This is a genomic window from Shewanella sp. SM87, assembly GCF_025653705.1.
Classification (GTDB): domain Bacteria; phylum Pseudomonadota; class Gammaproteobacteria; order Enterobacterales; family Shewanellaceae; genus Shewanella; species Shewanella oncorhynchi.
In genome coordinates, this window is sequence record NZ_JAKKSC010000029.1 from 1 (window position 1) to 57,671 (window position 57,671).

Here is a 57,671-nt window from a genome sequence, read left to right on the forward strand (position 1 = left end):
GCCCAAATCATCGCGTCCATCGGCAATTTACGCCGTCTTAACGTCGCAACGCCCTGAGAGTCTAGGCAAGATTGAATTAACTCAGGTTCTAACACATCTGCTAAGCAGGTGAATTCGGTTAGGCGGGTAATATGAGTACGGGCGAGTGCTTCTGAGAGTTGCATAAAAAAATCCGATGACATGAGGTCATCGGATTTTGATCTTTTCAGCGAGATCGTCAAGCGATCTGTCTTAACTGATCGGCATTACAGCTTACGCTGGCTTTTTACATCAAGTTACCTTAACGGCAATCGATTACACGGCAGTCTGGAAGATCACTTCCGATGCTTTTTGGGTGTAAGACTCGATTTGGTCGAAGTTCAAATAACGGTAAGTGTCAGCCGCAGTTGCGTCTAACTCTTTAGCGTATTCTTGATATTCTTCAGGTGACGGCAGACGACCTAACAGTGCAGCAACCGCAGCCAGTTCAGCAGAGGCTAAGTAAACGTTAGCACCTGTACCTAAACGGTTAGGGAAGTTACGGGTAGAAGTCGATACCACAGTTGAACCTTCAGCTACACGTGCTTGGTTACCCATACACAGTGAACAACCTGGGATCTCGATGCGCGCGCCTACACGACCAAAAATCGCGTAGTAGCCTTCTTCAGTCAGTTGATCTCTATCCATTTTAGTCGGTGGTGCAATCCACAGACGTGTTGGCAGAGTTTTAGCAAACTTGTCTAGCATCTTACCAGTTGCGCGGAAGTGACCGATGTTGGTCATACAAGAACCTACGAACACTTCATCAATCTTAGTTTGCGCAACAGATGACAGTAAAACGGCATCATCAGGATCGTTTGGCGCACACAGGATTGGCTCTTTGATGTCATTTAGGTCGATTTCGATTACTGCAGCGTACTCAGCATCTTTATCGGCGCTCATCAGCTCAGGATTGGCTAACCACTCTTGCATACCTTTGATACGACGTTCAATCGTACGACGATCGCCATAACCTTCAGCAATCATCCACTTGAGCATGATGATGTTTGAGTTCAGGTATTCAATGATAGGTTCTTTGTCTAACTTGATGGTACAACCAGCAGCAGAGCGCTCAGCTGAAGCATCAGACAGTTCGAAAGCTTGTTCAACTTTCAAGGTTTCAAGACCTTCGATTTCCAGTACTCGACCAGAGAAGATGTTTACTTTACCTTTCTTCTCAACAGTCAGCATGCCCAGTTCAATGGCTTTTAATGGGATAGCATGAACCAGATCACGCAGTGTGATACCCGGTTGCATTTTGCCCTTGAAGCGCACTAATACGGATTCAGGCATGTCGAGTGGCATAACGCCAGTCGCAGCAGCAAACGCTACTAAGCCTGAACCCGCTGGGAATGAAATACCGATTGGGAAACGCGTATGTGAGTCACCACCCGTACCAACGGTATCTGGTAGCAGCATACGGTTTAACCACGAGTGGATAACACCGTCACCTGGACGCAGTGATACACCGCCGCGGTTCATGATGAAATCAGGCAGAGTATGATGTGTGTTCACATCCACTGGCTTTGGATAAGCCGCAGTGTGACAGAATGACTGCATAGTCAAATCAGCACTGAAACCTAAACAAGCTAAATCTTTCAGCTCATCACGGGTCATAGGACCTGTCGTGTCTTGTGAACCGACAGACGTCATCTTAGGCTCGCAGTATTGACCAGGACGCACACCCGCTACGCCACAAGCTTTGCCGACCATCTTCTGCGCAAGTGTATAACCTTTGCCAGTATCAGCGACATCTTGAGAACGTACAAAGACGTCAGATAACCCTAAGCCTAATACGTCACGGGCTTTGTCAGTTAAACCACGACCGATGATCAATGGAATACGACCACCAGCACGAACTTCGTCTAACAAGACTTCCGTTTTTAAGCTGAATTCTGAAATTACTTCGTCGCTATCGTGACGCTTAACCACACCGGCGTATGGGTAGATGTCAATCACATCGCCCATTTCCATCTTGTTCACATCAAGCTCGATTGGCAGTGCGCCCGCATCTTCCATAGTGTTGAAGAAAATCGGTGCAATTTTACCGCCAAGGCAGAAACCGCCAGCGCGCTTGTTAGGTACGAATGGAATATCATCGCCCATAAACCACAGTACTGAGTTAGTCGCAGATTTACGTGATGAACCCGTACCCACAACGTCACCCACATATACTAATGGATGACCTTGTGCTTTTAATGCTTCGATTTTTTTCACTGGGCCAACGGCACCAGCAACATCAGGCTCGATACCATCACGGGCGTTTTTCAGCATAGCTAACGCGTGCAATGGGATATCAGGACGTGACCATGCATCTGGTGCAGGTGACAAGTCATCGGTGTTGGTTTCACCAGAGACTTTAAATACTGTCAGAGTGACTTTGTCGGCCAGTTTTGGACGGCTTAAATACCAATCTGCATTCGCCCACGCTTCAACCACTTGCTTTGCAAACTCATTGCCCGCTTCCATCTTCTCAACCACATCGTGGAAAGAATCAAACATCAGCAGAGTGTGAGATAACGCTTTAACGGCTAAAGGTGCTAACGCTGGATTATCCAGCTGCGCGATCAGAGGTTCGATGTTGTAGCCGCCTTGCATTGTGCCTAATAACTCAGTAGCACGCTCAGCAGACAGAATCGGTGATTTCTCAGTGCCTTTGGCAACCGCATCTAAAAAAGCAGCCTTAACGTAAGCGGCTTCATCAACACCTGGGGGAATTCGATTTTCAAGCAGGTCGAGAACGAAAGCCTCTTCACCTGCGGGTGGGTTTTGAACTAACTTAACCAGTTCAGCCACTTGATGTGCATCTAATGGCTTAGGGACTACGCCCTCTGCAGCACGTTCTGCGACGTGTTTACGATATGCTTCTAGCACGGCAACATTCCTCTTTGTTTGGCGCTCTAACAACGAAACTGCACGTCTTCTTAATTGAAGCTGACAGTCCGACATGATCGACCCGTATTTCCGGCCTGCAGTATACTACAGCTTTGCAAAAGTATGAATCAGGTCACACTCGGCAAAAAGCGAAATAAGGACTAAATCCGGCGGCGAATGCCAACTTACGGGAAGATTAAAACAAGTGAAATTAGACAATAGTTTGAAAACAGACAAAAAACCATACACTACAAATAGTTAACAATGTTTCATTAATTTTAAATCGAACAAGCAATTTTCCGTGTCAGAGAGCAAATAGGTATAAATTTTTCTCATCTTGCTGCATTTTGGCTTTTAAGATGCAGTGCGAGACCTTACACTCAGGCTTAATTTACTGCATATCTCAGTTATTTCCTTAGTCCATCGGAGTACCAATGACATCCCTTAGCATTCAAGCCGTTATTTTTGATATGGATGGCGTTTTAATCGATTCAGAACCCCTATGGCAACGAGTCGAGTATGAAGTGTTATCCGCACTCGGCGTGCCAGTGACGGTAGAGACGATTCAACAAACCACGGGCTTACGCATCGATCAATGCGTCGATTATTGGTACCACAAGGCACCTTGGCCACACTATGATAATGCCAAGGTCAGCCAAACGATTGTTGATAAAGTTGCAAATGAAATTCTGGTTAGCGGCGAAGCTATGCTGGGCGTTTACGAAACGATTGACCACTGCCAAGCGCTTGGCCTTAAAATCGGCTTAGCGACTTCATCCCCAAACACCATTATCCAAGCAGTATTAACGAAGTTAGATCTCAGTGAAAAGTTTATGGCGATAGAATCGGCTGAACACCTAATCTATGGTAAACCCCACCCAGAAGTTTATTTGAATTGCGCTAAGGCGTTAGATGTTGATCCCCGTTGTTGTCTTGCCATCGAAGATTCCTTTAACGGCTTAATTGCCGCCAGAGCAGCCAACATGCAAACGGTCGCGATCCCTGCGCCAGAACAAAGAGGCGATGCTAAGTGGATTATCGCCCATCATCAGGCCGAGAGTTTGTTGGCATTAACAACAATTTTGGCAAAATAACGTCACAACACACCGAGTTTCTGCAGGGCGAATAAGCTTAGTCTTTACCCTACGGATAAATAGCAGAATGGTGTATGCACCAGAAGGAATTCAATGTGAAGTACCTATCCTTAATACTGCCCATGGGCTTAATACTCATGTCCACCTGTTTACCCGCTAGCGCAGGTGAAACCATGCACTGTAAACAACAAGTGATCAATACGGGCGATACTTTAACGACTGTGCAGGATAAATGCGGCTCGCCCAGTGATATTCGAGAATACAGTCTGCCAGCGACTTATCTCAACGCTAACGGAGACAGGGTGATCGATCCCAGCAAGTTGCCGACTGAGTATCAAGAATGGACCTATGACTTTGGACCAACACGCTTAATGCGTCGCCTGTATGCCACTGATAATAAAGTCACAAAAATTGAATCCTTAGGTTATGGACATTAATCGGCAGCATCCTAGATTATCGTCATCAATAAAAAAGCCAGACATTGTCTGGCTTTTCTTATTTAAATCAACTGCATGTATTACCAGATTTTTACACGTTCATCTGGCGTTAAATACATTTGATCGCCTTCTTTCATATCGAAGGCCTTATAGAAGGCTTCCACGTTACGCGGCGTACCCATGGCACGATAATGGCTTGGTGAATGCGGATCTGTCAGCAAACGACGGCTCAGCTCTTCATCACGGTAATTACGGCGCCATACTTGCGACCAACCCACAAAGAAGCGTTGCTCGCCCGTTAAACCATCGAGCACAGGTGCAGGTTTGCCGTTAAGGCTCATCAAATACGAACGTGCCGCTACGGTTAAACCACCTAAGTCGCCGATGTTTTCCCCTAAGGTCAAATCACCGTTAACAAACTTGCCGGGCATTGCCTCATAACCTGAGTATTGGGCAGACAACTGCTTACCGCGTTTTTGGAACTCTTCTCTGTCTTTATCTGACCACCAATCACGCAGGTTGCCATCACCATCGTATTTAGCGCCTTGGTCATCAAAACCATGGCTAATTTCATGGCCGATCACGGCACCTATACCACCGTAGTTAACAGCATCATCGGCATCCATATTAAAGAATGGCGGTTGCAGAATCGCTGCAGGGAACACAATTTCGTTTTTCACTGGACTGTAATAAGCATTCACCGTTTGTGGTGTCATGCCCCATTCGGTACGATCAATTGGCTTGCCTAGCTTGTTGATCATGTCTTGATATTCAAACTGAGCATAACGCATGTAGTTACCGACTAACTCGTCAGCCTTGATATCTAAACCTGAGTAATCTTTCCATTTATCTGGATAGCCAATTTTATAGGTAAATTTAGCCAGTTTTTCTTGAGCGGCGACTTTGGTTTCTGGCGTCATCCACTCAAGTTCATTAATGCTGACTTCAAAACCTTTGATCAAGTTTTTGATCATGGTTTCCATGCGTGCTTTAGCTTCTGGCTTGAAGTATTGCTTAACGTACTCTTCACCCACTAACTCACCAATCACTTGGTCGGCGCCATCAACTGCTTTTTTCCAGCGTGGCTGCTGCTCTTCGATACCCATTAAGGTTTTGCTCTTAAAGGCAAAGTTCAAATCAACAAAGTTTTTACTCAGTAACTCGGCGTAGCTATCCACTAAGTGGAACGCAAGATAATCCTGCCAAGCCGATACAGGGAATGTCTCGAAACTGGCGCCGAGTTTTTCAAAATAAGAGGGCTGACGCACGATCACTTCAGTCACTTTATCGCCTAAGCCCGCACTCGCAGCAAAGGCATTAAAATCGAATTGACCGGTTAACTTTTGCAGTTCAGCACGATCTAACTTGTTGTATGCCTTGTTGGCATCACGGGATTCGACTCGGCTCCACTGACTTTTAGCGATCATCATTTCGATGTCGGCGACGTTTTTAGCCGCGCGTTTAGCATCCTTGTAACCCGCTTCGGTCAGTATGTCTGTCACATACTTGGCCATGGCTTGACGATTAGCGGCAAATTTAGGGTCATCTTTAAGGTAATAATCACGATCCGGTAGCGTGAGGCCTGACTGGCTTAAATACACCGCATACTGGGTTGAGTTTTTAGCGTCATTATTGACGTAAAAACCAAAAGGAATACCAGAACCCGTCGTCAGTAATTTGCCCATAACAGCGGGTAAGTCAGCGTGCGTTTTTGCGCCAGCGATATCGGCCAGCAATGGCTTAAGCGGAGTAACACCTAAGGTTTCAAGCAAATCGGTATTCATAAAGCTAGCATTGAAATCACCGATTTTCTGCTCATTCGAGCCTGCGGCAGGATTCTTTTTAGCGGCCGCTTCGTCGATAATTTTCTTTAATGCATCTTGGCTTTGGTCGTACAACACAGAAAACGCGCCATAGTTAGATTTGTCAGCTGGAATAGGCGTATTTGCCAACCATTTTCCATTAACGCTGTAATAGAAATCATCTTGATGGCGAACTGAGGCATCAAAGTTTTGCAATTCAATGCCAGACACCGCGACGGCTTCAGTTTTAGGCTCAGTACTACAAGCCGCTAAACCTAAACTCAAGGCGATACTCAGTGCCAGTGTGCTTATCTTCTTCATTGTTTTCCCCAGCTTCCGTTGAGAGTTATTATTTTTCCAGCAAAACCTTAGCATCTTGGTACGCCTCACAGTAGTAAGATTTTGTAAAAGGATATGACACTTTAGCGACACTCTTAGCTATTTCGGCAAGGTAACTTCCATAGGGATGACGCTTATAGTTTTTCCATCGACCAAAAAGTAAGGGCACAACCTCAGTCATGCCCTTAAGTTCTTTACACAAATCTCAAACTAGAAGTTTTTACCCACAAATAAATAGAAAGACTTATCGCCAAGATCTGTGATCCCAAAACCAAGTGCTGCGGGTCCCATGGAAGTATCGGTACCGATATAAAGACTCGATGCATAAATCAGATCGGTCAGGGTGACGTCAGTGCGCTCGTCCCAGACATTTCCCGCCTCTAAGCTCCAACCTAGGTATAGAGGGTAATCTGTCATACCTAGCGCATCACGCCCGAGATCATATTGATAAATAAAGGCCCCAAACACTTTATGTGCGCCCATAATTGAGTCTTTATGGTAACCAGACAGGTTTAAGAATCCTCCCAGCTCAGATAAATGCAGCGTATTGACACCATCATTATTGTTAGTAGCAATTGATGCCTTACCAACAAAAGCGTGGTTACCGACACTCAAGGCACCTTTCCAGTCGGCCTCTATTTGCACGCTAAATTGGTTTTGATTATCGTCGATACTGTCATTGAAATCTTCATTGCGCACGTAAACGTTTAAGGTTACGCGATTACCTGATGTTGGAAAGCTAATACTATCTAAGCTATCGTAACCGAACCTAAAGTAAGCACCATAGGAACTAAAATCTAAGTCCTGCGTTAGCCAAACATCATTGACTATCGCCCCCTTCTCTGCGACTAAGCCTAACTCAATCATCCCTTGTAAGGTGTAGTTATAACCTATGCCTAATTCAATCGTATGGGTTTTCTTGTCGAAGGTTAAGATACGACTGTTATTATCGTATAAGTCCCAATCACGGGTATCGTATTGATAACGGGCACGGCTAAAGAACTGTTGGTCCCTGTCTAAAGGCTGATAGAACTCAGTTGCAAACAACTTTTCAATGCCGAGCTTCACCTCATTGCGCCACTCACCACCATTAAAGGTCAAATCGGTCATGGTATAAGCCATGTCAAAACTGATGGCAGATTCTGAATTAAAGTCATCCTCCCAATTAAAGCCCAGTTGGAAATAATTCGGCCCCCAAGACTTAGCCTTAGTGGTGACTGTGAGTATGCGGCCATCCTCACCTTCTACAAATTCAGCATCGACACGCTCAAATTTATTGAGGGAGTAAATACGCTTTAACGCCTCATTAAGCTCGTCTTTAGATACAGCTTGCCCAGGTTTAATATCCAAGGTTTCCGTCAAGAGATTCAAACTCACCTTAGATTGGTTTTCAAATACGATTTCATTAATGGGATGACGTACATCCGCCATTAATAATTTACCTTTGGCTTTTTTAGCCTCGACGTAGGCGGCATATTCCTCAGGGCTTACGCTCATACTGCTCAACTTATAAAGCTGACCATTAGCGGCTTCTTTTCCAAGGGTTAATGCCAGCGGCATAATAGTGAAATCAGTGGTGCTGAGGGCGTCAATCGCAGGTCGGATCAATACATCTTTATCTGTCAGCAATTGTTTTTGTCTTTCAGTGCTGGCATTGGTCAAAAAATTAGAGAGCTGATCGAGTACTGCGATAGTACTGTCTAATTTATCTTTTTTGACCAGAGGCGAGCCAATATCGACGGCGATAATAATATCGGCTCCCATGGCCTTAACCACATCGACGGGCATGTTATTAGCAATACCACCATCGACCAATAACTTGCCTTCAATTTGTGCGGGCTGAAGTGCACCAGGTACAGTTGCAGACGCTTGCATAGCTTTAACCATACTGCCATGACTAATCACCACAGGTAAGCTAGTTTCTAAGTCGGTTGCAACCGCTCGGTAGGGAATGGCTAAATCATCAAAATGACCAAATTGCTGTACCAGATCTGTCGACTGACGTAAAAGTTGTGACATAGTCTGACCACGTAGCAGACCACTTGGCGCCCTCACTTGGCCTTCGTTATAGCCAATGTTTAACGGAATATTGTAACGGTCGCGTAACTGTTTATCCCTGTAACTCAAAATATTGCGCGGTATGGTGTCCGAGTAGCCACTGTCCCAGTTGACCCCCATCATGATAGCTTCCACTTCACTCGCACTGTAACCCAGTGAATACATGCCAGCGACATAGGCGCCTATACTGGTGCCCGCGATATAATCGACTGGGATGTTATGTTCTTCTAATATTTTGAGCACGCCCACATGAGCGGCGCCTTTAGCACCACCACCACTGAGTACGACACCAATTTTAAGGCGCTCTGCAGCCAAAGACGGGGTAACACACAAACACAAAATAATAGAAGCGAGTAGTTGACGCATCATGTGAGGCTACTTTTTATGGGATAAAAATCCGAGTTATATTAACAAACTTATCGATTTAACCGTCAGTCATATTTTATCTGGACCGACTAGTGATAAGTTTGTGTACTCTTTATACAAACAGATGAAGTTTAATTGAATAAACCGCTAAACAAAATATCCTTCACCACTGAAGACGATAACGTTTACATCTCAAGCTCACTGGCTTATATCGTGCAGACGATTGCCCATCAGCGATACAAATATTAAGTATTCGCGAGCCAATAATAGACTATGTTTCTAGCTTAATGATCAATAGAGACGATTTTGTTATCTGTCTCTAAATAGCGCTCAAAATCATCAACGCACATAGGTTTAGCAAAATAATACCCTTGAATAATATAACAGCCACGGCTAAAGACTTGCTCTAACTGCTCAACCGTCTCAATCCCTTCAGCAACCACATTTAATTTAAGGTTACGGGCTAATTCAATAATACTGCTCACAATCGCCTGATCTGCGGTATTAGTGGCGATATCAATCAAAAAGGAGCGATCAATTTTTAGGGTATTGACTTCAAAATTACGCAAATAAGCCAGTGAGGAATACCCAGTACCAAAGTCATCGATGGCAACCTCGATCCCCAAAGATTTCAATCGAGTTAGATGGTCTTTAGCGACATGCAACTCCTTCATCAATACGCCTTCGGTGATTTCTAATCCTAAAGATGCTGTTGGCATTTGGGTTTCTTGTAAAATTCTTTGGATATCTTCAATAAAATCTGGCTGCCTAAAATGCACCGCCGAAATATTAACCGACAACTTAAAGCCCGAGCCATAGCGCTTAGTCCAATTGGCCCCCTGCACACAGGCTTGTCTTAATACCCAGCGGTCAATATCAACAATTAAACCGCAAGCCTCAGCAACTTTAATGAAAATATCGGGGCGAATAAATCCGTCTTGCGGATGTTTCCAGCGAATTAATGCCTCCATTCCTATGAGCTTATCGTTACGTAAAATATCAATTTGCGGCTGATAATAAAGCTCGAACTCTTGCCGTTCTATGGCTTTGCGTAAATCGGCCTCAAGCCGTAAATGATAGAGGGCTTGAGCATTACGCTCCGAGGAATAATATTGGAAATTGCCTCGCCCTTCTTCTTTGGCATGGTACATAGCAAGATCGGCATTCTTGATAAAAGCCTCAGGCTGCACCGCATCGTCGGGCCAAATACTGATGCCTATACTGGTCGAAATATAAAATTCCCGACCATACAACTTAAAAGGCGCGACAATTTGCTCCAATAGGCGCTCGGCGACATGGTTAATATCGTCAATGCTGTTTGCATTGCGGAGTAAAATCACAAATTCATCGCCACCAAAACGACAGAGTAAATGCTCGCTGGAAATACAAGATTGCAGTCGGCTTGATGCTTCGACCAGCAGTGCATCGCCCATGCTATGACCATAGGAATCATTAACATGCTTAAATCTATCGAGATCTAAAAACAGTAGCGCCAGTTTCTCACCTGTTTGCTGCGCAGCTTGAATCGACTGTAATAGACGGCTAGAAAATAAGGAGCGATTTGGCAACCCAGTAAGCACATCGTAATTAGCCAAACGGCGTAAATCGGCTTCAGTACGTTTACGCTCCGTAATATCAGAAAATACCACCACATAGTGGGTTACTTTCCCGTTAATGCTTTGCATCACCGACACGTTTAGCCACACAGGACAAAGTTGCTGATTGGCGCGGATTAACTCCCGCTCTCCGGTCCAAGACTGACTATCACGGAGAAGTTGCTTAATCTCCGATGCTAATCCGTCATTCATCTGTACGAATTGTGCAAATGGTTGCCCGACTAAGTCGTCAGAATCTATACCAATAATTTGTTGCGCAGCGTAATTCGCAACGCGAATACCGCCTTCGACATCTAAAATCAACACACCTTCAGAGGTATTGCCAAACGCTTTCGCCAATAAATTAATTTCATCTTCTAGCTGGCGTTGCACAGTAATATCGCTATAAATACCCGCGACCCGTTCAATTTCATTTGAGTGCTTATTGCGAGCAACTGGCCGCCCTCTAACCCTCAGCCATCCCCAATTACCGTCCTTACGCTGATAGCGATATTCGGCCTCGAATCGGTCAATCTCACCCGCCATCATGTTGTCCCACTGAGCGAGAGCTTTCTCCCTATCCTGCGGATGCACTGGCAAACCCTCTAAGCTCACCACAATCTCATTAGCATGTGTACCAAGCACCGAACCGCGATTATCAAGGTGAAATGCCTGAGTATTTTTATGCCACTCCCAGAGATCTGAGTCACTGCCGCGCAAAGACTGCCTTAACCTGTCCTCACTCTCCGTTAATGCCAGATTCATCTGCTTAAAGGTATTGATCTGTCGTTGTCGATACCAAGCAAGACTTAAAGCAATAATAGAAAATAACAGCAGCAAAATACCTTTAAAACCTTGGGATAACCACCAATGCTGCTCAACATAAAAAGGATAAGAGAACGGCTTATCTGACCATATCCCGTTAACTTGACTCAAAATATCTAGCACATAGCCACCCGCAGCTAATCCTGCGAGGTTGATCTGAGATTCCCCCTGCAACAAGACATAATGGCTATCTTCATCCTGATAACGTAATCGGTATTTAAATTGGATTGGCGAATCATCGAGATAATCTAAGTTAGTGATTTGAAAACTCACCATATTCGCATCGGGTTTGATGGTCATCAGGTTACGCGGCAACAAGGATACTTCTGTCGTGTTGTTATAGTACACAGAGACAGATTCAAGCATCACATGGTCATCGGTTATACGATTGACCAGCCTATTGACATCGAGTCGCATCACACCTTCAGGTGTTCCTAAGTAAAAGCCTGTTTTTGGCGAATAAAAATAAGCGCCCTCGTTCATTTCATCGGAAATCAAACCATCGAGTTGATTAAACATGGCGATATTGCCCGTTTGAATATCCTGACGAATCAAAGAATCAGCACAACCCACAAGATTTGACTTAGGGGTCTTTTGAATAAAAAACACTGAACTACAATTTAATTGCCATTCGGAAGTCAGTGAAACTAACGATTCCGTCTGCTGCTGATATTCAAACAAACCTTTTTCATAGGAACCAAACCAGATAATTCCCGGGGACATTTCTTCAATATGGCTAATCGTTGGTTGTGCCGCAAAAGCATTAAATAAGTGCCGTTGATCATGAAACTCGTTTTGACTGTCTATGTAACCAAAGACTTTTTTACCGCCAACCCAAAGACGACCGTCAGAGCTGCGATAAATAGTGCGGATCACAGGCCGCTTGGGGCCATCAAATTCGTTCGATGACTTATCAATATCAAATGGCTGGGGCTCATAGAGTCCCATTTCCCAAAAATAGAGTCCCGTGGTAGTCGCAATCCAGACGCGTCCTTTCAGTTTGGGATCCCGATAAGTTTTATATATGAGCTTATTTTTAAAGTCATCCTGACCGTGAGTCCATTTAGAAAAACTGCTTCCTTGCAAGGTCTCTTTATCAATAACAAAAAGACCACTGGTTGTTGAGATCAGTAAATAATGGTCCTCAAACTCACTAATATCATAAATACTTTCGTGGGGATTAAACCCCTCAATCGGAATGTTAACCGCTTTTTTACTGCCCTTAGCAACAAAATCTACACTGGAAGAACCGAGCCAAACCCCTTCATCACTGGCATGTACAGACCAGGTCATGGCATCGCTCAGCTGATAGGGTTCATCTGCCGCATAAGTATCAAGAATGAAATCAGGCGGTGACGCTAACAATGCCAATCCATCACCAGAGCCTCCAACCCACATCAAGCCTGCATCATCAAACAACATGGCTTTCAGCGTTTCCATGTTGGCCTCAGCCTTCAACTCTTGCTGATAATTCTCAATCAACCGCGTCTCAGGCGACCATTTTAACAAGCCAATACGACTGGCAAACCACAAATACCCTTTAGCATCTTCAATGATCGCTGTGCTCCAATCGGGTAATTCTGGCACAGGTGTAATTTGATGAGCGATTTGATCTAATTGATAAACACCACGCCCTGTCGCAATCCAGATCCTATGTTGAGTATCCTCCAACATATCGAGAATACTGCCCATAGATTCGGTCCAAGGGTATTGAAATAGCCGTTCGCCATTGTTGTCGAGGAGCTCTAGTTGCAACTGCCCCGCAACCAACATGTGTCCATTGGGCATAAGCAATAACTTGCGCCAAGGAAGGTCGCGATTAACAGCTAATTGAGTGATAAGGCGAAGTTCTGACTTTGAAGGGGAAAACTCATAGATCTGACCATTATCAATTAATAATCGCCATGTTTTGCTATTCTTGCGGGCTGCCGATATCAGCGCACCACCTGGAAACTGCGGGAATAGATAGGGAGAACCAAACGCGGTAAATTGATTTTGTACTATATCGTAAAGGTAAATCGCGGCATTGGTACTGACCAATAACTTGTCTCGGTCGATGTTCACCACTGTCGTTAAAAAGTCATCCGCAAGCCGTGATTCCGTGCCAATTTTATCAATGCGCCGCACCTTAGAATTACTGACCCGATACAAGCCCTGCTCAGTAGCTGCCCATACAAAACCGTAGTCATCTAAGGCTAAACCTCGGATGCTGGTGACAGCTAAACCGTCTCTATCGGTAAAAACACGCTGCACGAAGCCGCCCGCCCAAGCCGAATGGACGCTAATCAGTGAAAGGATGAAACATGTCAGAATTGTTCTAATTATTTTTGTTTGCATGTGACAACTTACCGCATACCATAGTTGTACTGTAGCAGCTCAATCCCTTCAATTCATCCGCTTGTTTACATAAAAGTTACAAAAAAATACAGGCAATAAAAAAGCGCTCAAGTGAGCGCTTTTTTAATCGACAGCTAAATTACTTTTTCTTTGCCTTTGGGTTTGGCAAATCAGTAATAGAACCTTCGTACATTTCAGCCGCTAAGCCTACTGATTCGTGCAGTGTTGGGTGAGCGTGAATGGTTAATGCTAAATCTTCAGCATCACAACCCATTTCAATCGCTAGACCGATTTCGCCCAACAACTCGCCGCCGTTAACACCCACAATAGCACCACCGATCACGCGGTGAGTGTCTTTGTCGAAAATCAGCTTAGTCATGCCCTCAGAGCAATCAGACGCAATCGCACGACCACTTGCAGCCCATGGGAAAGTTGCGGTTTCGTAAGCAATACCTTGCTCTTTCGCTTCTTTCTCAGTCAGACCAACCCAAGCTACTTCAGGGTCAGTGTAAGCAATTGATGGGATGACTTTTGGATCGAAGTAGTGCTTCATGCCAGCGATAACTTCAGCCGCTACATGGCCTTCGTGCACGCCTTTGTGAGCCAACATAGGTTGACCAACGATGTCACCAATTGCATAGATGTGCGGTACGTTAGTACGTAGTTGCTTATCAACCTTGATAAAGCCACGCTCATCAACGTTAACACCTGCTTTTTCAGCATCTAACGACTTGCCATTAGGTGTACGGCCAATAGCCACTAATACGGCATCGTAACGAACGGCTTCAGTTGGCGCGCTCTTACCTTCCATAGAAACATAGATACCGTCTTCACGGGCTTCGACCGCAGTGACTTTAGTTTCAAGGATCAGGTTGAATTTCTTCTTGATTTGCTTAGTAAATACGCGAACCACATCTTTATCAGCCGCAGGGATCACTTGGTCGAACATCTCAACCACGTCGATTTGGCTGCCTAAAGAAGCGTACACAGTACCCATTTCTAGACCGATAATACCGCCGCCCATCACTAACAACTTGCCTGGAACTTCTTTCAGTTCTAATGCGTCAGTCGAATCCCAAATACGTGGATCTTCATGCGGAATAAATGGCAGTTTGATTGGGCGAGAACCCGCAGCAATGATCGCTTGCTCGAAAGTCACTTTAGTCACAGTGCCATCTTCAGCAGTCACTTCTAGCGTGTTAGGGCCAGTGAATTTACCAAAACCGTTAACCACGTTAACTTTACGCATTTTGGACATGCCGCCCAATCCGCCAGTTAATTGGCCAATGACTTTTTCTTTAAAGCCACGTAACTTATCTAAATCGATAGTTGGCTCGCCGAAGACCACACCGTGAGCGGCAACCGCTTTGGCTTCTTCGATAACTTTAGCAACGTGCAGTAAGGCTTTAGATGGGATACAACCCACGTTAAGACACACGCCACCTAAAGTGCTAAAACGTTCAACTATGATGGTTTCCAGACCTAAGTCAGCAGCACGGAAAGCCGCAGAATAACCTGCAGGACCTGCACCTAATACCACTACCTGAGTTTTGATTTCGTTACTCATGTTTTCCTCTAATTCTCATTCAATCCGTTGGAGGAGCTATCCTGCCAACCGAAAATGCGCCAGCGCGTAAGGTGGGCGCATTTTAACCTGTGTTTGATACTGATCACAATAAACAAAAGGCTGCTCAAGATGAGCAGCCTTATATGCTTACAGAACCAAAGTACGAATATCGGACAGAATTCCTGACAGCGTCACACTAAAACGTGCAGCCATGGCACCATCGATCACGCGGTGATCGTATGACAGTGACAGCGGCAACATCAATTTAGGCTCGAACTCTTTACCATTCCACTTAGGCTTAATTTCAGATTTAGACACACCTAAAATCGCCACGTCTGGGTAGTTCACGATAGGCGTAAACGCCGTACCGCCAATACCACCTAAACTTGAAATGGTGAAACAGCTACCTTGCATATCAGCAGATTTCAGCTTGCCATCACGGGCACGGATAGAGATATCAGCCAGTTCACGAGATAACTCGATAATGCCTTTCTTATCCACGTCACGCACGACTGGCACAACCAAACCGTTTGGCGTATCAACCGCCACACCGATGTGGAAATACTTCTTCTGGATCAGTGATTCGCCATCAGAGCTTAAGCTCGAATTGAACACAGGGAACTGTTGCAGCGTTTTAGCCACAGCTTTCAGCATAAACACTAAAGGCGTGATCTTGTAATCGGCTTTTTTCTTCGCCGCTACATCGTTTTGCTGCTTGCGGAACTCTTCCATTTCAGTGATATCAGCTTCATCGAACTGAGTCACGTGAGGGATAGTTACCCAGTTGCGGTGTAAGTTAGGGCCAGAAATCTTCTGGATACGGCTTAATGGAATCTCTTCCACTTCACCAAACTTACTGAAATCAACTTTAGGTGCTGCAATCACTTGCAGACCGCCGCCGTTACCTGAACCAACAGAAGTTGCCGCAGTCGCTTTCGGACGCGACAGTTCGTATTTAACATACGCCTGTACGTCTTCTTTCATGATGCGACCTTTACGGCCAGAACCTGTCACTTGGGTCAAGTCGACACCAAACTCACGGGCTAAACGACGTACCGCAGGAGACGCATGTACCGCACCAGTAGACACAGGTGTACCTGCGCTTGGGTGATGGGGTACTGGTGGACGGCTTGCAGGTGCAGCAACGGGCGCCGCGCTCACTGGAGCAGGAGCCGCCGCTTGTGCAGCAGGTGCTGGAGCACTTGCTGTTGCAACAGAAGTGGTCTCAATCGTCGCAATGACGCTACCTTGAGAAACCTTGTCACCCACTTTAACAGTCAAAGACAGCAGTTTACCGGCGAATGGCGCAGGCACTTCCATGGTGGCTTTGTCAGTTTCAAGCGTAATCAAACCTTGGTCGGCAGTGATTTCATCACCGACAGACACGAGCACTTCGATCACATCGACATTGCTGGCATCGCCAATATCCGGCACTTGAATTTCTTTTACCGCAACCACACTTGCCGCTGGTGCAGCAGGTGCTGCGGCCACTGGCGCTACCGTAGCGGCAGGAGCAGCTTGGGCAGCAACAGTTGGCGCGGCTGCAGGTGCAGCGCCGCCCACTTCAAGCATGATGACTAAAGAGCCTTGCGACACTTTATCGCCAACCGCAACTTTAACGTCTTTAACCACACCCGCGAAAGGTGATGGCACGTCCATCGTCGCTTTGTCTGTTTCTAGGGTAATTAAACCGCTATCAACTTCAATCGTGTCACCGACAGCAACCAATACTTCGATAACCGATACATCAGTGTCGCCACCGATATCTGGCACAGTGACTTCAACCACTTTGGTTGCGCCCGTCGCAGGAGCAGCAGCCACAGGGGCAGGAGCCGCTTGAACTGGTGCAGATGCTGGTGCCGCCTGAGCGGGTGCTGCAACTGGAGCCGGAGCGGCAACTGCCGCGCCCGCCGCTTGCATCATAGCAATCAATGTACCTTCAGATACTTTATCGCCCACAGCCACTTTCAATTCGGCTAAAACACCGGCGAAAGGCGCTGGAATATCCATAGTCGCCTTGTCGCTTTCGACGGTAAGAATCGATTCTTCTGCCGCTAGGGTATCACCCACAGCTACACAAATTTCGATCACTTGCACTTCATCGCCGCCGATATCAGGAACAAAAACTTCTTTTAATTCAGCCATTTTTATTGCCTCTTACGCGTACTGTGGATTGATCTTGTCAGCGTCGATACCATATTCTTTAATGGCTTTTGCTAACACATCGACAGGCAGCTCTTTGCGATCAACCAGTGATTTCAGTGCCGCAATAACGATGAACTTAGCATCCACTTCGAAGTGGTGACGCAGATTCTCGCGGCTGTCTGAACGACCGAAACCGTCAGTACCTAACACTTTGTAATCGGTAGGAATATAAGCACGTAACTGTTCGCCGTAAATCTTCATATAGTCAGTCGCGACGATTGCAGGTGCATCACTTGAAATCACTTGGCTGATATAGGCTTGTTTTGGCGTTTCGGTTGGGTGCAGCATGTTCCAACGTTCAGCAGCTTGACCATCGCGAGTCAATTCGTTAAAGCTGGTCACACTGAATACGTCGGCAGTAATACCAAAGTCTTTCGCCAGTGCTTGCGCCGCTTTACGGGTTTGTTCAAGGATAGTGCCACAGCTCATTAACTGAACTTTGCCTTTACCTGAACCCGCAACCGTTTCTAACTTGTAGATACCTTTCACTATGCCCACTTCCGCACCTTCTGGCATGGCTGGTTGCTCATAGTTTTCGTTCATTGTGGTCAAGTAGTAGAAGATATCTTCTTGATTCTCGCCGTACATACGACGGATACCATCTTGTACCACAACGGCAATTTCGTAGCCGTAGGTTGGATCGTAAGTAATACAGTTAGGGATAGTGTTCGCCAATACGTGGCTATGACCATCTTGATGCTGTAAACCTTCGCCGTTAAGCGTTGTACGACCTGAAGTGCCACCGACTAAGAAACCACGAGCACGCATATCACCCGCAGCCCAAGCCATGTCGCCAATACGTTGGAAACCGAACATTGAGTAGTAGATGTAGAACGGGATCATAGGTGTATCGTTGACTGAGTAGCTCGTCGCTGCTGATACCCATGAAGACATAGCGCCGAGTTCGTTAATCCCTTCTTGCAATACTTGGCCGGTTTTATCTTCACGGTAGTAAGCAACTTGGTCAGAATCCTGCGGAATATATTTTTGACCTTCGTGAGCATAAATACCCACTTGACGGAACAAACCTTCCATACCGAAAGTACGAGCTTCGTCAGGAATAATTGGCACAATATTTTTGCCAATTTTCTTGTCTTTCAGCAATGCTGTCAGCACGCGAACGAATGCCATAGTCGATGAAATTTCACGGCCGTTTGAGCCCTGTAAAATCGAATCGAAAATCTTCAGTGACGGCACTTCCATCTCTTCGGTGAACTTTTGACGACGTTGTGGCACGCTACCATGCAGCGCTTCACGACGGCTCATCATGTACTTCACTTCTTCAGAATCTGGACCTGGGTGATAGAAAGGCAGATCTTCTAACTGGTCATCTGGGATCGGAATATTGAAACGATCGCGGAAGTAACGGATAGACTCGATACCCATTTTCTTCACGTTGTGAGCGATGTTTTTACCTTCACCCGCATCACCTAAGCCATAACCTTTTACGGTTTTAGCTAAAATCACCGTTGGGCGACCTTTGGTTTTTTGTGCGTGATCTAAGGCAGCGTACACTTTCACTGGATCATGACCGCCACGGTTTAAGCGCCAAATGTCATCATCTGACATGTTAGCCACCATTTCGGCCGTTTCAGGATACTTACCAAAGAAGTGTTCGCGAGTATAAGCGCCACCTTTGGCTTTACAGTTTTGGTATTCACCGTCAACGGTTTCTTCCATTAACTGCAGTAACTTACCGCTAGTGTCACGGGCCAATAATGGATCCCAGTAACGACCCCAAATCACTTTAACGACTTCCCAGCCTGCGCCGCGGAATTCGCCTTCAAGTTCTTGGATAATCTTACCGTTACCACGTACAGGGCCATCGAGACGCTGTAAGTTACAGTTAACGATGAAGACTAAGTTATCTAATTCTTCACGGGCCGCTAAACCAATCGCACCTAAAGCTTCTGGCTCATCACACTCACCGTCACCTAAGAAACAGTAAACGGTTTGTGCTGAACAATCTTTCAGACCACGGTCAGTCAGATATTTCAGGAAACGCGCCTGATAAATCGCTTGGATAGGACCTAAGCCCATAGAAACTGTTGGGAATTGCCAGTAATCCGGCATCAGTTTTGGATGTGGGTATGAAGACAGACCCTTGCCATCCACTTCTTGACGGAAGTTAGCCAGTTGGTCTTCGCTTAAGCGACCTTCTAAGAATGAACGCGCATAAATACCAGGGGCGATATGGCCTTGGAAATACACTAAATCGCCACCGTCTTTTTCATTGGGTGCGCGGAAGAAGTGGTTAAAACATACGTCATAAATAGTCGCGCTTGAGGCGAAGCTTGAAATATGGCCGCCTAATTCTAAATCTTTCTTAGAACCACGAAGCACCATAGCTAAAGCGTTCCAACGGATGATGGCGCGAATGCGACGTTCCATCTCTTGGTTGCCAGGCATGTGCGGCTCTTGACCCGCAGGGATAGTGTTCAGGTAAGCCGTTGTGGCGTTATAAGGCAAGTGAGTGCCATTACGACGCGCTTTATCGATCAGCTTTTCTAGTAAAAAATGCGCGCGCTCTGGGCCTTCCTGTTCCAACACGGCTTGCAGGGCATCAACCCATTCCTGAGTCTCTAACGGATCTACGTCTTGTAGCATATCTTCAGACATGACACTGTCCTTCTCTATATACATGATAATGAATGGTGTTTGCGGCATATTCCGATTTAGCTGGCAGCTAAATCACAGAACTTAAGCGCCACTCTTTAAACGGCGCAAGCTTCGCTGCAACCGGCTATCTTCTTCCCGCACAGATAACATCACCTCTTCGATGTAACTTAAGTGTTCATTCGAGGCTTCTCTGGCGGCGTCGGGATCACGACGAACGATGGCAGCGAGCAAGGCCCGTCTGTGATCGTTAGCCATAGTAGAAGCTTCTTCGCGGCGGCTTAAAAGCTCCAGGTTTTGCGCCACATTTTGATGCAGCACAGGGGTTAAACTAAGAACGAGGTGTAACATAGCCACGTTATGTGACGCTTCCGCCACAGCACGATAAAAACGCACAATCGCAGCAGCTTTTTGTTCGATATCGGTGGCGGCTTCCACCTCGAGGATCATACGCTTGATATTTTGCATATCGGCGTCGGTACCACGCAGGGCCGCAAAATAGGCCATCATGCCTTCGGTGGCATGGCGGAACTCCAGTAAGTCGTACTGACTCTCTGGATCTGAATTCATCAGTTCAACAATAGGATCGGCAAGGGTCTGCCAGAGTTGTTCTTTGACATAAGTACCACCGCCTTGGCGGCGCATTAACAGTCCTTTTGCCTCAAGCTTTTGAATAGCTTCACGCAAAGAAGGTCGAGACACTTCAAACTGGATCGCCAGTTCGCGTTCAGGCGGTAACTTCTGACCGGGCTGTAAACTCCCCTCTAAAATCATTTGCTCTAATTGCGCCATGATCACGTCAGAAATTTTTGGCTGATTAATTTTACTATAGGCCATCAGGCGCTCAGCTCCGTTGTAAATTGGTCTTACCAATTTTTTTGAGTGAGCGCACTTTATCAAATCAGCGTTTTGATGTCCAGATTGAAGATCACTCCTTAAAAGCGATCTCGATCAAAAGCACTCACGAAGAGAGAGCATAGCGGAAAAAAATGTTTATGGGGTCAGACCATTTGACAGCAGGACAGAATAAGGTTTACGGATGACGGAACGCTTCGCTTACCGTAAGGGCGGAGCCCATTCCGTTATCCGTAAGTCGCGCAGCGACGTTCTGTCATCCATCAGGAATTAACTCACCAATCCAAAAATAGTCAGTAATGAAAGTATTGCAACAATAAGTGTAAAGTTACGTTTACTGAGCACTAATAATGCTAAGGTTGATTGTACACATATAGGCGCACTTGCGACCTCTGGTAAAGGTTGTGCCGCTAATGCCGTTTCAGCCACCACAGTACGAGCACTCACATTTAAGGTCAATCCATTACGGCGCCACGCCGCTAAACCTTCACTAAATTGACCACTTAAGGCATAACCAAAGGCGAAAATCCGGCTCGGTAACCAATCCAGTATCGTAATCACTTCGTTGACTAAGGGTAGCTCTAGAGATTTACGGGCATTCTCTTCGGCATAAAAACGTACCGTGCAATACAGTACAGCACCGACTGGACCTAAAAAAATGAAAAACAGCGCCACGGCACCATAATAACGATAGTTAATCCAAGCAACACTTTGACCTACTTTGGCACCAAGGTCTTTCTCGGATACAGCATCTAAACACTCGCTACAATCGAGTTCGGCGGCATAATGGTAACAAGCTTGGACATCTGAGCGACAAGCGGCTTGCATATATTTTTTGAAAATATCACGCTGTTTCTGATGGTTAAAACAAACCACGGCCACAACAATCCATAGGGCTAAACTTAATAAGCCCCAAAACATTCCCGCCACTAACCAAGATAAAACATATACCAACAAGGCTGGTAGCACTAACGCCAACGCCATCATCACGCTTGTCAGTGACGCTTTATCACCGAAAAATGTTGTCTGATAGGATTGCAGTAAACGATCAAATTGCCATGATGAAGGAAGAAATTTAAGTCGCTCCACTAAAATGGCGACCAAGAGTGAAAATAATGCCATCTGTCATACTCCTTGTAAAAATGGTTACGGATAACGGAACTCTGCGCTTACCGATTAAAGTTTACCGATAACGGAACGTTCGCTGGCTCACTCACAGAACGCTGCGCTTACCGTAAGGGCGAAGCCCGTTCCGTCATCCGTAAGTCGCGCAGCGTTTCTAAATACCTTGTCCAATCAAAACTTTGCCCGGGGTCCGTTTTCCGCATTGGCGCAATATCACAATGACCCACAATCCGTTCAATACTCAGCAATGGATATTCTACCAGTAGGGCTTGTGTTAACTCGATGAGTGACTGATATTGCTCAGGAGTGTAAGGCTCAGTATCTGTGCCTTCCAGTTCAATACCAATGGAAAAATCATTACAATTCTCTCTCTCACCATAACGAGACACCCCAGCATGCCAAGCCCTGTCATTACAGCTTACATATTGGACACGCTCGCCATTGCGGCGGATCAAAAAGTGCGCCGACACTTGCAAGCCCTGCAACGGTGCAAAGCTGGAATCGGCATTAGTATCTAAACACCCTTGAAATAATTGATCAATGTAAGGTAATCCAAAGCAGCCTGCGGGCAGACTAATATTGTGGATCACTAACAAACTCACTTCATTCAAGGGACGTTGATTAAAATGTGGCGACTCACAACGCCTCGCACTATCACACCAACCCGAATCAAACCGCATTATGAGCTTATCCTCTATGCCACATATACCGCCTTACTCTAACAGTATTCCTCCAAGCAAAGAAGAAACCCTGCGCACGGAACTTACTGACTGAGCTATCTTTTAACATTGAGATCATGGAGCAAACCATCCACTCTCAATTTAAATAAGGCTGCAGCTTACTCCTTTTGCTCAATCTTCCAACCTGTTCCGTGAGACCTAAGGCCGTGGTAATCTTAACCTAAAATGCAAGTAGGCCGTAATGCAAGGACTCCGCTTATGTTAGAAAACGATATCCGCCAATCAGTAAAATCTGCCCTCAGTGAAGACTTAGGTGGCACCGAAATCAACGATCAAACCAAAGCCATCGCTTATGGCGACATCACAGCAATGTTGATCCCCGCCGATAAGTACGCTGAAGCCACTTTAATCACCCGTGAAGAAGGCGTTTTTTGTGGTAAAGCATGGGCAGAGCAGGTTTTTAACCAACTCGGTGGTGAAGTCGCACTGCATTGGCATGTGGATGATGGCGATCTAGTATTACCCAACCAGCTATTATGTGAATTATCAGGTCCTGCGCGCGCTATTCTCACTGGCGAACGCACGGCAATGAACTTTATCCAAACACTTTCTGGCGTAGCTACCTTAACCAAACATTATGTCGATAAACTGGCGGGGACTCACACTCGTTTGTTAGATACTCGCAAGACAATTCCAGGCCTACGCACGGCACAAAAATATGCCGTCACCTGCGGTGGCGGAAAAAACCATCGTATTGGTTTATATGATGCTTTTTTGATTAAAGAAAACCACATTATGGCCTGTGGCGGTATTCGCCAAGCCGTAGATACCGCCCGCAGCTTGTACCCGAATAAACCCGTTGAAGTCGAAGTGGAGTCACTCGAAGAGCTCGCCTTAGCACTCGACTCTGGCACAGATATCATAATGTTAGATAACTTCGACATCACTAAGATGGTCGAAGCGGTTGAAATGAACAATCAATATAAAGCGAAAGGCGCCGGCGCTAAGCTTGAAGTCTCTGGTAATGTCATCTTAGATACCCTAGCCGAATTCGCCAAAACAGGGGTGGATTATATCTCAGTTGGCGCACTCACTAAGCATGTTCGCGCCTTAGATTTGTCACTCAGATTAAAAGCTTAAAACCGCTAGATGTTAATAACTGGCAGTGGAATGTTCTCGCAAAGTACCGTAAGCACATTCCACTCATAAAATATTAAGGCGAAATGCCTTTGTTTTGTAGGGTTCCTGCAAACCAAATGCGAAATCCTGCCTGCACTATCATACTCAGCATTCCCCCTCACGATGCACTCACCCCGTCACCATTTCATGTCACCAATTTGACAACATAGAGAGACACGCCAGCTAAACTGATATTGTCAAAAAGTTGTTATAACCTAATATGTCGATAAGTTAGCCTTTTATACAAAAACAACACTTTATTAGTACTTTATACTTAATTTTTATTTCCTTTTACCTAACTTTGTACTAACTTTTACCAAGGCGAGATGGCCGTTTGGTCAACCTCACCTAAGGTCAGCACTGGGATTCTTTTTAAAATTGTCTAGTTCACGTTTTTTGAGAGGCATATTTTTGAAAACGTTAGCCTAAGGTGCGGTTGCCGAAACAATTTATTCAAACAAGCGCTAACCCAGCATTAACTTAGTGCTAATTTAGCGCTAATTTAGTAAAGCAGGCTTGGATAAATCAGCATGAGTAATTACACATGGGTCATTCAAGATCATCGGTGTACTGTTAATGTTACATAGATCATTATTGACATAAATGAGTTATAAAGTTTGATGAGATAAAACAATTTATAGAGTAAAACAGCGGTTAGGTTAAACACTCTATTCAACCACAGTAAGTCACTAAATAGTTAGCTGGAGAGAAAAATGAAGGCCATGAATTTAAACAAAGCATTAAATAAAAAAGCTCAGGGTTTTACTCTGATCGAACTAATGATCGTAGTAGCCATTATCGGTATTTTGGCAGCAATTGCACTGCCTGCGTATAAGGATTATGTTACCTCTGCACAAGGTGGTGCATCAATGAAAGGTATCAGTGCATTTGCACAAAAAATTCAAACTTGTAACACAACAGGTATAGGTTGTACTGGTATCCAAGCTGAAGTAGCAAAGAATACTAAAATGACAGCTTTAGCAGCAGACCCTGCTCAAGGCTCGGCAGTCAGTTTAGTATGGACAGAACCTAAATGTACTCTTACTGCTGCATTCGATGGTAATGGTGGTGTAACATACACTATGACAAGTACTGATGATTTAACTCTTTGTAAGAAAGGTGCAAATTTACCTTAAGCTAAAATTCTAATAAGACTTTTTAGTAAGAAGCTTATAAGAAGGGTAGATACAATTATTGAATTTGCCCTTCTTTATTAATTAAAGAAGAATTATGCCAACTTCAGGTCTTCATTTAGGTTTATCTACCCTATTTATCCGCAAAGGTCTGCTAAATGAAGAGCAGATGGCTAACGCCATTACTAAATCCCGTCAGAATAAACATGCCCTTGTCAGCACTTTAGTTCAAAGCAAGCTTGTCTCTGCCCGAGCAATAGCCGAACTTTGCTATGAAGAATATGGCACGCCACTACTCGATCTCAATGAATTTGATCTTGCCTCGATTCCTGAGGATTTCCTCAATAAAAAACTCATTGAGAAACACCGCTGCTTACCCCTATTTAAACGGGGAAATCGCCTCTATATAGGCACATCCGACCCGACAAATATTGCTGCCCTCGAAGATTTCCAATTTAGTGCGGGCTTGCACGCCGAAGCGATTCTCGTTGAAGAAGATAAACTCGCCAAAGCACTGGAGAAAATTCTCGAAGTAGATATTAGCGGCCTAGATTTAGGCGGTATGGATGAAGCGGCTCTAGCCAATATTGAAATAACGGATACCGACAGACGCAATGAAGAGTCAACAGGTGAAAGTAGTGATGATGCGCCTATTGTTATCTATATCAATAAAATTCTAACCGATGCTATCCGTAAAGGTGCCTCGGATTTACATTTTGAACCCTATGAGAAGCGCTACCGCATTCGTTTTCGCATCGACGGTATTCTCCACGAAGTTTCCGAACCCCCTATTAGCCTTGCAAACCGTTTATCGGCGCGGTTAAAAGTAATGTCAAAACTTGATATCGCCGAACGCCGCGTGCCGCAAGACGGCCGAATCAAGATGAAACTTTCCCGCACTAAGTCCATCGACTTTCGGGTAAGCACTTTGCCGACCCTGTGGGGCGAAAAAATTGTAATGCGGATTTTGGATTCATCCTCCGCACAATTGGGCATTGAAAAGCTTGGCTACGAGCCTGACCAAGAAAAACTCTATCTTGAGATGTTGGCAAAACCCCAAGGGATGATTTTAGTGACCGGTCCTACTGGCTCAGGTAAAACCGTCTCCCTCTATACAGGGTTAAATATTCTTAATACCGAAGAGCGTAATATTTCTACCGCCGAAGATCCGGTAGAAATAAACCTTGAGGGCGTAAACCAAGTTCACATTAACTTAAAAGCCGGCCTCACTTTCGCCTCCGCTTTACGTTCATTCCTACGCCAAGATCCCGATGTGGTGATGGTGGGTGAAATTCGCGATCTTGAAACCGCCGAAATTGCCATTAAAGCGGCACAAACGGGCCACTTAGTACTATCAACCTTGCACACAAACTCGGCTGCCGAAACCTTGACTCGTTTAATCAATATGGGTGTACCAGGTTATAACATCGCCAGCTCAGTTAACCTGATTATTGCCCAGCGTTTGGCACGTCGACTTTGCCCCGAATGTAAGCAAGCTGAAATCATCCCTGAGCATGAACTATTACGTTTAGGTTTTGCCCAAGCACAAATTACACAAGGTTTTACCACCTTTAAACCTGTGGGCTGCGAGCATTGCTCCGGCGGCTACAAAGGCCGGGTTGGTATTTACGAAGTGATGAAGATGTCCGATGAAATAGCGCGTACTATCATGGAAGGCGGTAACTCCTTACAAATCGCCTCCCAAGCTAAAGCGCAAGGGATGCGTGATTTACGGCAATCAGGATTATTGAAAGTGATGCATGGCGTCACCAGCATTGCAGAAGTCAATCGTGTAACCAGTTTTTAAGAGTAGAGCACTGCAAAGAGCGCCCTGCTTTTACAACCAAACAGAGATTATTTATGGCTACGGCAACAACAGTAAGAAAGTCTCGCGGCAAAAAAAACGAGCGAAAAAGCCAGCCCAAAATCTATACCTTCGAATGGAAAGGCGTAAATCGCGACGGCAAAAAAACGGCAGGAGAGCTTAGAGGTGCAACCGCAGCCGAAATCCGTAGTCAGCTTAAATCCCAAGGAGTAAACCCTAAGAGCGTTCGTAAGCAGTCCTCTCCGCTATTTAAGTTAGGTGAAGCCAACATCACCCCAATGGATGTTGCCATGATGACCCGTCAAGTCGCGACTATGTTGGCGGCAGGCGTTCCTTTGGTAACGACATTTGAACTACTCGGCCGTGGCCATGAAAAAGCTAAAATGCGGGAATTACTGGGTACTATTTTAACCGACATTCAATCGGGTATTCCCTTATCCGATGCCATGCGCCCCCATAGACGTTACTTCGACGAACTTTATGTAGACTTAGTCGCCGCGGGTGAGCACTCAGGTTCACTCGATTTGGTTTTTGATCGCGTCGCCACCTACAGAGAAAAATCAGAAGCGCTCAAATCAAAAATTAAGAAGGCCATGTTTTATCCTGCTGCAGTTGTAATTGTCGCTATTTTAGTTACGGTTTTGTTACTTCTTTTTGTGGTGCCACAGTTTGAAGATATTTTTAAGGGCTTTGGTGCAGAACTGCCAGCCTTTACGCAACTGGTACTGCATATTTCCCGCGGCTTACAATCCTCTTGGTATATCTTTTTAGCCGCTATTGTCGGCGGTGTATTTTTGTTTGTACGCGCACATCGAAACTCGCAAATGGTGAGAGATAGAGTCGATGAAGCCGTGCTAAAAATCCCTGCCATTGGACCGATTTTACACAAAGGTGCCATGGCTCGTTTCGCCCGCACCTTAGCTACCACATTTGCTGCAGGTGTGCCGTTAATTGATGGCTTAGAATCCGCCGCTGGCGCATCGGGTAATGCCGTTTATCGCAAAGCAATATTGAATATTCGCCAAGAGGTAATGGCGGGGATGCAAATGAATGTCGCGATGCAAACCACAGGGCTCTTCCCCGATATGCTAGTTCAGATGGTGATGATAGGCGAAGAATCCGGCTCGCTGGATAACATGCTCAACAAAGTCTCAACCATCTATGAAATGCAGGTCGACGATGCGGTTGATGGTTTATCAAGCCTAATTGAACCTATTATGATGGTAGTCATAGGTACTGTGGTCGGCGGGTTAATTGTCGCTATGTATCTTCCTATCTTCCAAATGGGTAAAATCGTCAGTTAATTCATTCGATTCAAATAAAATAAGAAAACTAAATGTCAGAATTTATCTCTCTTTTGGGCCACTCTTTTGATCAGAGTCCTTGGCTCTTTATTACGCTAAGCTTTATTTTTGCCGCCACCATAGGCAGTTTTTTAAACGTAGTGATCCACAGATTTCCTGTGATGATGAAACGGGAATGGCAGCAAGAATGTAATCAGTATTTGCAGGAATACCACGCTGAGATAGTCACAAAAATCGGTATTGATAAACTCAATACACCTATAGATAGCTTCCCCGAAAAATATAATCTCGTGGTGCCGGGCTCTGCTTGCACTAAGTGCAAAACGGCGATTAAACCTTGGCATAATTTACCTGTATTTGGTTGGTTAATGCTCAAGGGAAAATGCGCCGCCTGTCACGCACCGATTTCCGCCCGCTACCCTATTATTGAATTCATCACAGGGCTACTTATCGCGACTTTAGCGTGGCACTTTGGTCCAAGCTGGCAATTTGTCTTTGCGAGCATACTGACATTTGTACTTGTCGCCCTTACTGGTATCGATCTTGATGAGATGCTGCTGCCAGATCAAATGACGTTACCGTTACTTTGGCTCGGCTTGATCATCAATCTAAATCATACCTTTGCGAGCCCAACCGATGCCATTATCGGTGCGGCGGCAGGCTATTTGAGTCTATGGTCCATTTTCTGGTTGTTTAAAATCCTCACAGGTAAAGAAGGCATGGGTTATGGCGACTTTAAATTACTCGCCGTTTTCGGTGCTTGGCTCGGCTGGCAAATGCTGCCGCTGGTCATTTTACTTTCGTCCTTAGTCGGAGCTGTCGTCGGTATCACTATGATTGTAAGTAAACGCCTCAAACAAGGTAATCCCATCCCATTTGGGCCTTATATTGCTGCCGCAGGCTGGATAGCCCTAATATGGGGTCAACCTATAGTGGATTGGTACTTAAGTACGTTATAGAACAGGCTTCACTTAAGGATAACGGAACGTTCGCAAGCTCACTCACTGAACGCTTCGCTTACCGTAAGGGCGAAGCCCGTTCCGTAGACTGTAAGGACGAAGTCCGTCCTAGCAGCGTAGCGTACTTCATAGCTTTTAAGAGAGTTTTATGTCCAAATTTATTGTTGGTTTAACGGGTGGGATTGGTAGCGGTAAAACGACTGTTGCCAATTTATTCGCCGCAGAAGGCATTACCTTAGTCGACGCCGATATCGTTGCCCGCGACGTTGTCGCTCAGGGTTCAAAAGGGCTTGAGGTCATCGTTAGCCATTTTGGCATTGAGATGTTAACGCCAGAAGGTGAACTCGATCGCGCCAAACTGCGGCAACGGATATTTAGCCACCCTGAAGAACGTGAATGGTTAAACCAACTATTACACCCCATGATCCGCCAAGAAATGCTAGCGCAGGTAGAAAAAGCAACCTCAGCCTATGTAATTATGGTCGTACCCTTGCTATTTGAGAACGGGTTAGATAGGTTAGTCAATCGGACTTTAGTGGTGGATATTTCGCCTGAGTTGCAAATCAGCCGCACCATAAAAAGGGACAATGTTGATGCATCTCAAGTAAATAACATCATTAACAGCCAATTGAGCCGCAGCGAAAAACTCGCCCGAGCCGACGACATTATTGATAATCAGGGAGAGATATCAACCTTAAAACGAGAGGTGCTAGCATTGCACCAACGCTATTTACAACTATCTGGTACTCATAACGCCCATGACTGAATTAGTTTACGAACAGCCCCTAAACGAGAAAATTCGCAGCTACTTGCGGCTCGAATACCTCGATAAACAGCTGCAAAGTAACCTAAGCAATGACCACCAACATAGATGTTTTTATCCGCTGTTTTCCCTCTGTGAATTGTCTGAACGCTGCGATTATCGCAATGAAGTATTAAAAGATATTGAGCGGCACTTGCTGCAACTGAACAAATGGCAAGAATTAGATCACGTCGACCACCAGCAAATCAATATCTATATCAACGCCCTCACCCAAGCCCGCGAACCGTTACAAAAGCCTGAACGCTTCGGCAGCCAATTAAAACAAGACAAATTTATTTCCGCACTACGACAACGCTTCGGCATGCCAGGTGCTTGCTGTAACTTCGACCTACCGCAACTGCATTATTGGCTATCTAAACCTTGGGAAGAAAAACAGCACGATTATCGCTCTTGGATAACGCATTTCGAACCTTTGCTCACCCCCATCACACTATTACTCCAACTCACCCGCAGTACAGCCCATTACGACAATGCCGTTGCCCATGCTGGCTTTTATCAAGGTGACAGTGCCCAAGCACTTGCTTTGGTAAGGGTTAAAGTCGATGCTTCCCACGGGTGTTATCCTACGATTAGCGGCCATAAAAACCGTTTCGCTATCCATTTTGTGCAGTTTGAACAACAACGCCACTCCGACCGTTCAATTGATTTCTTACTGGCTACCTGTGCATGAAGCCTTTACACTAATGGCCTGAAAGACATTAGTATTAGCGGCCGCTTTATCGCCGTTAACCAAGAGAACAATTATGCCATTGACCGTTAACTGCCCTATTTGCAAAGCCCCTGTCGAGTGGGTGCCACAATCTGCATTTAAACCTTTTTGCAGCGAGCGCTGTAAGTTGATCGACCTCGGTGATTGGGCGTCAGAAAAACACGTCATCCCAGTCAAAGCCGAGTTTGATCCAGAAGCATTTGATGAATTTGATCTCGATGAAGGCGATTTTTTTAAAGAGTAATTTTGGGTTTACACACGAATAACTCAGCTCAAGCCTTTAATGCACTTACTTTTACCCACTCATTAATCGATAAATATTATGACTAAACGCATCCATGTTGCCGTCGGCATTATTACTAACTCGGCCGGTGAAATTCTGTTGGCAAAACGCCCAGATCATTTACATCAAGGTGGGAAATGGGAATTTCCTGGTGGTAAGGTTGAGACAGGCGAAACTGTCACTCAGGCATTGATCCGTGAACTCAAAGAGGAAGTCGCGCTCAATGTCACTGATAGTCAGCCATTTATGGCGTTGAGTTTCGACTATCCCGATAAACAAGTGCTACTCGATATCCATTCAGTCACAGAATTTAACGGCACAGCCCAAGGCCTTGAAGGCCAGCTTATCGCTTGGGTCACTAAAGCCGATTTAATTAATTATGACTTCCCCGAGGCTAACAAGCCTATTTTAGAAAAAATTCTGGCTCAGTAATCAAGTAATTTACCTTATCCTCTCAATGTGTTCTGCCCCCGAATCACGATTCGGGGATGAAATTTTTCAATGCCTTAACTCCACAAACTAAGCAATTCTGTGATCGTTAAGCTTACATACCCAAACCACCTGAAGATGCAGGATTCAGCGGGAATTTTACGCACTTTAGGCAAGGCGGCTATTTGCAGACCTAGCGGGCTAAGTTAAAAATAATCAACACAGCATAAAGTGCGTTAAAACACGCCGAGACGGAGCGCCTAGGGCACTCCACTTCCGTGTTGCATCAATTCAAAAGGTGGCCGACATTCTGTCATTGATGCGCCTTGAATTGAAGCACCCTAGGCGCTCTGAAACTCGTATCTTCAGGTAGCTTGGGTATAGATATTAGCAATGCGTGATCTTGCTTGCAGCAAATCAATTAATCGCTTTAATCGTATCCAGAATAATGTTTGAATCGAATTTCATTCTTTCTCTTCGATTTCGAGGGCGCATCATGCACAATAACGTTAAGGCATTCCTAGCCACTACTGCCTTATTTTTTAGTTGTCAGGTACTAGCCAATGGTGGCTGTGGATTTGAAGAACAACAACAGGGTTTAATTGCGACCTGCAGTGAGGAGAAACAAGAAGTGATTTTAACTGGCATAGTAGAAGCACAACATTTAGTCACAGATCTCAATGAGTTTGCTGAAGGGTATAAAACCTATCAAGTCGATACCACTGCAATCACCCCGCTTAAAAGCATCGCTGAACCTACAGAAATTGTAGTGATCATTGGTACTTGGTGCCCAGATTGTCACCGGGAAACGCCGCGCTTTATCCGTATTATGGAAGAAGTCACTAATCCCAATATTAAAGTGACCTATATTGGTGTCGACCGAACGAAAAAAGATCCCGAAGGCTTAGCCGCAAAATACGACTTTACCCGCATTCCAACCTTTATTGTACTGCAGCAAGGTAAAGAAGTTGGCCGCATCGTAGAACGCCCAACGGTTTCCTTAGAAAAAGATCTCGCCGACTTATTGAAATAATCGGCACAGTACAAACATTAAAGGCCGCATCGCGGCCTTTAGTTTTTATCATGTTTTAATAAAACATTAGCTGACTTCGTCAATAATTCGCTGAGTTAACATCACTAAAACACCTTCACGTAATGCGCCGCCAGATAAGGCTAAATGCTCGATCCCCAGCAACTCAAACAAAGCCAATAAAATAGCGACACCCGCAGCAAAAGTCGGTGCTCGCTCACTGCAAAGCCCAACAATCCCCATTAAGCTAATATCTTCTTGAGCCAGGATCTCAGCCTTCAACTGAGTAAGCACATCGAGTGTGATAGTTTCAGATAACCCTCGGTGTAGTAACACTTCTACCACGGACTGTACAGCCCCGGAGGCACCAACGACACAATGCCAACCAAGATCACGTAGGGTTTGTCTATGCTCAGCTAATGCGGTTAGCACTTGCTGCTTAGCATCATCAAAATCTAACTGCTGCAGCGGCAAACTGCTGAAAAATTGGCGATTATAAGTCACACTACCAAAGGGCAAACTGGTTTTGAACAACACTTGATGCCCATCGCCGATGATAAACTCTGTACTCGCCCCACCGATATCAATAACTAAGCGACGGCCTTGACCACAAGTGGTCGCCACCATACCTTGATAGATAAGCTCTGCTTCACGCATACCAGAGATAATTTCGATCGGATGACCTAAGAGTGGCAATGCACGCTGATTAAACTCATCAGCATTGCTAATACTGCGAAGAGTTGCAGTTGCAATCACAGCAACATGGTTTGCTTCAATCTTATGTTGTACCAACATCTGGGCAAACATACTCAAACAGTCGAGGCCGCGCTGCATGACATCGGGGCTTAATTTGCCATCGTTGCCTATGCCTTCGGCGAGCCTCACCTTGCGTTTATATTTCGCAATAATATGCGGCTGACCACCACGCGTTTTGGCGATCAGCATATTAAAACTATTTGAGCCTAATGTTATAGCGGCATAAGCGGGTGTTGGCATTTACGAATGTCTACGTGTCCTATCATGACGAGGAGGGCGAGCACCACTGCGTTGAGCTCCTGGGCGGCTTGCCCCTGAACGATCACGCAAGTTTCGAGTGCCGCTAGGGTGTTTACGGTGGATCTTCGCTGGCGTAGGAATATCGGCCAGTAAAGCTTCACTATCGTAGTTACTTACTGGAATCGAATGATTGATGTAGCTTTCGATTGCAGGCAAGTTCAATGCGTACTCTTCACAGGCAAAGCTTATCGACATGCCTTTGTTGCCCGCACGACCCGTACGACCGATTCGGTGAACATAGTCTTCGCAATCATCAGGTAAATCATAGTTATACACGTGTGAAACGTCAGAAATATGTAGACCACGAGCCGCAACATCAGTAGCAACCAATATATCTAGCTGGCCACTGGTAAATTGCTCAAGGATACGAATACGCTTTTTCTGTGGCACATCACCCGTTAATAAACCCACACGATGTCCGTCACCTTCAAGCCAAGACCAAAGCGTTTCACAACTGTGCTTAGTGTTGGAGAAAACGATGGCTTTTTCTGGCCAATCTTCTTCAATCAAGGTCAACAGCAAACGCATCTTCTCTTCTTGGGAAGGATAGAAGATTTCTTCTTTGATGTTTTTGGAGGTTTTTTCTTCGGGGGCGATTTCGACTTTAACGGGCTCATTCATATGATCATAAGCCAGCTCTTGTACTTTCATGGACAAGGTTGCCGAAAATAGCATATTAAGACGTTGATTTGCCTCAGGCATACGTCTAAATAAGAAGCGGATATCTTTAATAAAACCAAGATCAAACATACGATCGGCTTCATCAAGTACTACTGCCTGAATTGAATTCAAGCCAATAATACCTTGGCGAACGTAGTCGATAATTCGACCCGTTGTACCAATCAAGATATCAACACCTTGATCTAATACTTTACGCTGCACATCGTAACTTTCACCGCCATAAACAATACCCACCTTTAAGTGTGTGTGCTTGGCGAGTAAAATCGCATCTTTGGCAATCTGAATCGCCAGTTCGCGAGTCGGGGCCATAATGATGGCGCGGGGCTGATTAATCAGTCGACCTTCAGGTATGGGAGTCGATAATAAATGATTAAACGTGGCGACCAAAAAGGCCATTGTCTTACCAGTGCCCGTTTGTGCTTGGCCTGCGATATCTTTTGATTGGAGTAATACAGGCAGTGATAACGCCTGGATCGGCGTACAAAATTCGAAGCCGTTCTCGGCAAGGGCCTGTTTAACCTCAGGATGTAGAGGTAGGTCGGCAAACCTTTGGGTAGATAGATGTGTTTCGCTCATAGCGCAAGCTTACCTGTTGAGGTTGCAATAAGATACTCGATCGTTTGAAATAGCCACATTGTAAAAAGGTAACTTGAAAAGCTATTTTTCAGCCCCAATATACATGGTAAGCCATTAACAAACCAGCAATGGCACCCAAACTGGAGAACATCATGAGCGATAAAATTATATACCTGAGTGACGACAGCTTCGAAAACGACGTATTAAAGTCTGATTTGCCAGTATTGGTAGACTTCTGGGCCGAGTGGTGTGGTCCTTGTAAAATGATCGCTCCAATTTTAGACGATGTGTCTGAAGAATATGCAGGTCGCTTGACTATCGCTAAATTAAACGTTGACCAAAACAATGTTTCTCCAGCGAAATATGGCGTTCGTGGCATCCCAACTTTACTGCTATTCAAGAACGGCGAATTAGCCGCGACTAAAGTTGGCGCACTCTCAAAAACGCAATTGAAAGAGTTTATCGACGCTCAAATCTAATTTGACGTCGTAATGAGTGACCTCCGGCACAAGCTATAAATTAATTGTGCCGGAATTTCCCTAAATTTCTGGACGCCCCGCTTTGTTAGTGCTACTTTAATAACCAGATTCTTTCTAATAACCTCTTCTCGCTCGTCAATCACTATCCTGAATTACATCCTTACTGATTGATCGCGGTAAGCTTTGTCGCGTAACACAAGACCCCCAAAATGAACTTAACTGAATTAAAAGACACGCCGATTTCTGACCTAGTCTCGCTAGCTGAAAATATGAAGCTCGAAAATATGGCCCGCGCTCGCAAGCAGGACATTATTTTCTCAATCCTTAAAGCCCACGCAAAAAGTGGAGAAGACATTTTCGGTGGTGGGGTATTAGAAATACTCCAAGACGGTTTCGGCTTCTTACGCAGCTCAGACGGTTCTTATTTAGCTGGTCCAGATGACATCTATGTCTCACCAAGCCAAATTCGCCGCTTCAACATGCGAACGGGTGATACCATTTTTGGTAAAATTCGCCCACCAAAAGAAGGCGAGCGTTATTTTGCTCTATTGAAAGTCAACGAAGTTAACTTCGATAAACCAGAAAACTCCCGTAATAAAATCCTCTTTGAAAACTTAACCCCACTCCACGCAGAAGAACGTATGCGTATGGAGCGCGGCAACGGCTCAACTGAAGATATTACCGCGCGTATTCTGGATTTATGCTCACCGATTGGTAAAGGTCAACGTGGTTTGATCGTTGCACCACCAAAAGCCGGTAAAACGCTATTACTTCAAGGTATTGCTCAAAGCATCAGCTACAACAACCCAGAAGTGGTGTTGATGGTATTACTGATCGACGAACGCCCAGAAGAAGTAACTGAGATGCAGCGCCTCGTTAAAGGCGAAGTTATCGCATCAACCTTCGATGAGCCAGCCAGCCGCCACGTTCAAGTTGCCGAAATGGTGATTGAAAAAGCAAAACGTTTGGTTGAGCACAAGAAAGACGTCGTTATCTTACTCGATTCGATTACCCGTTTAGCCCGTGCCTATAACACTGTTATCCCATCATCGGGCAAAGTGTTAACGGGTGGTGTGGATGCTAACGCCCTGCACCGTCCAAAACGCTTCTTCGGTGCGGCACGTAACATCGAACACGGCGGCAGCTTGACCATTATCGCCACAGCCTTGGTTGATACGGGTTCTAAGATGGACGAAGTGATCTACGAAGAATTTAAAGGTACAGGTAACCAAGAGCTACATTTGTCACGTAAAGCGGCAGAAAAGCGTGTGTTCCCAGCCATTGACTTCAACCGCAGCGGTACCCGTCGTGAAGAAAAACTCACGACTCAAGAAGAACTGCAAAAAATGTGGATCCTGCGTAAGATCCTCAATCCTATGGATGAAGTCAGCGCAATGGAATTCTTAATCGATAAATTGGCGATGACCAAGACTAACGAAGAGTTCTTTACCGCCATGAAACGCACTAAGTCTTAAATCTCACTCAGTGAGTCTCTAAACTAAAAGCCGCATTATGCGGCTTTTTTGTTATCTAAGATTTTTTCACTGCTAATATTTTACTCAAGTTTTTACTCAAAGCCTGTGTTCGCTGCCGGAGCATTTCCCGTAGTAAGAGCACGACAGGCGTGACATGTTCACGTCCTGGGCACACTAAGTACAAATCGACGGGCTCCCCCTGATACTCAGGCAACAAACGTACTAATCGCCCTGAGATTAAGTCATCGGCCAGATCTAGACTCGACTTAAATACCAACCCTTTGCCAGCCACAGCCCAACGGCGGGCAATCTCGGCATCATTAGCACTACGATTGCCCGTGACACGCACTTTGAATTCTTGAGCATCACGCCTAAATAGCCATTGATCGTGGGTGCGATCATCCAACTTATAAAACAAGCAATTATGCTCAACTAATTGTTCTAATGAATCAAGCGCACCAAACTTGGCGAGATATTCAGGTGAGGCGCACAAAACACGATCAACACTGCAGATAGGGAAAGCCACTTGGTTAGAATCCTGCGGTTTTCCATAGCGCACGGCGACATCAATTTTATCGTGGTAAAAACTGCTGATATTGTCGCCAAGGTGCAAGCGCACTTGTAGTTGAGGAAAATCGAGCAAAAACTCGTCGAGCCAAGGCACAAACAGATTACGGCCAAAGTCTGAAGAAACCGAAAGGCTTAAGGTACCAGATATTTTACCTTTATCACTGGCGATAGCTTGTTCGCCAAGCGCTAAATCGCTTAGCGCACGTCGGCAATGAATAAGATAACGTTCACCTTGCACAGTCAAACGTAAGCTGCGTGTCGTGCGGATAAATAAACTAGTATCGAGCTGTTTCTCAAGCCGTTTTATTGCTGCACTGGCAGAAGCAGCCGAGATATCCATCTCGGCTGCTGCGGCAGATATATTGCCGCAATCAGCGACTCGCACGAACAAAGCTAAATCATTAATTAGCATGATTATCAAAAATCCTTTGAAAAAATTACAAACTTTATCCTGTTTATCTCTTGGCTAATATTCCACACAATGGCTACACGATACAAGTACACTCAAACAAGTAGACTCCAGCAAGTACACCCAGAGGAATAAACATGAAAGCCATTGGTTACCAGACAGCGGGTGCAATCACAGCGCCCAATGCATTAGAAAACATCACGCTAGCCGAGCCAACGGCGACAGGTTTTGACCTTTTAGTGGAAATCAAAGCCATTTCTGTCAATCCGGTTGATACAAAAATCCGTGCATCTAGCTCTGCACCTGCAGGCGAATACAAAATTATCGGCTGGGATGCGGTCGGTGTCGTCAAAGCCGTTGGTGAGAAAGTCAGTCTTTTCAACGTTGGCGATGAAGTGTGGTATGCGGGCGATATCAGTCGCAGCGGAAGTTATGCAGAATATCAATTGGTTGATGAGCGAATTGTCGGCCATAAACCTAAAAGTTTAACCTATACCCAAGCCGCGGCATTACCTTTAACGGGGATTACGGCATGGGAGATTTTATTCGACCGTTTAGCTTTACCCCAAGATGGTTCGGCAACTGACGCCCGTATTTTAATTATCGGTGCGGCCGGCGGTGTGGGTTCAATCATCACTCAGCTTGCAGTAAAACTCACAGGTGCAGAAGTGATAGGCACTGCATCTCGTCCAGAATCCGCCGCTTGGGTGCACAAACTTGGTGCCGATGCTGTTATCGACCACACCAAGCCACTTTCACAGGAGCTTGCCAATATTGGCATTACTGATGTGACCCATGTGATTAGCTTAACCCAAACCGATCAACATTTTGATGAAATAGTACAAGTGCTTAAGCCACAAGGAAAACTAGCATTAATCGATGATCCTAAGGGGCCATTAGATGTGATGAAACTTAAGCGTAAAAGCTTATCCTTACACTGGGAACTGATGTTTACCCGCAGCCTATATCAGACCGAGGATATGATTGCGCAACATCACTTACTCAACCGCTTAAGCGCCCTTATCGATACAGGCGAGTTACAGAGTACGTTCGGTGAACACTACGGCACCATTAATGCCCAAAACTTAATCAAAGCTCACGCTCAGATAGAGTCTGGCAAAGCGATCGGTAAAATTGTTTTAGAAGGTTTTAACCAATGAAAATAACAGTATTTGCCCAAATCATAGCGAATCAAGGCCAAAGCGATACGCTATTTAAGATACTCAAGCAACTCGTGACAGACACTCATACCGAGGCTGGCTGCATCGAATACAAACTGCATCACTCATTAGATGATGAAAATATCTTCTGGATGTACGAAATTTGGCAATCCAAAGCAGCACTGGATGAACATATGGCGAGTACGCACTTTCAAGCATTCGTCGCTCAAACCGCAGACATAATCAATCGAGCTGACATTCACAAAAGCTACGCCTGCTAATCAACAAAAAAGCGCCAAACACGTTGGCGCTTTTCATCATTTATCACTTATCAAATCAAAGTCATGGCCATCTTGCGGCGTAAATACGCGATTTGCTGCATGTGTGGCAAATCCTTAGGACAGTTGTCTTGGCAGCCGAGTAAAGTCATACAACCAAATACGCCATCCTGATTGCCAATCACATGGTAAAAATCCTCGGCAGTACGAGCGTCACGGCTGTCCATCTCAAAACGAGCTATTTTCATCATACCGACGGCGCCGACAAAGGTTTCACGCATTTGCTTAGTCGCGCAAGCTGAAACACACACGCCGCACTCAACGCAGCGCTCAAGCTCATACAGGCGCGCAGCTTCGTCTGGGTCCATTGGATCTTCGAGGCGATGCACGCTGATATCGTTAGATTTTGGATGCAACCACAGCTTTAAGCGTTCGGCGAGTTCACGCATAAATTTACCGGTATTGACCGAGAGATCGCCAATCAACTCAAAGCCAGGCAGCGGCATTAAGGTGATTTCGCCCTTGGGATATTTAGCGGTTAAAGTGCGACAGGCCAGCGTTGGGAAACCGTTAATCACCATAGCGCAGCTACCACAGATACCAGCACGACAGACAAAGTCGAACTGCAATGAAGTGTCTTGTTCTTCCCTGAGTTTATTAAGGGCGATAAATACCGTCATCCCCGGCGTTTCGGTAAGCTGATAACGCACCATTTTCGGCTTATCGTTTGGCTCCTGCGGATCATAACGAAAGATATTAAAGGTTAACTGGCGACCTTGGCTCATTATGATTTTTCTCCTAACGCATTGGCGGACGGGCTTTTTAAAGTATCACTTAAACGTTCGTTATTGGGTTGTAAGCTCTCGGGTAATTCAAAGGGCATAAGAGCTCGCTGCCTTTGATAACGGTCAGCATTATCACCTAGCTCAGCTAAAATCTCGGCAATTTGCTGTTCACGCTTTTCGGTATCGGGATGCACTATGGCGTTGTTGATGCCATAACCACGATAACCCGGCGGGAGTTCCATCTTCATCACATCGAGTGCTTCGTAGTTAAGCACAGGTTCGAGTGCATCGGGAACCGGCCAGCTGGCCAAGGTGCGATTCAGCCAGTCTCGATCATTTCGCTGCGGATAATCCTCGCGAGCATGGGCACCACGACTCTCTGTTCGCGCTGCGGCCCCGCAGGCTACGGTTAGCGCCACTTTTAGCATACGCTTGACCCTCAGGGCTTCAACTAACTCAGGATTGGCGTGACGCTTTTTACACTTAAGCCCGAGTTTACGCGAACGCTCGAGCAACACTTTTAGTTCGGCAACCGCTTTTTCAAGCTCGGGGCCATTACGGAAAATCCCCACATAATCCATCATGATGCGCTGCATTTCGCGCTTGAGCTCAAAGGCGCTCTCGTGACCATCACCCTCGACCAGCACATCGATTTCACTCTGCACCTGCTGCATAAACCGTTCAGCAAGCTGAGTGTCGATCTCAAGGCTATTGTTCTCACAAAAATCGGCGACATATTTACCAATAATCATGCCGCCAACCACGGTTTCGGCCAACGAATTACCGCCTAAACGGTTAAAGCCGTGCATGTCCCAACAGGCCGCCTCTCCTACGCTAAATAAGCCTTTAAGCTGCGGACTTTCACCTGTGGCATTAGTCCGAATACCGCCCATAGAATAATGCTGAGTTGGGCGAACAGGGATCCAATCCTTAGCGGGATCGATGCCAAGGAAATTCTCACAAATTTCCTGCACTTCCCTAAGATTCGTTTCAATATGCTTGCGACCTAAAAGGGTAATATCTAGCCACAGGTGGGGGCCATAAGGGCTATCGACGCCCTTACCTTTACGTATATGTTCAGTCATGCGACGCGATACGACATCCCGCGATGCCAACTCCTTTTTATCGGGCTCATAGTCAGGCATAAAGCGGTAACCGTCTTTATCGCGCAATAAGCCGCCATCACCACGACACCCTTCCGTTGTTAAAATGCCCACGGGAACAATGGCAGTGGGATGGAATTGTACCGCCTCCATATTGCCAAGCCTTGCCACGCCCGTTTCCAATGCCAACGCTTGGCCAATACCTTCGCAGATAATCGCATTGGTCGACACTTCATAAATTCGGCCATAACCACCAGTGGCTATCGTAGTGGACTTAGCCACATAGGCTCTAAGTTCACCCGTAATCAAACAACGAGCAATCACGCCATGGCAACGCTTACCATCGTGAATAAGTGCCAAGGCTTCGATACGTTCATGGACTGGAATATCCATGGAAATCGCTTTGTTATCCATAGCGTATAACAGCGAATGACCTGTTCCGTCGGCGGTATAACAAGTGCGCCATTTTTTAGTCCCGCCAAAGTCCCGCGCATTAATTAATCCATGGGCTTCTTGCGCCTCATGTAGCGTGACTTTTTGCGCATTGACTATCACTTCTCTTGGGCCAGCAGTCACCCGAGACCAAGGTACGCCCCAATTGGCCAACTCACGTACTGCCTTAGGTGCACAATGGGCAAACATTCGTGCGACATCTTGATCGCAGCCCCAGTCGGAACCTTTTACCGTATCTTGAAAATGCACATCCTCATCATCGCCCATTCCCTTAACGGCATTACCTAAACTCGCCTGCATCCCTCCTTGAGCGGCAGCAGAGTGGGAACGTTTTGCAGGAATGAGTGACAGAACTAAAGTGTCAAGCCCACGCTCTTTCGAAGCGATAGCGACCCTTAAGCCCGCGAGCCCAGCTCCTACCACCAATGAATCGGTATAAATCAGTTTCACGCCTGCTCCTTAATGGGGTCTATTGTTTTGTGCTGTTTTTTTATGTTCGACATTCTATTCACTGATTAACTTAATCATTGATTAAAAGCGGAATTAACTCGCGTAGGGTAAAAATGCCAGAAGTGAGGCGACGCCAACAGTGACAAATAGCACACTCACTATGGTCTTGATCTTACGTAATCGACTGCGGTTGTTGAGATCCCGCGCCGCGCCCCATTTCAAAGCCACACGGTAAATGCCAATTGCTGCATGTAACTCCACAGTGAGCAGTAAAGGCAGATACACCATCCAGACACCTTGATTCCAAATACGATCGGCGCTTCCCTGAGGGCCAATGGTTTCGGGAGCCGAGCCAATAAGCCACAAATGCACAGGCAACAGCAGTAGAATCACTACACCGGTAATGGCTTGCCAGCGCCACAAGCGAGTATCGCTGTGGTTGATCACTTGCATTTGTTGGCGTAGAGCCCTTTGCTGACGCAGACTCATGGGTAATTTTTGCAATGCCACTAACACGTGCACTAACGCCAAAATGGCAATACCAATGGCAATACAAGTCACAACCCAAGGATAACCGTGTCCATCAGCGGACAGAAAACTCAGCTCCATGGTGCGTGCCACCCAACTCATGGCATCCGCACCCAATAAAATCGATGACACTAACACTAAGTGGGTCCACAAAAAGACTGCGAGTATTACCCCTGACAAACTCTGGCTTAAATCCAGCCAAGCACTCCATTTTTTAATATTTAATTTGATCGCCATCCTATCGCCTCACGCCGTTGACCTTATCGAGCCAATCTCATTAAGTCTTATCGCAAACTAATATCGCTCACACATCCACACGAAAACGTGAGCCAGATCAATTGAGTGCTGAATAATTAACCTAATGCTTAATAATAGCAGTGAAACAAAATCCTGCTGCTGGCTTAAAGCCTACTCAGGTACGAAGGGCTGCACAGGAATATCGAGCTCGCTACCGATAAATAGATATGAAACAAGGCTCGCAGTCCCCAGACATAGCAGATATATAATCAACACCTTAGCGACTTTTCGTAGACCTGAACGTTTAGTGGTTATGCCCCACTTCACCGCCACGCGATAGAGACCAATCATGGCGTGTACCACTACAGCGGGAAGTAACAGCGCATACAGCAACCAAGCATTATCGTGATAAACCCGCTCAGCCGATAAATGCGGGCCAATTTCGGGATTCAAAATCATAGTGAAGAGATGAACTGGAACAAGGAAAAATAAGATAAAGCCAGTGATCAGTTGCCAAAACCACGCATGGGTATCCTTATGCTTGATATTCCCCATGTGCGAACGCAGGGCTCGCCATTGCCCTAGCTGCGCCGGAAAACGCCGTAGCGCCACCGCGGCATGTACTATCACGACCAATAACATAAACACTGAAAACACTTTAGTGACCATAGGAAACCCGTGGCCAGTACTACTAAACATTCCACCTTCAAGCAACTGAACGACCCGATAAAAAGCCTCTTTACCCAGCAAAATACTCGATTCAAAATGCATGTGTAATAGTAAAAAGCTGCCAAGCATAATCCCTGTCGCACTCTGCAGCCTATCAGCCTTAGCCGACCAAGGATGACCTAGCGGTGTACTCACCCTATTGTGAACTCGAGTTATGCTTGTCATCTTGAATTAACCTATGTCGTTTATCGTTGGCACCTCTTGGCAAACTACACCATAGCAGCAACTCAAATCAGGCTTCAGTGTCACAGATTTAAAGCGTGAGCCAACTCACCTGACGGAGTTAAACTCTTAGAAGACGATCACAAAAAACGTATCAAAACCAAACAAAGGTAAAACCAATTAACCAATATTTTTCATAGTGTTATACCAAATAATAAAACTAACAATTCGTTTTTTAACACCAATCCATACCCGCCAGCTAACACCTTGTCTGTATAGACAAAAGCGCAATACCAGGATAGCCAGTCGTCGAACCTAAACCCTAGTGATAACCAAACGACCTTACCTAAAGCGCTTTAAATTCCCGCTACATCCTGCATTTTGGGATAGTTTGGGTATACAATACCGCGATATTTTGAACCCTTAGTTTATGAACACTCAGTCACAGGATGCCCCCATGCCTTGGATCCAACTCCGTATAAACACCAATAGCGATGACGCTGAAACCATCAGCGACTTGCTCATGGAAGAAGGTTCAGTCTCTATCACCTTCGAAGACGGTAAAGATACCCCTATTTTTGAACCTAAATTGGGCGAAACCCCACTGTGGCGCGATACCGTGGTAGTGGCCTTATTCGATGCAGAAACCGATCTGACACCGACCATCGCCATGCTGAAAACCTTGCCTTTCCTCGGTGAGAACTTCAGCCATAAAGTCGAACAAATTGAAGATAAAGACTGGGTACGCGAATGGATGGATAACTTCCACCCCATCCAATTTGGCACACGTTTATGGATCTGCCCAAGCTGGCGCGAAATCCCAGATCCAACCGCAGTTAATGTGATCTTAGATCCGGGTCTTGCCTTCGGTACTGGCACTCATCCCACGACAGCACTGTGTTTAGAGTGGCTAGACAGCTTAGATTTAAGCGATGAAGAAGTGATCGATTTTGGCTGTGGTTCAGGCATCTTAGCCGTAGCCGCACTGAAACTGGGTGCGAAAAAAGTCACAGGTATCGATATCGACTATCAAGCCATCGACGCCTCGCGTGCCAACGCCGAGCGCAATGATGTCGCTGACAAGCTGGCGTTGTACTTACCAGAAGACCAACCCGCCGATCTCAAAGCCGACGTACTGGTCGCCAATATTCTTGCTGGCCCACTGCGTGATTTAGCGCCTTTGATCGCAGAACGCGTAAAAACCGGTGGCAAACTTGCCCTTTCCGGTCTCCTCAAAGAACAAGCCCAAGAAATCTCTGACTTTTATAGCCAATGGTTCGATATGGACGCAGCGGCTCACAAAGAAGATTGGAGCCGCTTGACAGGTAAGCGTAAATAGCGCTAAAGGGTGGCGCAACATGCGCCACTGCTGACTTCCAACAATTTAGCCTCTGACTTCTCGTCGATTAAAAGTCAAGAAAAAAAATTACCTCTAGGTCATTTATTGACCTTTTCACGGCCAACAAAAAGGGCTACTATAGCGCCCCTTTGAAGAGCTAAGGTGAAACATAAAATGCAGATTGGACCCTATCAACTGAACAATCAGCTGATCGTGGCACCAATGGCAGGTGTCACCGATCAAGCCTTCCGCAATCTTTGTCTTCGTTATGGTGCAGCCTTAGCGGTTTCCGAGATGCTTTCATCCAATCCCGAGGTTTGGGATACAGATAAAAGCCGCCAGCGCATGACGCATTCTGGCGAGGAAGGCATCCGCTCAGTGCAAATTGCAGGGGCTGATCCTGATTTAATGGCGCAAGCTGCCTTGTTCAATGTCGAACAAGGTGCTCACATCATTGATATCAATATGGGTTGCCCGGCGAAAAAAGTGAATAAAAAGCTGGCAGGCTCGGCGCTAATGCAAAATCCACCGCTGGTAAAAGAGATTTTACAAGCCGTGGTCGCCGCAGTGAATGTGCCTGTCACGTTAAAGATTCGCACCGGCTGGGAGCCAGAGCACAAGAATGGTGTTCAAATCGCCCAGATTGCAGAGGATTGTGGCATCGCCTCGCTCGCCGTTCACGGCCGCACGAGACAATGTATGTACAGAGGCAACGCCGAGTACGACACGATCAAAGCAATCAAACAGAATGTCTCGATTCCTGTTGTCGCCAATGGGGACATCGACAGTCCGGAGAAAGCCCGCTTTGTGCTGGAATACACTGGTGCCGATGCCTTGATGATAGGACGGGGTGCTCAAGGACGGCCTTGGATTTTCAGAGAAATCCAGCACTACTTGGAAACGGGTAATAAGCTAGCGCCCATTGAGGTTGCCGAACAGCGTCAAGTGATGCTGGAACACCTCACCAAACTGTATGACTTATATGGTGAATACAAGGGTATCCGCTTCGCCAGAAAACATATGGGATGGTACCTAGACCAAGAAGCTCAGCGCCAATTTAGGGCTGACTTTAATCGGCTGGAAACCGCTGCAGAACAGTATTCCCTCGTGGAATGTTATTTTGATGAATTAGTACAGAATTAATAAAGAGCAGAATAGAATGTTTGATCAGACAACTAACACAGAAGTTCACCAGCTTACCGTTGGCAAAATCGAAACCGCAAACGGCACTATCAAGCCCCAGTTATTACGTGACGCCGTCAAGCGTGCCGTAACTAACTTCTTCGCACAGTTGGACGGTCAGGAAGCACAAGAAGTTTATGAAATGGTGCTAAGCGAAGTTGAAGCGCCTCTGCTTGACATCATCATGCAACACACTCGTGGCAACCAAACCCGCGCAGCAAACATGCTAGGTATCAACCGTGGTACTCTGCGTAAAAAATTGAAAAAATACGGCATGAATTAATCCGCAAGGATTAAGTGATTGTTAGGAAAGGGGTTAACCTGTAAGGGTTAGCCCCTTTTCACATTATATGTACCCCCATATGTACCCCGAGAGAATTCCTAGTCGAGCTTTTATCAATGAAAACGCCTATACCTATCTCAATACGAATTAAAACATCAGACCATCCCAAATGGCCTAAATGGTTTTCAATTAAGAACTATGATTGCCTAGCAGACCTCACCGCTGCACAATTTCTTAATGAGCTAGAATTCAGGTTGACCCTTCACAACTCACCGACTTTACCTAATGGTAGAAAGCTGACTGACAGTAAACGGTGGCAACTGATCCAGAAGGGCTATGTCATCATCAATTCAAATCCGGTCACACAACCAGACTTTCCGACAGTCATCGCATTGAACCATGTTGATCTTCTCGGGATAACTGAAGAGATTAAACTCCGCAGTGGTGATCACTACTTAGACTTAGAGCCGCAACTACTAATGCCTTTGCTGGGGCAGAATCTAGACTTAACTGTGGTAGGCATAGACTTAACTAAACCCAATAAAGCGATATTGGGTGACTGTGAGTTCCTGATTAATCAGTTGCGCAAAACCCTATCAATCCCCGAACCCAAAGCGCCTGATAATTTTCAAGCAAATGAGAAAACCTTCAAAAAGCTGCTGACTTATAAGTTGATCCCCTACCTTGATCTCATGATGTATTGCTATAACCATGTCCCTTTTTATGAAGATAATTGGCAAAAGCTGGAATTTACACAAAATGTGCTGAGTGAATTACTGCTTGGGGAAGAATCTAAACAAGATCCTAGAATCGAGCTATATAAAAAAACCTATGCACCGTTTTATCGCAAGATTCTCAGCAACGAATCTCATCTAATGCAACTGCTTGCCAATATCAGGCAAAATACGTGGGTGTTAGGCACTAAAATGCAGGATATTTAAGGGATTAAATTTGGGGTAAAAATCAAATTTCATTTTTACCCCGAAATCACAATTGCAAACAGGCAAGATGCTCCTAGGTCAAACAGAGACAATCTTTAGGAGCATTCATGTCCATTTTTAGTATCAATCAATCAGCTATTCAAGACCGTATCGTGCGTGAATCAGAGCGTAAACTCATCACCTCAATCAGCCGTTCGCAAGCTTTCCAATTAGAAAGACTTAACCGTTTCCCTAAACGAATCAAATTGGGAAGCCGTTCCGTCGGTTGGCGTCTATCAGAGCTTATGCAATGGGTTCACTCAGGAGGTGGGCTATCCGAGCAATTAGCTCAGGGAGCCGGATATGAAGGCTAATGCAAGAGCCCAATACGCTCAATTGCTCCAGCAACGACCGATGGAGCGAATAATCAGAATCACAGAAATGAGCCAATTACTCGGCATAGATAGAACAACCCTATACCGACGAGTAAAAAGAAAGGCCTTCATTCAACCCATAAAAAGCCACTGCCGAACCATCGGCTGGTCAGAATCGAGTTACATTAACTGGCTAAACAGCACTAAGTAACATCTATCAAAGGCGGCATTTGCCGCCTTATTTTGGCCTGTAAACGCAACAAATTGCGACAAAGTTCAATCGAGTGCGATTAAATGCTGACAAATGCAAACTCAAAACCACGTTTAACCAGCAAAATAAAGCAATCTGAACAGCAGCAATTCGATGGCAATACTGGTCTTACCCCAGATTCCTACTCTAATAACAAGCAGGTTATTTATAATATTTCCGCTCGTCGCTTTACCTTAGGAAGCTTTCTATACCAGAACACCTTGTTTCAAGTTTTGAGCTTTGAGCACGGCATCAACTCCAGCATTATGAATACAATGATCGATCAACTGCTAACAGCGCTAGATCATTATTCTAAAATCCTACTCGTCAGATTTGATCTACATGTCTATACCGAAACACCCAATAACAGCTTAATCAGCAAATACCGAAAAACCTTACTGAGATACCTCGATAAGCACTACCAATCTAAGGTCTGGTTTTTTTGGGTACGGGAGCAAACACCAAGAAGTGATAAAGCCCATTATCACTGCTTTATTCTGCTCAATGGACATAAAGCGAAGTCAGGCTGGGGCGCATTTCAACAAGTGCAAAAAGCCTGCTGTATGCATCCAGATACTTTAGCACGGCTGCCCGAATCGGCGAGCTACAAAGTTGAACGTAAAGGACTTAAAGGCTTAGATTCTGCAATTCTGCGGATCAGTTATCTTGCCAAGAACTACAGTAAAGAACTCACCCCAAATAAAGTAAAACGCTTTCAAACGAGTTCAAGCCGAGCATAGAAAAGCCAACAAGTTTAAAACAATTAGGCTTGGGCTGAAGTGGATCTCACACTGAAGTGTGGATCAGCCATGAGTGGATCACAATAACATCAGCTTAAAACCAGACGCTCATTAAAATTCATACAAAACAAAATCATACCCTAGTGAAAGATGAGCAAGACTCAATGAAAAACAGCTTGAGATCCAAAAAAGGGATACGGTTGACATTTAATTAACAATTTATGTTATCAATTTGTACAGTCACTTTCGAGTGAGTAAAAACTGTAGCAATCAAGCACCAACGGCACGACTTTGCCGCACAGCGCATATTTCCCCATCATAGCGTTGTACCATTTCCCCCTTATCAGTACACTTTGGCGCATCAATGCACAGGGGACTTTTATCATAACCACTTACCCCAATGTGCTAACCGAATTCATTAGAGAAAATCAGTGTCAAATCAAATCACTCTTCAACAGTTAGAATCGTTCCTCTGGGAAACGGCGGATATTCTACGCGGCAATATGGATGCATCGGAGTTCAAAGACTACATCTTCGGCATGATGTTCCTTAAGCGTCTATCGGATTCATTTGATGAAGCCCGTGAAAAGGTGATCGAGTACTATCTTGCCAAAGGTAAAACCCAAGCACAGGCCGAAGCCTTAGCCAGTGATGAAGATGAATACGACAGTACCTTCTATATTCCTGAAGTTGCCCGCTGGTCAGCGCTGAAAGATTTAAAGCACAACATAGGTGAGGCGCTCAATACCGCCGCTGAAGCCATTGAAGAGCACAACTCAAACCTTGAGGGCGTGTTAGTCACTATCGACTTCAACATTAAAAACAAGCTCTCCGATAATAAGCTGCGCGACCTGCTCAGCCACTTCAGCAAATACCGCCTGCGCAATAGCGATTTCGAACGCCCAGACTTACTTGGCACAGCTTACGAATATTTAATTAAAATGTTTGCCGACAGCGCAGGTAAAAAAGGCGGTGAATTCTATACCCCAAGCGAAGTGGTGCAATTGCTGGTGGCACTGCTTAAGCCCCATGCGGGCATGCGAATTTACGACCCTACCGCAGGCTCGGGCGGTATGCTGATCCAAATGCGTAACTACCTTGCGACCCATAATGAAAACGCCGCGAACCTATCGTTATACGGCCAAGAGATGAACCTCAATACATGGGCAATCTGTAAGATGAACATGTTTTTGCACGGGGTACAAAGTGCCGACATTCGCAAAGGCGATACCCTGCGCGAGCCTAAGCATACTCAAGAAGGCAGTCTAATGACGTTTGATCGCGTGATTGCCAATCCGCCGTTTTCGTTATCGAAATGGGGCAAAGAAGACTGCGATAACGATAAATTTGGCCGCTTCCCCTATGGCACACCACCAAAAGACTCTGGCGACCTCGCCTTTGTGCAGCACATGATCGCCAGCACGAATGATGATGGTATGGTCGGCGTAGTCATGCCCCATGGCGTGTTATTCCGAGGCTCAAGCGAAAAAGACATTCGTAAAGGCATACTCGAAGACGACTTATTAGAAGCGGTGATAGGCCTACCCTCAGGCCTATTTTATGGCACAGGTATCCCCGCCAGTTTGCTGATTATCAACAAACAAAAGCCGAGCGAGCGCCAAGGAAAAGTACTGTTCATTAATGCCGAACTGGAATATCAAGAAGGCAAAAACCAAAACAGTTTACGTCCGCAAGATATCAATAAAATCGTCGCAACCTTCGACAACTACAGCGAAATCAAACGCTACTCAGCCATAGTCAAACTAAAAGATATCCGCGATAACGACTACAACCTCAATATCCGCCGCTATGCCGATACCTCGCCACCCGCAGAAATCTTCGATGTACGCGCCATTCTCCACGGCGGTATTCCGCTACGTGAAGTGCAAGACGATTATATTCAAGAGGAAATCCTTAAAGGCTTTGATGTGAGCTGCGTATTTGAGCCTAAATTCGAAGCAGAGCCGTCAGCGGATCAACAGTACTATCAATTCAGAGCAGAAATCGAAACCAAAGAGCAGATCCGTGAACATGTTAGCCATGCCGATACAGCGGTTGCAGCCAGCATTATCACGCAACTTGAACGCTGGTGGGATAAGTACCATGTCTCGCTCCACCAGCTCGATGCTGAGGTGGCAGAAGCAGAGCAAATGATGCAAGGTTACTTGAAGGAGCTGGGTTATGAGTAATCTGCTGCCTGAAGGATGGAGGAATGAGACAATAGGTAGCTTCGCAAAGTTGCAAGGTGGTTATGCATTTAAGAGCAGTGATAGCGTACAAAGCGGGATTCGTTGGCTTAAAATTGCAAATGTAGGTAAAGGGAAAATAAACTGGAATGACCAGAACTATCTATCCAGTGACTTTGAGGAAATATACACTAATTTCATGTTAGAACAAGGTGATACTGTTATTGCTCTAACAAGACCCATTACTCAAGGTGAATTGAAAGTTGCTCAGATCCGTAGTTCTGATGTTCCTTCATTATTGAATCAAAGAGTTGCTAGAGTTTTACCCAAACAGCATCTTGTTGATCGTCACTTTATGTATTCAGTTTTCCGATATGAAGCTATAGCAAGGGATATTGAAATCACCATTTTTGGTACAGATCCACCAAATATCAGCACCAAACAAATAGAAGAAATTAAAGTGGCCTTCCCCCCACTCCCTGAACAGCAAAAGATTGCTGCGATTTTGACTTCTGTGGATGACGTAATTGAAAAAACACAGGCACAAATCGACAAGCTCAAAGATTTAAAAAGCGGCATGATGCAGGAACTACTCACTAAAGGGGTTGGCATCAAGCAAGGTGACTCTGCTAATGGCAAGAGCTACATCCCTCACTCCGAATTTAAAGACTCCCCCGTTGGCAGAATCCCAAAAAGCTGGGAGGTTGTTAAACTTGGTGATACTGGGAAATGGAGAGGTGGCGGTACACCGAGTAAGACAAATAAAGAATTTTGGTCAGGCTCAATTCCTTGGGTTTCCCCTAAAGACATGAAATTGGATTTAATTAGTCGGACACAGGATCATGTGTCAGCTAAAGCGATTAAAGAGTCTTCAACAAATCTTATACCTAAAGGCTCTCTTCTTATGGTCGTAAGAAGTGGTATTTTGCAACATACTTTGCCTGTAGCTATCGCAGGATGTGATTTAACGGTGAACCAAGATATAAAAGCATTAACTGTTTCTGAGCGATATGACACACGTTTTATTTTTCATTATTTAAAGGCTCACAACCATAAGGTTTTACGCGCAACATTAAAAGCTGGAAACACTGTAGAAAGCATTGATTTTAATGAGTTCAGTAAGTTTGTCATTCCTTCGCCTCCATTTGAAGAGCAGGTTAAAATTGCTGATTTAGTAGATTCTGTGGCTAATAAAATTAGCAGTAAGGTTTCAAAGCTAAATCAAACTTCAAACCTCAAAAAAGCCCTTATGCAGGATCTGTTGACGGGCAAAGTGCGGGTTAAGGTCGATAACGATTCAGTAGTCTAATCCCTAGGGACGGCAAAGCATTGACCGCTACAGCAAAGATACGCAAAACAAGCAGTACAGCCTTGAGTTAAGAGGATAAACAGTGGATCACCTACCATCACAACATGATATTTTTATCAGTCAAGACGGTCAGTTACAGCTGACTGTGGCTGTCGATACCGAGACGGTTTGGTTAACCCAAGCGGAAATTTGTGTATTGTTCGACCGTGAGCGTTCGGTGATCACTAAACATATCAACAATGTCTTTAAAAAGGGTGAACTCGAGCGGGATTCAGTATGTGCAATATTTGCACGTACTGCGGATGATGGTAAAACACATACCTTAACCAAACAAAATGTAGCTTTCTCTATTAGTTATCGCGTTCAACCCTAGCATCAACCAATACATCACTAAAGGAAGAGTATGTTTAAGCCGAACAAGGATGGTAAATATGTCTTTCCACCCTCTCACTTTACAAGCATTTTTTTGCCATCTACGGCAGAAGTTGCACGGCTATTACTACTGCCCGAAAACATTCCGCAGCAAATCACATTTTTCGAACGTGTTCACGAAATTGACTCAAAAATAGCCAAAAGTTCTAAGGCAAACATACTGACTCAGGGGGTTAGCCTTCGAACGCTAACCAAACTCTATAATTTTGGTGAAAATATCTCGGTCTCTTTTAAAATATTTTTTACCACGGCAAACCTATTGAAATTATTGCGCCCCGCAAAGGCTGGCTCTAATGCGGGTGATTGGTTCGCCTTAGGATTGGGTATTAGTACTGTTAAAAACGATAATGAACTTTTTACGCTTGGAGATTGGCTTATTTCTCGAAGTGAAGCTGATTATGTAATGCTCAAAACCATAAAAAAACAAATAAAGATTGGTGAAATAGACAAAAATGACTATATAACAATATGGCAAGCCTTACTGCCAACTTGGCAACACTACAGCTTAGTCCCTCTTGAACAGTTAGCTTATTACACCTTATACCTAAATGCCTCCAATGGGTTAAAATCGCCATTAAATGAACCAAATCAATGCTTATACGAAGCCGTGCATCATCTTATCTTTGATTTTTACCTGACAGCCATAGCCCATTATGAAGTCGGGTTATACCAATACTATCAACGCCAATGTGACACTTTTGAACCATATGGGAAAACCAGCTTTTTCTCTAAGGTCATGCATACATTTGCGCATTCTGACGTCAAATGCTGTTGCTATGAAGCGGTGCTGATAGAACTTAAACGCTTTTTATCTTCGGATGATACTGAACTTAGCTGGAGAGCAATGGCAGCTTTTATTCCCATTAAAAATAGTGCAGACACTCAACAGAATTATCCATTAGCTGAAAGCTTAATTGATAGACAATATAACCAGTTAAAGTATTGGCGTAACGGAGAAAATCTACCTTCGGAGGCTAAACTAGAGGCATTTTTGACAGCATTATTCAATCAGCATGGAAACTACGATGTCCAAGCTGTATTAACTTACTTCCGTATTGCCCGCGCCATTGATATCAAAATAAATGAGTGTGTGAAACTGACTCCCGATATTCAGAGCGCTTCGATACGAGAAAAAGTACTGGCTCGCTACCCTACCTATTTTGAACACTATCGAGCCGCACTTATCAAAAAATAAAAGGCCATTTTATCACCATGACCTTTTACCTATTACCTATTACCGCTGGAGACGCCATCTTTTGGTTGAACGCTGTAACGCCGTTAACTTTAGTAGTGATTTAGCGCCAACAACTTGATCCTTTCATTCATCATCAAGTTGCTCTTGCCAATCATCTGGACGCTCATCTTCACCACGGCTCTGCCAGTAGGCATCATGCTCAGGGTCAAGTTGGCGCGAACGGTTATCGTCATCATGTTTAGACATAATTACTTACCTCCCTGTTTGCCATTACCAGAGTTCTTTGCTGCAGCACTCTGCGCTTTTGCGGCAAAACTGCCCTTAGTTACAGTGCCACCGTTTTGATTTGCAGTTGAGCTTTGAATACGCGCGGCTGCTTGTGGGGTCATTGGTGTTTTATTGCTCATGTTATTTCTCCAATTTAGGATTACGTTGGCAGGAGCCCCTACCAACGAGAGAGATTGTGCCTGAGCTTTTTGGGCTTGCAGTGGGTGGGAAATCGTCCAAATTGGTATATTTTTGAATTAGCCCCGTATTCCATTGATATTGTTAGCTGCTATTCGTGCCATGCCTCTGTAATATAAGAGCCTGTTAGATTGCATAAAAATCAATCGTATAAAAATCAGATACAAAAGATGTCGTTAATCATCTGGTAAAGGGATAGGGATAGATATGGATCAGGACGAGCTACATAAGGTCGAGTTACCCGCTATTGCGCAATTATCGCTATTAGGTTGGCAGTACATTGCGGGGACTAAACTCACACCTGAATACCAAGAAAGACCCTATCTACGGGATGTCGTGCTGGTGGGACGGCTCGAAGCCGCCATTAAAAGAATTAACCCTTGGATTAACGATGAAAACCTGCGCAAGGTTTGCCGTGATATCACCCATCCAAACTTTGTCGGCTTGATGGAATACAATCAGGCCATCTATCAAACCTTAGTGAATTACCTTTCAGTAGAGCAAGACGTTGGTAAAGGGCGTAAAGGCCAAACGGTAAAATTGATTGATTTTGATAACCTTGAGGCCAATGAGTATATCTGTACTTCACAGTTTAAAGTGGAAGGCGTAAACCAAAATATCATCCCTGATATTGTTTGCTTTATTAACGGCTTGCCACTCGCGGTCATCGAATGCAAATCACCCTATATCTCTGCACCGATGAGCGAAGGGATTAACCAACTACGCAGATACGCTAACCTGCGCAATAGCGTCGATGATGAAGGCGCACAGCGGCTTTTTTGGTACAACCAACTAATGGTATCAACCTGCCGCGATCAGGCCAAAGTGGGCACAATTAGTTCCAATGCATCCCACTATGCCGATTGGAAAGATGCCTATCCCTTTACCGATGACACGTTAAGCGAACAGAACTTACATCAGGCCTTTAGCTGTAGCAGCCTCGAAGATATGCAGGTTAACGATAACCCCGCACTTTATACCGCCACCAGCTCACACTATGAAGCAATCACTGCGGTGACCGCACAGCAAAGGCTGATTGCAGGCATGTTTAGCCCTGCTAGCTTCCTCGATATCCTGCAAAACTTCATTTTATTTGAGCCAGTTGAAGGCAAGCTTATCAAGAAGGTTGCACGTTACCAGCAATATAGAGCGGTAAATAAAGTCATTGAGCGCCTTAAAACAGGTCAAGACCGCAAAGAGAAGTCGGGCGTGGTATGGCATACCCAAGGCAGCGGCAAATCGCTGACCATGGTCATGCTTGCCGTTAAAATGCGCCGTGATCCTGTGCTTAAGCAATACAAACTCGTGTTTATTACTGACCGTACTCAGCTAGATGAACAGCTATCTAGCACCTTCCGCGCTGCCCAAGGTGAAACCATTTATAACGCTGGCTCAGTGACAGAATTAAAAGCACTACTGAAAAAAGACAGCTCAGATCTTGTGACTGCTATGGTGCAAAAATTCTTAGAGCTAGAGAAGGAACTGAGTGCCGACAATGAAAACGGTGGTTTTGCTAACTTAAACCCGAGTGACAAAATCATCGTACTTGCCGATGAAGCCCATAGAACTCAGTTTGGTGGCCTTGCGATGACCATCAACGCTGCCCTACCTAACGCTCCTAAAATTGGGTTTACAGGTACACCACTACTGAAAACCCAGAAAATGGATAAAGCTTTTGGTGGTTATATTGATGAATACAAGATCAATCAAGCGGTGGATGATGGCGCAACCGTTCGTATCTTGTATGAAGGCCGCCAAGTAAAGACTGAAGTCGCTGGAGAGTCATTAGACAAACTGTTTGAGGCTTATTTTGGCAGCTATAGCAAAGAAGAGCAGCGAGAGATTAAACAGAAATATGGGGTTGAGCGCGCCGTTCGCGAAGCGCCTGCCCGTATTCGCTGGGTTTGCATGGACTTACTTGAACACTACCGCAAGCACATACAACCCGACGGTTTTAAAGCCATGATAGTGGTGGGTAGTCGCCATGCGGCCACTGTGTTTAAAAAGACCTTAGATGAGTTAGGTGCGCCACCTAGTGAAGTGATTATCTCGGGTGATCACAACGATGAAGCCTATATTGCTGTTCATACCGACAAGACAAAGCAAAAGAAGATAATCCAAGATTTTACTAAGCCGTTATCGGAAAACCCAGTCGCATTCTTAATCGTGAAAGACATGCTACTGACGGGGTTTGACGCGCCGATAGCACAGGTGATGTATATCGATCGTAAACTACAAGACCATACGCTGATGCAGGCCATCGCTCGAGTAAACCGCACCTATGCACAAAAAGAATGCGGCTTTGTAGTCGACTACTTTGGTCTATCGAACTATCTTATCGAAGCCATGGAAATGTTCAGCAGTGATGATGTTGACGGCACTTATCAAAGCCTCAAAGATGAAATCCCCAAGCTAAAAGCAACCCATACCCTCGCCATTTCATTTTTTAGACATATCAAGTATAAAGACGTTGATAACTATGTGCTTGCACTAAAAGATGAAGCCATTCGAGCACAGTTTGATATGGCATTTAAGCGATTTGCAAAGCAAATGAACATCATTCTGCCCGATGTAGCCGCAGCGCCATTTTTAGCGGATATGAAACTGCTAGGTAAAGTCCATAATGCTGCACGAAACCAGTACCGAGATGCAGGTTTGGATATGAAGGACATTGGCGCTAAAGTCCGTAAGCTGGTGGACGAGCATATTTTAAGTACAGGCGTTGATCCCAAAATACCGCCTATTGACCTACTGGCAGCAAATTTTAAAGAAAGTATTCGACCAGAAAAATCGACTGAATCTAAAGCTTCTGAAATAGAAAGCGCGATTAAGCACCATATTACCGTCAAGCTTGAGGAAGACCCCGAGTATTACAAATCCCTCAGCCTAAGACTCAGAGACATTATCGAGAAGACCGCAGGGCAATGGGAACAGCAATTAGAGCTGTTATTGTCTATGGTCGACACGATTGAGATTGACCGTCGTAGAGCCGCAAAAGATGCAGGGCTTTCCGAAACTGAGTATGCCTTCTACAACATACTTACCGCTGAAGTGACCAAAACAAGCGACATTGAAGTCATAGACGAGCACCAGTTAATTGAGATAAAGACGATTACTCAAAACCTTGTTGCCATGTTTGATGAAGCAACTCAAATAGTCGACTTTTTCAACAAGGGAGATGAGATAAAACGGTTGAAAAAAGAGATAAAACGCGCCGTTATTGATGCATCATTTAGCAACGTAGAATTGATCTCCAACCTGCAAGATAGATTTATGGGATTGGCTAAAAATAAGTTTAATAAGTAATGACCACCAGCATGAAACAAGCCGAATTCATTCAAGCTAAAGGGTATCAAGCACGCATTACCCGAACCACGAGAGCCAAAACTGCCTCCATT

General features: G+C 45.2%; 50 protein-coding genes (1 of these 50 running past the window's edge). 29 read left to right on the plus strand and 21 right to left on the minus strand.

Features of this window, described 5'->3' with window-relative positions; translation table 11 throughout:
* Positions 1–182: transposase domain-containing protein (locus L5M11_RS18780; protein ID WP_263140309.1), on the minus strand; the 182-nt coding region annotated here is incomplete at its 3' end.
* 112 nt (positions 183–294) lie between these two features.
* The gene (gene acnB, locus L5M11_RS18785) at positions 295–2,892 is read right to left on the minus strand and encodes a bifunctional aconitate hydratase 2/2-methylisocitrate dehydratase (protein WP_263143543.1); all 2,598 of its coding nucleotides are present in this window, start codon (positions 2,890–2,892) and stop codon (positions 295–297) included.
* Positions 2,893–3,326: 434 nt separating this feature from the next.
* Here acnB and hxpB point away from each other — a divergent pair, with 434 nt between their 5' ends.
* Together hxpB and L5M11_RS18795 are read left to right on the plus strand one after the other, a co-directional pair.
* Positions 3,327–3,986 (plus strand): hexitol phosphatase HxpB, encoded by a 660-nt coding sequence (gene hxpB / locus L5M11_RS18790; protein WP_219235611.1) that lies wholly within the window; start codon positions 3,327–3,329, stop codon positions 3,984–3,986.
* Positions 3,987–4,081: 95 nt separating this feature from the next.
* Complete coding sequence (locus L5M11_RS18795) at positions 4,082–4,423, plus strand: DUF2845 domain-containing protein (protein WP_028759308.1); 342 nt, start codon at positions 4,082–4,084, stop codon at positions 4,421–4,423.
* A gap of 80 nt (positions 4,424–4,503) precedes the next feature.
* Here the strand turns inward: L5M11_RS18795 and L5M11_RS18800 are convergent, their stop codons facing one another.
* From L5M11_RS18800 to ampD, 10 genes are all read right to left on the minus strand, one after another.
* On the minus strand, positions 4,504–6,546 hold the full coding sequence (locus tag L5M11_RS18800) for a M13 family metallopeptidase (RefSeq protein WP_263192969.1): 2,043 nt from the start codon (positions 6,544–6,546) through the stop codon (positions 4,504–4,506).
* A gap of 28 nt (positions 6,547–6,574) precedes the next feature.
* Complete coding sequence (locus L5M11_RS18805) at positions 6,575–6,745, minus strand: hypothetical protein (RefSeq protein ID WP_263192971.1); 171 nt, start codon at positions 6,743–6,745, stop codon at positions 6,575–6,577.
* 29 nt (positions 6,746–6,774) lie between these two features.
* The gene (locus L5M11_RS18810) at positions 6,775–8,991 is read right to left on the minus strand and encodes a patatin-like phospholipase family protein (protein ID WP_263192973.1); all 2,217 of its coding nucleotides are present in this window, start codon (positions 8,989–8,991) and stop codon (positions 6,775–6,777) included.
* Between the two features lie 281 nt (positions 8,992–9,272).
* Positions 9,273–13,745, minus strand: coding sequence for an EAL domain-containing protein (locus L5M11_RS18815; RefSeq protein ID WP_263192975.1), 4,473 nt, complete (start codon positions 13,743–13,745; stop codon positions 9,273–9,275).
* Positions 13,746–13,884: 139 nt separating this feature from the next.
* Complete coding sequence (lpdA, locus tag L5M11_RS18820) at positions 13,885–15,312, minus strand: dihydrolipoyl dehydrogenase (protein WP_263192977.1); 1,428 nt, start codon at positions 15,310–15,312, stop codon at positions 13,885–13,887.
* Positions 15,313–15,459: 147 nt separating this feature from the next.
* Positions 15,460–17,457, minus strand: coding sequence for a dihydrolipoyllysine-residue acetyltransferase (gene aceF, locus L5M11_RS18825; protein WP_263192978.1), 1,998 nt, complete (start codon positions 17,455–17,457; stop codon positions 15,460–15,462).
* Positions 17,458–17,469: 12 nt separating this feature from the next.
* Complete coding sequence (gene aceE, locus L5M11_RS18830; RefSeq protein WP_105250400.1) at positions 17,470–20,136, minus strand: pyruvate dehydrogenase (acetyl-transferring), homodimeric type; 2,667 nt, start codon at positions 20,134–20,136, stop codon at positions 17,470–17,472.
* 81 nt (positions 20,137–20,217) lie between these two features.
* On the minus strand, positions 20,218–20,970 hold the full coding sequence (gene pdhR, locus L5M11_RS18835) for a pyruvate dehydrogenase complex transcriptional repressor PdhR (protein ID WP_105250401.1): 753 nt from the start codon (positions 20,968–20,970) through the stop codon (positions 20,218–20,220).
* Positions 20,971–21,258: 288 nt separating this feature from the next.
* The gene (ampE, locus tag L5M11_RS18840) at positions 21,259–22,110 is read right to left on the minus strand and encodes a beta-lactamase regulator AmpE (RefSeq protein ID WP_173496212.1); all 852 of its coding nucleotides are present in this window, start codon (positions 22,108–22,110) and stop codon (positions 21,259–21,261) included.
* A gap of 107 nt (positions 22,111–22,217) precedes the next feature.
* Positions 22,218–22,793 (minus strand): 1,6-anhydro-N-acetylmuramyl-L-alanine amidase AmpD, encoded by a 576-nt coding sequence (gene ampD / locus L5M11_RS18845; RefSeq protein ID WP_263192980.1) that lies wholly within the window; start codon positions 22,791–22,793, stop codon positions 22,218–22,220.
* A 258-nt stretch (positions 22,794–23,051) separates the two neighbouring features.
* Here ampD and nadC point away from each other — a divergent pair, with 258 nt between their 5' ends.
* From nadC to L5M11_RS18895, 10 genes are all read left to right on the plus strand, one after another.
* Positions 23,052–23,933 carry a carboxylating nicotinate-nucleotide diphosphorylase gene (nadC, locus tag L5M11_RS18850; protein ID WP_263176931.1) on the plus strand — a complete coding sequence of 294 codons (882 nt, stop codon included), beginning with the start codon at positions 23,052–23,054 and terminating at the stop codon, positions 23,931–23,933.
* A gap of 752 nt (positions 23,934–24,685) precedes the next feature.
* A complete protein-coding gene (locus tag L5M11_RS23905; RefSeq protein WP_317629749.1) occupies positions 24,686–25,108 on the plus strand; it encodes a prepilin-type N-terminal cleavage/methylation domain-containing protein in 423 nt (140 codons plus the stop codon).
* Between the two features lie 94 nt (positions 25,109–25,202).
* Positions 25,203–26,912, plus strand: a complete 1,710-nt coding sequence (pilB, locus tag L5M11_RS18860; protein WP_263176929.1) for a type IV-A pilus assembly ATPase PilB — start codon at positions 25,203–25,205, stop codon at positions 26,910–26,912.
* 53 nt (positions 26,913–26,965) lie between these two features.
* Complete coding sequence (locus L5M11_RS18865) at positions 26,966–28,234, plus strand: type II secretion system F family protein (protein WP_263176928.1); 1,269 nt, start codon at positions 26,966–26,968, stop codon at positions 28,232–28,234.
* A gap of 32 nt (positions 28,235–28,266) precedes the next feature.
* The gene (locus tag L5M11_RS18870; RefSeq protein WP_263192981.1) at positions 28,267–29,193 is read left to right on the plus strand and encodes a prepilin peptidase; all 927 of its coding nucleotides are present in this window, start codon (positions 28,267–28,269) and stop codon (positions 29,191–29,193) included.
* Positions 29,194–29,341: 148 nt separating this feature from the next.
* Positions 29,342–29,959 carry a dephospho-CoA kinase gene (coaE, locus tag L5M11_RS18875; RefSeq protein WP_263192982.1) on the plus strand — a complete coding sequence of 206 codons (618 nt, stop codon included), beginning with the start codon at positions 29,342–29,344 and terminating at the stop codon, positions 29,957–29,959.
* Positions 29,952–30,686, plus strand: a complete 735-nt coding sequence (zapD, locus tag L5M11_RS18880; RefSeq protein ID WP_263142932.1) for a cell division protein ZapD — start codon at positions 29,952–29,954, stop codon at positions 30,684–30,686. The genes coaE and zapD overlap by 8 nt, the downstream gene beginning before the upstream one ends.
* A 73-nt stretch (positions 30,687–30,759) precedes the next feature.
* On the plus strand, positions 30,760–30,969 hold the full coding sequence (gene yacG, locus L5M11_RS18885; RefSeq protein ID WP_006083355.1) for a DNA gyrase inhibitor YacG: 210 nt from the start codon (positions 30,760–30,762) through the stop codon (positions 30,967–30,969).
* Between the two features lie 78 nt (positions 30,970–31,047).
* A complete protein-coding gene (gene mutT / locus L5M11_RS18890; RefSeq protein WP_063884696.1) occupies positions 31,048–31,440 on the plus strand; it encodes an 8-oxo-dGTP diphosphatase MutT in 393 nt (130 codons plus the stop codon).
* 493 nt (positions 31,441–31,933) lie between these two features.
* Positions 31,934–32,470: a thioredoxin family protein gene (locus L5M11_RS18895; RefSeq protein WP_263192984.1), complete on the plus strand. Its 537-nt coding sequence runs from the start codon at positions 31,934–31,936 to the stop codon at positions 32,468–32,470.
* Between the two features lie 66 nt (positions 32,471–32,536).
* On the opposite strand, the gene L5M11_RS18900 is transcribed toward L5M11_RS18895, so the two are convergent.
* Positions 32,537–33,463, minus strand: a complete 927-nt coding sequence (locus tag L5M11_RS18900; RefSeq protein ID WP_263192985.1) for an exopolyphosphatase — start codon at positions 33,461–33,463, stop codon at positions 32,537–32,539.
* The gene (rhlB, locus tag L5M11_RS18905; protein WP_063884693.1) at positions 33,464–34,780 is read right to left on the minus strand and encodes an ATP-dependent RNA helicase RhlB; all 1,317 of its coding nucleotides are present in this window, start codon (positions 34,778–34,780) and stop codon (positions 33,464–33,466) included. It lies immediately after the preceding gene.
* Between the two features lie 152 nt (positions 34,781–34,932).
* Here rhlB and trxA point away from each other — a divergent pair, with 152 nt between their 5' ends.
* Together trxA and rho are read left to right on the plus strand one after the other, a co-directional pair.
* On the plus strand, positions 34,933–35,259 hold the full coding sequence (gene trxA, locus L5M11_RS18910) for a thioredoxin TrxA (protein ID WP_105250415.1): 327 nt from the start codon (positions 34,933–34,935) through the stop codon (positions 35,257–35,259).
* A gap of 209 nt (positions 35,260–35,468) precedes the next feature.
* The gene (rho, locus tag L5M11_RS18915) at positions 35,469–36,734 is read left to right on the plus strand and encodes a transcription termination factor Rho (RefSeq protein WP_011787892.1); all 1,266 of its coding nucleotides are present in this window, start codon (positions 35,469–35,471) and stop codon (positions 36,732–36,734) included.
* A 55-nt stretch (positions 36,735–36,789) separates the two neighbouring features.
* On the opposite strand, the gene L5M11_RS18920 is transcribed toward rho, so the two are convergent.
* On the minus strand, positions 36,790–37,716 hold the full coding sequence (locus L5M11_RS18920) for a LysR family transcriptional regulator (RefSeq protein ID WP_263192987.1): 927 nt from the start codon (positions 37,714–37,716) through the stop codon (positions 36,790–36,792).
* Between the two features lie 134 nt (positions 37,717–37,850).
* On the opposite strand from L5M11_RS18920, the gene L5M11_RS18925 reads away from it, so the two are divergent.
* Positions 37,851–38,873 (plus strand): zinc-binding alcohol dehydrogenase family protein, encoded by a 1,023-nt coding sequence (locus tag L5M11_RS18925; protein ID WP_025008131.1) that lies wholly within the window; start codon positions 37,851–37,853, stop codon positions 38,871–38,873.
* On the plus strand, positions 38,870–39,154 hold the full coding sequence (locus tag L5M11_RS18930; protein ID WP_131523405.1) for a putative quinol monooxygenase: 285 nt from the start codon (positions 38,870–38,872) through the stop codon (positions 39,152–39,154). The genes L5M11_RS18925 and L5M11_RS18930 overlap by 4 nt, the downstream gene beginning before the upstream one ends.
* Positions 39,155–39,204: 50 nt before the next feature.
* On the opposite strand, the gene L5M11_RS18935 is transcribed toward L5M11_RS18930, so the two are convergent.
* The 4 genes from L5M11_RS18935 to L5M11_RS18950 all read right to left on the minus strand — a co-directional run bounded on the left by L5M11_RS18935 (position 39,205) and on the right by L5M11_RS18950 (position 43,601).
* The gene (locus tag L5M11_RS18935; protein ID WP_106649206.1) at positions 39,205–39,936 is read right to left on the minus strand and encodes a fumarate reductase iron-sulfur subunit; all 732 of its coding nucleotides are present in this window, start codon (positions 39,934–39,936) and stop codon (positions 39,205–39,207) included.
* Positions 39,936–41,942 carry a fumarate reductase flavoprotein subunit gene (locus tag L5M11_RS18940; protein ID WP_263192990.1) on the minus strand — a complete coding sequence of 669 codons (2,007 nt, stop codon included), beginning with the start codon at positions 41,940–41,942 and terminating at the stop codon, positions 39,936–39,938. The genes L5M11_RS18935 and L5M11_RS18940 overlap by 1 nt, the downstream gene beginning before the upstream one ends.
* 93 nt (positions 41,943–42,035) lie before the next feature.
* Positions 42,036–42,707 (minus strand): fumarate reductase cytochrome b subunit, encoded by a 672-nt coding sequence (locus L5M11_RS18945; protein WP_173247897.1) that lies wholly within the window; start codon positions 42,705–42,707, stop codon positions 42,036–42,038.
* 171 nt (positions 42,708–42,878) lie between these two features.
* Positions 42,879–43,601, minus strand: a complete 723-nt coding sequence (locus tag L5M11_RS18950; RefSeq protein WP_263192992.1) for a fumarate reductase cytochrome b subunit — start codon at positions 43,599–43,601, stop codon at positions 42,879–42,881.
* Positions 43,602–44,055: 454 nt separating this feature from the next.
* Here L5M11_RS18950 and prmA point away from each other — a divergent pair, with 454 nt between their 5' ends.
* From prmA to L5M11_RS19000, 11 genes are all read left to right on the plus strand, one after another.
* Positions 44,056–44,937, plus strand: coding sequence for a 50S ribosomal protein L11 methyltransferase (gene prmA / locus L5M11_RS18955; RefSeq protein ID WP_263183122.1), 882 nt, complete (start codon positions 44,056–44,058; stop codon positions 44,935–44,937).
* A 174-nt stretch (positions 44,938–45,111) separates the two neighbouring features.
* Entirely contained in the window at positions 45,112–46,080 is a 969-nt protein-coding gene (gene dusB / locus L5M11_RS18960; protein WP_105250428.1) for a tRNA dihydrouridine synthase DusB, read from the plus strand.
* 16 nt (positions 46,081–46,096) lie between these two features.
* Complete coding sequence (gene fis / locus L5M11_RS18965) at positions 46,097–46,402, plus strand: DNA-binding transcriptional regulator Fis (RefSeq protein ID WP_006083371.1); 306 nt, start codon at positions 46,097–46,099, stop codon at positions 46,400–46,402.
* 116 nt (positions 46,403–46,518) lie between these two features.
* A complete protein-coding gene (locus tag L5M11_RS18970) occupies positions 46,519–47,343 on the plus strand; it encodes a DUF6387 family protein (protein WP_115333741.1) in 825 nt (274 codons plus the stop codon).
* A gap of 107 nt (positions 47,344–47,450) precedes the next feature.
* Positions 47,451–47,696 carry an AlpA family phage regulatory protein gene (locus L5M11_RS18975; protein ID WP_115333740.1) on the plus strand — a complete coding sequence of 82 codons (246 nt, stop codon included), beginning with the start codon at positions 47,451–47,453 and terminating at the stop codon, positions 47,694–47,696.
* A 40-nt stretch (positions 47,697–47,736) separates the two neighbouring features.
* Positions 47,737–47,907, plus strand: a complete 171-nt coding sequence (locus L5M11_RS24020) for a helix-turn-helix transcriptional regulator (RefSeq protein WP_411357815.1) — start codon at positions 47,737–47,739, stop codon at positions 47,905–47,907.
* 83 nt (positions 47,908–47,990) lie between these two features.
* The gene (locus L5M11_RS18980; protein ID WP_115333739.1) at positions 47,991–48,686 is read left to right on the plus strand and encodes an inovirus-type Gp2 protein; all 696 of its coding nucleotides are present in this window, start codon (positions 47,991–47,993) and stop codon (positions 48,684–48,686) included.
* Between the two features lie 431 nt (positions 48,687–49,117).
* Positions 49,118–50,875: a type I restriction-modification system subunit M gene (locus tag L5M11_RS18985; RefSeq protein WP_263192996.1), complete on the plus strand. Its 1,758-nt coding sequence runs from the start codon at positions 49,118–49,120 to the stop codon at positions 50,873–50,875.
* On the plus strand, positions 50,868–52,181 hold the full coding sequence (locus tag L5M11_RS18990; RefSeq protein ID WP_263192997.1) for a restriction endonuclease subunit S: 1,314 nt from the start codon (positions 50,868–50,870) through the stop codon (positions 52,179–52,181). Before L5M11_RS18985 ends, L5M11_RS18990 begins: the two co-directional genes overlap by 8 nt.
* 82 nt (positions 52,182–52,263) lie before the next feature.
* Positions 52,264–52,554 (plus strand): hypothetical protein, encoded by a 291-nt coding sequence (locus L5M11_RS18995; RefSeq protein WP_263192998.1) that lies wholly within the window; start codon positions 52,264–52,266, stop codon positions 52,552–52,554.
* Between the two features lie 30 nt (positions 52,555–52,584).
* Complete coding sequence (locus L5M11_RS19000; RefSeq protein ID WP_263192999.1) at positions 52,585–53,808, plus strand: hypothetical protein; 1,224 nt, start codon at positions 52,585–52,587, stop codon at positions 53,806–53,808.
* A 123-nt stretch (positions 53,809–53,931) separates the two neighbouring features.
* On the opposite strand, the gene L5M11_RS19005 is transcribed toward L5M11_RS19000, so the two are convergent.
* Positions 53,932–54,054, minus strand: a complete 123-nt coding sequence (locus tag L5M11_RS19005) for a hypothetical protein (protein WP_263193001.1) — start codon at positions 54,052–54,054, stop codon at positions 53,932–53,934.
* A gap of 2 nt (positions 54,055–54,056) precedes the next feature.
* Positions 54,057–54,215, minus strand: a complete 159-nt coding sequence (locus L5M11_RS19010; RefSeq protein ID WP_263193003.1) for a hypothetical protein — start codon at positions 54,213–54,215, stop codon at positions 54,057–54,059.
* A 265-nt stretch (positions 54,216–54,480) separates the two neighbouring features.
* Between L5M11_RS19010 and L5M11_RS19015 the strand changes: the two genes are divergently transcribed.
* Together L5M11_RS19015 and L5M11_RS19020 are read left to right on the plus strand one after the other, a co-directional pair.
* A complete protein-coding gene (locus L5M11_RS19015) occupies positions 54,481–57,579 on the plus strand; it encodes a type I restriction endonuclease subunit R (RefSeq protein ID WP_263193004.1) in 3,099 nt (1,032 codons plus the stop codon).
* Positions 57,580–57,590: 11 nt separating this feature from the next.
* A protein-coding gene (locus L5M11_RS19020; protein ID WP_263193006.1) for a M48 family metallopeptidase crosses the window boundary here: on the plus strand, positions 57,591–57,671 show its start. The gene runs 627 nt beyond the window's last position; the window shows 81 of its 708 coding nt (coding positions 1–81); it begins with the start codon at positions 57,591–57,593; the stop codon falls past the right edge of the window.

Bases quoted from the DNA above. Each gene is read 5' to 3' on its own strand.
- hxpB (WP_219235611.1), top strand. From the start codon at position 3,327: ATGACATCCCTTAGCATTCAAGCCGTTATTTTTGATATGGATGGCGTT.
- L5M11_RS18950 (WP_263192992.1), bottom strand. From the start codon at position 43,601: ATGACAAGCATAACTCGAGTTCACAATAGGGTGAGTACACCGCTAGGT.
- fis (WP_006083371.1), top strand. From the start codon at position 46,097: ATGTTTGATCAGACAACTAACACAGAAGTTCACCAGCTTACCGTTGGC.
- L5M11_RS18805 (WP_263192971.1), bottom strand. From the start codon at position 6,745: ATGACTGAGGTTGTGCCCTTACTTTTTGGTCGATGGAAAAACTATAAG.
- pilB (WP_263176929.1), top strand. From the start codon at position 25,203: ATGCCAACTTCAGGTCTTCATTTAGGTTTATCTACCCTATTTATCCGC.
- L5M11_RS18865 (WP_263176928.1), top strand. From the start codon at position 26,966: ATGGCTACGGCAACAACAGTAAGAAAGTCTCGCGGCAAAAAAAACGAG.
- aceE (WP_105250400.1), bottom strand. From the start codon at position 20,136: ATGTCTGAAGATATGCTACAAGACGTAGATCCGTTAGAGACTCAGGAA.
- L5M11_RS18990 (WP_263192997.1), top strand. From the start codon at position 50,868: ATGAGTAATCTGCTGCCTGAAGGATGGAGGAATGAGACAATAGGTAGC.
- L5M11_RS19015 (WP_263193004.1), top strand. From the start codon at position 54,481: ATGGATCAGGACGAGCTACATAAGGTCGAGTTACCCGCTATTGCGCAA.
- L5M11_RS18975 (WP_115333740.1), top strand. From the start codon at position 47,451: ATGTCCATTTTTAGTATCAATCAATCAGCTATTCAAGACCGTATCGTG.
- L5M11_RS18900 (WP_263192985.1), bottom strand. From the start codon at position 33,463: ATGCCAACACCCGCTTATGCCGCTATAACATTAGGCTCAAATAGTTTT.
- L5M11_RS18945 (WP_173247897.1), bottom strand. From the start codon at position 42,707: ATGGCGATCAAATTAAATATTAAAAAATGGAGTGCTTGGCTGGATTTA.
- L5M11_RS18980 (WP_115333739.1), top strand. From the start codon at position 47,991: ATGCTGACAAATGCAAACTCAAAACCACGTTTAACCAGCAAAATAAAG.
- L5M11_RS18800 (WP_263192969.1), bottom strand. From the start codon at position 6,546: ATGAAGAAGATAAGCACACTGGCACTGAGTATCGCCTTGAGTTTAGGT.
- aceF (WP_263192978.1), bottom strand. From the start codon at position 17,457: ATGGCTGAATTAAAAGAAGTTTTTGTTCCTGATATCGGCGGCGATGAA.
- lpdA (WP_263192977.1), bottom strand. From the start codon at position 15,312: ATGAGTAACGAAATCAAAACTCAGGTAGTGGTATTAGGTGCAGGTCCT.
- L5M11_RS18815 (WP_263192975.1), bottom strand. From the start codon at position 13,745: ATGCAAACAAAAATAATTAGAACAATTCTGACATGTTTCATCCTTTCA.
- L5M11_RS18925 (WP_025008131.1), top strand. From the start codon at position 37,851: ATGAAAGCCATTGGTTACCAGACAGCGGGTGCAATCACAGCGCCCAAT.
- L5M11_RS18870 (WP_263192981.1), top strand. From the start codon at position 28,267: ATGTCAGAATTTATCTCTCTTTTGGGCCACTCTTTTGATCAGAGTCCT.
- ampE (WP_173496212.1), bottom strand. From the start codon at position 22,110: ATGGCATTATTTTCACTCTTGGTCGCCATTTTAGTGGAGCGACTTAAA.
- L5M11_RS18930 (WP_131523405.1), top strand. From the start codon at position 38,870: ATGAAAATAACAGTATTTGCCCAAATCATAGCGAATCAAGGCCAAAGC.
- L5M11_RS19010 (WP_263193003.1), bottom strand. From the start codon at position 54,215: ATGAGCAATAAAACACCAATGACCCCACAAGCAGCCGCGCGTATTCAA.
- prmA (WP_263183122.1), top strand. From the start codon at position 44,056: ATGCCTTGGATCCAACTCCGTATAAACACCAATAGCGATGACGCTGAA.
- coaE (WP_263192982.1), top strand. From the start codon at position 29,342: ATGTCCAAATTTATTGTTGGTTTAACGGGTGGGATTGGTAGCGGTAAA.
- L5M11_RS19000 (WP_263192999.1), top strand. From the start codon at position 52,585: ATGTTTAAGCCGAACAAGGATGGTAAATATGTCTTTCCACCCTCTCAC.
- ampD (WP_263192980.1), bottom strand. From the start codon at position 22,793: ATGCGGTTTGATTCGGGTTGGTGTGATAGTGCGAGGCGTTGTGAGTCG.
- L5M11_RS18810 (WP_263192973.1), bottom strand. From the start codon at position 8,991: ATGATGCGTCAACTACTCGCTTCTATTATTTTGTGTTTGTGTGTTACC.
- rhlB (WP_063884693.1), bottom strand. From the start codon at position 34,780: ATGAGCGAAACACATCTATCTACCCAAAGGTTTGCCGACCTACCTCTA.
- yacG (WP_006083355.1), top strand. From the start codon at position 30,760: ATGCCATTGACCGTTAACTGCCCTATTTGCAAAGCCCCTGTCGAGTGG.
- L5M11_RS23905 (WP_317629749.1), top strand. From the start codon at position 24,686: ATGAAGGCCATGAATTTAAACAAAGCATTAAATAAAAAAGCTCAGGGT.
- rho (WP_011787892.1), top strand. From the start codon at position 35,469: ATGAACTTAACTGAATTAAAAGACACGCCGATTTCTGACCTAGTCTCG.
- nadC (WP_263176931.1), top strand. From the start codon at position 23,052: ATGTTAGAAAACGATATCCGCCAATCAGTAAAATCTGCCCTCAGTGAA.
- trxA (WP_105250415.1), top strand. From the start codon at position 34,933: ATGAGCGATAAAATTATATACCTGAGTGACGACAGCTTCGAAAACGAC.
- L5M11_RS18895 (WP_263192984.1), top strand. From the start codon at position 31,934: ATGCACAATAACGTTAAGGCATTCCTAGCCACTACTGCCTTATTTTTT.
- L5M11_RS24020 (WP_411357815.1), top strand. From the start codon at position 47,737: ATGGAGCGAATAATCAGAATCACAGAAATGAGCCAATTACTCGGCATA.
- dusB (WP_105250428.1), top strand. From the start codon at position 45,112: ATGCAGATTGGACCCTATCAACTGAACAATCAGCTGATCGTGGCACCA.
- zapD (WP_263142932.1), top strand. From the start codon at position 29,952: ATGACTGAATTAGTTTACGAACAGCCCCTAAACGAGAAAATTCGCAGC.
- mutT (WP_063884696.1), top strand. From the start codon at position 31,048: ATGACTAAACGCATCCATGTTGCCGTCGGCATTATTACTAACTCGGCC.
- L5M11_RS19005 (WP_263193001.1), bottom strand. From the start codon at position 54,054: ATGTCTAAACATGATGACGATAACCGTTCGCGCCAACTTGACCCTGAG.
- L5M11_RS18970 (WP_115333741.1), top strand. From the start codon at position 46,519: ATGAAAACGCCTATACCTATCTCAATACGAATTAAAACATCAGACCAT.
- L5M11_RS18920 (WP_263192987.1), bottom strand. From the start codon at position 37,716: ATGCTAATTAATGATTTAGCTTTGTTCGTGCGAGTCGCTGATTGCGGC.
- L5M11_RS18935 (WP_106649206.1), bottom strand. From the start codon at position 39,936: ATGAGCCAAGGTCGCCAGTTAACCTTTAATATCTTTCGTTATGATCCG.
- pdhR (WP_105250401.1), bottom strand. From the start codon at position 20,970: ATGGCCTATAGTAAAATTAATCAGCCAAAAATTTCTGACGTGATCATG.